The organism is Olsenella uli DSM 7084, assembly GCF_000143845.1.
GTDB classification, from domain to species: Bacteria; Actinomycetota; Coriobacteriia; order Coriobacteriales; family Atopobiaceae; genus Olsenella; species Olsenella uli.
In genome coordinates, this window is sequence record NC_014363.1 from 686,487 (window position 1) to 742,257 (window position 55,771).

Sequence of the window (55,771 nt, forward strand, 5' to 3'; positions counted from 1 at the left end):
GCGAGCGCTTGGGTCTGGGGTAGCCCGTGCCCTGCGCCGCGACGTTCGCCCCGTGACTTACGATGGGGGACAGGGGGCTGGAGGACAGGGGGGCTGGAGTCGGGGGACTTGCGCAGGGGATCTTACAGACGCGCAGGGGATCTTACAGACGCGCAGGGAATCTTACAGGCCTCGACAGTGGGAGTCGGCAGTTAGGAGTCGGCAGCGCCACGGTCGTCGGTCCGGGAAAGCGTTCGGGATCCCATGTCCGCCGGAAGTGAGTACCGTCAGCGCCGTGTCCGCCGGAAGTGAGTACCAGTGCTCACTTCTGATAATCTTGTCGAGCTGATTACCTGCGGAAATATCAAGAAGCACATGTTTTCCGGATACGTATTTCTGCCGAGGGGCCCAAAAAGTACTCACTTCTGAAAAAAAGTACTCACTTCTGGAGGCGCGAGGCCGCGGGAGGGCCGCGGGGCTGCGGGAGGGCCGCGAGGGCGTGGGGCCATGGTGCCGCGGGAGCCGGCCGAGGGGCTGGAGTCGGGGGAGGTGGATCTTGAGCCCATCCGAATGCCGGCGCTAGGCATCGCGTCCCGATGCCGTATCTGTCCTCTTTGCGAACGCAGGGACCCCGCCCTGCCGCGCCCTTGCCCCTCACGGTGCCATTGGTTACCATCTGTATGTTTCTGCCGAAGTCAGAAGGAGATGTGCATGTCCGGACACTCTAAGTGGGCTACCACCAAGCACAAGAAGGCCGCGATTGACGCCAAGCGCTCCGCGCTCTTCTCCAAGCACTCGCGTAACATCACCGTCGCGGCCCGCAGCGGTGGCGACCCCAACCCGGACAACAACGCCTCCCTCGCCGCCGCCGTCGCCCGCGCCCGCATGGTCTCTATGCCCAACGCCAAGATCCAGGCTGCCATCGACAAGGCCTTCGGCACCGGTGCCGATGCCGTCGTCTACAAGGAGGTCACCTACGAGGGCTATGGTCCCGCTGGCGTCGCCGTGTACGTCGAGTGCCTGACGGACAACCTCAACCGCACCGCCGCAGACGTCCGCTCCGCCTTCACGCACGCAGGCGGCAACCTCGGCACCTCCGGTTCCGTCTCCTTCCAGTTCACACGCAAGGGCTCCCTCGCCGTCGACAAGGTCATCAAGAGCGATGACAAGAAGGTCCCCGACAAGGACAATGCGGTCGACGAGGACGAGTTCATGATGGCCGTCGCCGAAGCCGAAGGCGAGGACTACGAGGACGCCGGCGAGCAGTGGATCGTCTACACCCCCTACGACAGGATGCAGGATGTCCAGAGGGGCCTCGAGGCCCAGGGTATCGAGGTCAAGGGCTCCGAGCTCACCATGGTCCCCAACACCCCCAACAACCTCGAGCTCAACGACGCGAAGAAGGTCCAGCGCCTCGTCGACCGCCTCGAGGACCTCGATGACGTCCAGAACGTCTATACCACCATGGAGGTCTCCGACGAGGTCGCCGAGCAGCTTGACGAGGACTAGCCTCGTCCGGGACCGTCTCACCTGGCTTTTGTGGCGGCGGCCTTCGGGCCGCCGTTTTACATATGCGAGGCATGCGAAGCAATCGCCGGCTGACCATAGCCACGATGGGGCATAGCAACGATTGACCATAGCCACGATGGGGCATAGCAACGATTGACCATATCCCCGACCGCAAGGAATCCCAGCTTGAAGCAGGACATGACCCAGCGGGAGGCCGAGAGGGCCCTCGAGCTTCCCGACCGCTACACCAAGGCTGACCTGCGTGCGCAGTTCACCAGCCTTGCCCGTGAATACCATCCCGACAACGCCTCGCGAAACGGCATGAGCGCGAAGTTCGCCCAGCGCAAGATGATCGAGATCAACAAGGCGTATGCCCTGCTGAAGACCTTCTTCGAAGATGACGCGGCGGCCATGGTGCAGCGCGACTACGTCGATGGTCCGGGCGTCCACTTCGATCCCAGCGGCACGCATGCGGCTCGCACGCAGGTGGACGACTCGCTCTTCTGGGATGCCGACGGCAATCCCAGGAGCGCCGTCGCCGAGGAGGCCGCCAACGCCGCAGTCGACGTCGCGGCTGGCACCCACAGGCTCCGTCGCCTCCTCTTGGGTCCCGTGTTCCTCCGCGTCGTGGTGTCCCTGGCGTTCGCCGCCGTCTGGTATGGGACGTTTCCGCTGCTGCCCCACAACTTCGGTCGCTTCGACGTCTCGGTCGCGGCAAGCCTGCGTCAGCTCCTGGACTTTTCCACGGCAGCCCTCTATCCCACGTACTTTCTCGTCTACGAGCTCCTCACGGGCAACGTCTCCGACGCCATCCGCGAGCTGCTGAACGGTGCCGCCACCCTTGCGACGAACGTCCACGTCGAGATCCGTCCCAGGGGGTCCTACACGTCCTGCCTCACGAACCTCATCCAGAAGCAGTGGTATGGCCCGCTCATCCTCCCCCTGGCGGCACACGTCGCCCTCATCGCGGCCGATCAGCCGGCGGGGCCCGAGAGGACCGCGCTCTTCGTGCTTGCGGCTGCCGTCGGCGTCGAGGCTCTCCTGGGCTTCTTTGGCATCGGCCTGGCAAGTGCTGCGGCACGCGGCCTGGGCAACCTCATCGAGAAGCGCTACGTCACCGCCCGCATGGCCCTACTCAAACGCTGTGGACAGTGGGTGACGGGCGGTGGCTCGCGCCCTGCGTAGCCAACTGCGCTATCCTCTAAGCATGGCGTCGGTGGCCTCACCAGGCGCCTGCGGTCTCGTGTGCCGCGCGGCAAGAGGCGTGCCTGCTGCGGTACGGGTTGGCGAAGGGTCTGAGGGGACGGGTCTATGAACTTCCTCAAGCGCGTCTGTCTGTTCGTGTTCGGGCTTGCGGGCCTCCTTGCGCTCGTGGCGCTCGTGCTGCCCTGGTTTGGTCCCTGGACCCGCGAGGCCACGGCCCTTCTCGGCGTGGACGAGTACTACCTCGTCGTGGAGTGCCTGACCTTGGTGGCTGCCATAGGTCTTGTGGTCTGCCTGCTGCGTTCGATCTTCGTACGCAATCGCAAGGTCATGGTCGTCTCCAAGGTGGGCTCCGACCTGATCACGGTGACGCGTGACGCCATCTCGTCGCAGGCGGTCCACATCATCGAGGACGGCGGCATGTTCAAGGCGAAGGGCGTCGGGGTCAGCCTCAGGCGTCGCGGGCGTGTGCGCGTGAGCGTGCGGGTGCAGCCTGCGAGGACCGCGGACGTCGTGTCATCGGGACAGGAGCTGCATGCCGCCCTGGTCGAGGGGCTCGAGACCGTCTGTGGCGACAACGTCGACTGCGTGAGCATAGAGTTCGTCAGGGCTGCGGAATACGTCGCGCCCGAAGCCGAGGGTGCCGGGACGGAAGGGTCCCCCGCGTACGGCGACATGCCGGCCGACGAGCATGGCGCCCTGCCGTCAGAGGCCGCGCGGGAGGTGCGGCCCGGGCGCGAGGCCGCTCCCGCGTCCGTGGACACATTCGCAGATGCCAGGACCACAGACACCGATGATGCGGGTATCACGGTGCCCATGGCGCACTACAGCGCCGATGCGGGCCAGCCCATGGAGGAGGAGTAGCCGTGGCAGACAACGACGCGACGACCGTCAACGAGACGGGTGCCGACGGGACGGGCGGCAGCCAGGCGCAGGGCCGCCAGCCAGCCGGCCGTGCGACGGACGGCGGGAGGTGGTGGCCGTCCGTCGAGGGCGCGCGGAAGTGGGTTCAGGACAACTTTCCCGGGCACACCAATGCCGTCGTCGGTGGGGCCTGCGGCCTCGTTGTCGCGATCCTGATCTTCGTCATCGGATTCTGGAAGGCGCTCTTCGTGACCGCCTGCATCGCGGTCGGCGTCGCCGTGGGCCAGTACCTCGATGGCGACCCCAAGGTGGCCGCATTCATCTCGCGCATCTTCAACGACAACAGGGGCTAGGTCATGCAACGGGGGCTGACCCGTGCGGTGGGAGCCAGGGCGCACGGGCCCGTCGCCCAGCACGAGCGTTTGTCCCAGGATGGGAGACACCAATGTCCAAGAACCGTACGCGCAACCACTTCTCGGCCATGACCGCCGGGGGCCAAGCCACAGGTGGGGAGCTTGTGCCGGATGCGGCTTCGGCCGACAAGGCCCCGACCGCAGGCACCCAGGACGGCATAGGCACCCAGGACGGCGCAGGCACCCAGACGGCGGAAGCCCAGGCCGGCGTCTCCGCCGAGATGGGGGCGGCCGGGCACTCCGAGTCGCCCCGCGACGCCAGCGACGGTGGCCACGCGTCCGTCGTGCTCGCGACCACCAAATCCGTGGGCGTCGAATCCGCGGGCGCCGACCCCGCGGGTACGGGGCTCTCCGCCTCCGCCGTCACCGACGACCTCGACGACGACGAGGACCTCGACTCCGAGGACTCCCTGACCTTCTCCAACGGCGTCATCGAGAAGATCGTCGCCCTTGCCATGCGCGACGTGCCCGGCGTCATCGGCATGAAGGGGAGCTGGTTCAACCGCGTCCAGGAGACCTTCGGCACCACCGACTCCCGCAAGGGCGTCACGGTCGAGGTGACGCCCGAGGCCTCCGTCCGCGTCAACATCTCGGTCCTCATCGAGTACGGCGCCTACGCGCCACAGGTCTTCGAGGACGTCAAGCGTGCCGTCGTCAAGCAGGTCAGCGGCATGACCGGCCTCTCCGTGGCGGGCGTCAACCTGCGCATCGAGGACGTCCTCACGGCCGAGGAGGCCGCAGCGCGCAACAGGGCCGCTGCCGCGGCGGATGCCGGCGGCATGGACCCGGCCCCCACCGAGGCCACCGACGCCCGAGCCGCATCCGCTACGGTGGCGCCCGCTTCCGCAGCCGCCTCCGCCGCCGAGAAGGGCTCCGCCCTCGCGGCAGAGGGCGAGTAGGGCGGTGTCCGTCCGTGCGACACTGGCGACGGGAGCCGGTCGCCTCACCCATTGGGCGCTGAGTTCGGTGCTGCACCGCAGCGCCTCCCAGCTTCCCGGCCGCGTCGCCCTCGCCCTCGACCCGCAGCTCATGGCCGCGCTTGCCACCAAGGTGCGTGGTGGGTCCGTCGTCGTGTGCGGGACCAACGGCAAGACCACCACCAACAACGTCCTGGCCTCGGCCTTGGAGGCGACGGGTGCACGCGTGCTCTGCAACCGCGCGGGCGCCAACATGGCGGCGGGCGTCACCTCTGCGCTGCTTCCGCACTCCTCGGCCGACTGGGCGGTCATGGAGGCCGACGAGCTCTCCACCATACGGATCCTGCCCAACCTCAAGCCAGACTACCTGGTCCTCCTCAACCTCTTCCGTGACCAGCTGGACCGCGCGGGCGAGATCGACCGCGTGCAGGACGTCATCGTCCATGCGCTCCAGGCCTCGCCTGGGACCACGCTCCTGGTCTGTGGGGATGACCCGCTCTGCGTCGGCGTCGCCCGCCGCGCCGCCGACAACGGGACGGAGGTCATGGCCTTCGGCATCGGCGAGGACCTCCACCTCCCGACCGACCGCGTACCCGAGGCCCGCTTCTGCCAGGTCTGCGGAGGGGAGCTAACCTATGACTATCGCAGCTATGCCCAGCTTGGCAGCTTCCATTGTCCCAATGGGGACTTCGCGCGCCCGCAGCTCGACTTCACGGCAACGGACGTGCACGTCGGGCGCGGGGGGGTGAGCTTTGCCGTAAGCTCTCCCCACCTTGCCGTCCCGATCACCCTGAAGGCGGACTTCGGGGGCGTCTACATGGTCTACAACCTGCTCGCCGCCTTTGCTGCGGCAACGCTTGCGGGCGTCGACGGGGCTGCGTTCCAGCGCGTGCTGGACGGCTATCGCCCCCAGAACGGCCGCCTGCAGCACTTCGTGGTCGGGGGTCGTGAGGTGGTGCTTAACCTGGCGAAGAACCCCACGGGCTTCAACCAGAACATCTCGCTCCTCTCGCAGGACGAGCGTTCCAAGGCGGCGTTTGTCGTGATCAACGACGACTTCAACGACGGCAAGGACATCTCCTGGATCTGGGACGTGGACTTCGAGCGGCTCGGCCTCGGGGACGGGCTGCGCGTCATTGCCGGCGGGCATCGCGCCAACGACCTCCAGGTGCGCCTCAAGTATGCGGGCATACACGCCCAGATCGCCGCGAACGTCGAAGAGGCCCTGCGCATCTGCGGCGACCTCGACGTCGCATGCCCGCTGTACGTGCTCACCAACTACTCGGCCCTCTGGCCCGCCAAGGCCGAGCTTGAGCGAATGGGGGAGCACCGTGGCTGACGTTGCCTCCGTCCCGCGCGTCCTGCGTGTGGCCCACCTCTATCCGGAGCTCCTGAACCTCTACGGCGACTCGGGCAACATCCTCGTCCTCAGGAGCCGCATGGCTTGGCGCGGGATCGGCTGCGAGGTGCGCGAGGTCCACGTGGGCGAGCGCCCGTCCTTCTCGGACGTGGACATAGCCTTCATAGGCGGAGGGTCCGACCGTGAGGAGCGTATCGTCTGCGACAAGCTCCTGGCGGAGCGCGCCGAGCTCTGCTCCTTCGTGGAGGACGGGGGCGTGTTGGCGGCCGTCTGCGGTGGCTACCAGCTCTTGGGCGACTCCTACCTCATGGGGGACGAGAGGGTCGGCGGCCTTGGGCTCGTGGACCTCTACACCGATCGCGGCACCCCGCGCCTTATCGGCAACATCGCCGTCGAGAGCCGCATCAGCCCCCAACCCATCGTGGGCTACGAGAACCACGGCGGTCGCACGCACCTGGGCCCGGGCGTCGAGCCGCTCGGGCGCGTCCTCTACGGGCACGGCAACGACGGGCAGACGGGCTGGGAGGGCTGCCTGTACAAGAACGTCATGGGCACCTACGTCCACGGCCCGCTCCTGCCCAAGAACCCGGGTGTCGCGGACCACCTCATCCGTCGGGCGCTGGAGCGCAAGTATGGCGCCTCCGAGCTCGATCCGCTCGACGACGAAGAGGAGCTGGCCGCCAACAAGGTGATGTTCGACCGCCTCATGGCAGGCGAGGTCAAGGAGCGCTAGCGATGTCCGGCGAGAAGAACGAGCACAAGGTCATCGTGTTCGGCAGCCTCAACATGGATCTCTCCGTGGAGTGCTCGGAGTATCCCCGAAGGGGCCAGACCGTCCTAGGGCGCGGCTTCGTGACCACCCCGGGTGGCAAGGGCGGCAACCAGGCCGTTGCCTGCGCACGGATGGGCGCGGACACCTTCATGGTGGGAAAGGTGGGCGCCGATACCTTTGGCCAGCAGCTTCTGGTGTCACTCACCAACCATGGCGTGTCCGTGGGCAACGTCAGCCTCACCAACTGGGCGGCGACGGGCACGGCGCTGGTCGTGCGCTCAGGCGATGACAACCGCATCGTCGTCGACCCGGGGGCCAACCAGAGGATCCGCTACGAGGAGGTCCGTTCGGCCATCCATGGCCTGGGGCAGGACCGCAACATCTTCCTGACGCAGCTGGAGTGCGACTTCGACGTCACGATGGACGCGCTCAGGTGCGCAAACCGCAACTACCTGTACACCATCCTGAACGCCGCGCCCGCACACAGGCTCCCGCACGACGTCTACCAGACCCTCGACCTGCTGTGCGTCAACGAGAGCGAGTGCGAGCTGCTCTCGGGCATCCGTCCGGTGGATGACGCCTCCTGCGCCATGGCACTTGGTCGCTTCGCGGACCTGGGCGTCAGGCACACGGTCATCACCCTGGGGTCACGTGGGTCGGTAACGACGGAGAGGGGCCAGCTCGTGCGTGTCTCGGCCCACGAGATCCAGGCGGTTGACACGACAGGTGCGGGGGATGCCTACCTCGGCGAGCTGGCGGCACACCTGGCCTTTGGCGGTTCGATCGTGGATGGCATGCGCTACGCCACGGCCGCCGCGGCGCTCTGCTGCACCAAGGTGGGGGCCCAGGACGCCATGCCCACCTGGGATCAGGTGGAGAAGTTCGCTGCGGCTCACAGGGTTCGCTCGTGACGGCACCTGCGTGCCAGGAGGGACCTGCATGCCAGGCGGTGGTCGCCCGTCCCCGTCACATCGCCTATTTCGACTGGCTCCGTGCACTTGGGGCGGTGGCCATCGTCCTGCTGCATGCTGTCGTGGCCTGCTCCGTCGACGAGGGCGCCTCCGCCGTCGCGCCCGGGCTGCTTGCGGCAGAGGGCGTGGCCCTCGTCCCGCTCTCCCGCTGGGCCGTCCCCGTGTTCTTCATGATGAGCGGCGCGCTCATGCTCGACCCGACGCGAGAGATGGGCCTGCGCAAGGTCGGTCGCCACATCTGGCGCGTAGCATTCGTGCTGCTTACCATAGGGTTTGCGTTCTGCCTCATGGAGAGCGCCTACGGGGCAGGTGCGATCGGCCTGTCCGTGGTGGGGGAGGCCGTCCTCGACCTCCTGACGGGCAACTCCTGGGGCCACCTCTGGTACCTCTACGCCACACTCGCCCTCTATGTCGTCACGCCCCCGTTGCGCTGGGTGGTTGGGATGGCCGAGAGGGGCACGGCGCCGATGGTCGAGGTGCTCGTCCTCGTCCTGTGGCTGCTCTGCTGCGGCGCCCCTACGCTTGCGGCTGCCATGGAGAGCGGGTTGGCGGTGGTCCCCTCGTGGCTCGGTACGTCTGTGGCAGGTGCCTCCGCGGTCGGTGGGGTGGCGACGTGCTGTGGCTGGGCGTTTCCCGTCGTGTACTACCTTGCGGGACATGTCCTGTTCCGTGCTGGCGGGCGCATCGCGCGCGGTGGTGCCGCCTGGTGGGTCGTGATGGCTGTGGGAGCCTGCGCCTGCGTCGCCATGGCCTGGCTCGAGGCCCTGGGCTACCCTGACTTCCAACTGCCGGAGCTGTGCCTGGCCCTGCCATTTGGCGCGGCGGTGTTCCTGCTGGCACGTGACTTCCTGGACGTCGCGGTGACCACCCCTGTGGGAGGTGGCGGGCATCCTGCCGAGGGCGATGGGTACCATCTCGCTGGGGGCGGTGGGCATCCCGCGATCGCGACGCTCTGTGGCTACAGCTTCGGCATCTACGTGATTCATCCCCTCTTTGGTCACATCCTGCTCAAGTTGGGTGTGGTGACGGATGCCGTCGCGTCGTGCGGTGCCGGGGGAGTCGTGGCCCTGCAACTGTGCATCGCTGCCTTGGGCCTGGTGGGGTCGATGGCGCTGACATGGACCTTGCGTAGGTGGATTCCGGGGTTCAGAGGTAAGGTGTAGGTGGTTTTCGTCCGTGTTGCCCTGTAACAAGAAGGCGGGATTGACGTGAAGCTGTCCAACCAGTCGCTCAGGCCACTGTACCTGCAGGCGATGGATGACATCAAGGCGGACATCGAGGGCGGGCGCTATGCGCCCAACCACAAGATCCCTTCAGAGGCGGAACTCTCGGGCAAATACGCCGTGAGCCGCATCACGATCAGGCGTGCTGTGGAGGAGCTCGTCTCGGAGGGCTACCTCACCAAGATGCAGGGCAAGGGCACCTTCGTCAACCCGCCCAAGCTTGCGCGCAAGATTCTGCAGAGCTCGGAGGTCCAGAGCTTCACGGAGACCTGTCGCGCGGCGGGCCGCGTCGCCGGCTCCAAGCTCGTCTCATGCGAGGTGGTGGACGCACGTCCTGCCGAGCGTGAGTTCTTGGACCTGGACGAGGGCGCCAAGCTCGTCTATGTCCAGCGCATCCGCACGGCGGACGGCGTCCCCATCATGCTGGAGAACAACTTCTTCCCGTTCGAGGGGTTCGAGTTCTTGGTCACGGCCAACCTGGACGACTGTTCGATCTTCTCGCTTGTGGGGGAGCGCACGGGTCGTATCCCCCAGGACACACGGCGTTGCACCCTGAGCATCGTTCGCGCCAACGCCGAGGTCGCCGCCCTTCTCGAGGTCGCCGTGGGCGAGCCGCTGTTCTGCGAGCAGGTGGAGTTCTTGGACGGCGAGGGGCGCCCCCTGTTGATGGGTCGCCAGTACATAGTCGGCGACATGTACCTCTTCGATATATAGCCTGATTCCCTATACATAGCCATCGCCTGATTCGAGGCGAGCTCACAGAAGTTCTTCTCACATCCATTTTTTGAAGGGTTGTGGATGGCACAGCAGGTATTGTGAGTCACCGTGGAGCGTGCGCTCACAATACCTCTCCTGTCATCCAAAAAACGGCTCCGATTGGGCAGAACCTGGATGGCAGGGCAACTTCTGTGAAAACGCTTTCACAATACCTCTCCTGCCGTCCACGCGACCTTCAAAAGTGGACGGCACAGCAACTAGTGTGAAAACGGCCCATTTGTGGCTCACAATACCTCTCCTGCCATCCGGGTCTTCCCCGCCATCGGGGCGTCCTCCCATCATCCGGGTAGCCCTCCTCTGCCATCATCCGGGTAGCCCCTCTCTGCCATCATCCGGGTGCCCCATACCCTCATGGGATCTCCGCACCGCCCGCCTGTCCGGCACCGCGCCCCCTGTGTGACATGTGGCACGTGACACGTGTCGTTCGGTGTGCCCCCACTACCGTTCGGCGGGCTTTTCGAGCCTTTGACCCCTCCGAGACTCTTTTGTGGAACGCCTACGTCAGGTTTAGTAACAAACGTCATATGATGTATACATATGATAGATACTATCAAGACAGCACAGGGCGTGGGTGACGTGCTGGAAGGCATGTCGACCTGCGCACGAGAGAAACGGGAGAAAGAGGCGAGGATGGCACACGAGGGTTCGGCCACGGATGGGAAGCGCGAGGGGTCCGCCCAGCGCAAGGGACTGCGGTGGCGCAAGGGGCTCCAGCTGCCGCACGTGTACACGATCATCTTCCTGCTCATGGTGGTCTTTGCGGTTCTGACCTGGATCATTCCATCGGGGTCGTATGAGCGCCAGACCATCGAGACCGCCGCTGGCGAGCGCGAGGTCGCGGTTGCGGGAACCTACCAACCCACCGAGAAGACGTACCTGGACGACGAGACCGGAAAGGAGGTGGACCTGCGCACCGACCTCCAGGAGCTTCTGATGGCGCCGACCCAGGGCATCCAGGCCGCCGCCGACGTCGTGGCGTTCGTCCTCCTCATCGGCGGATCCTTTGGCATCATCACCAAGACCAACGCCATCAACGCCGGCCTCTCCCACGTCATTGGAAAGCTCAAGGACAAGGACATCCTGATCATTCCGGTCTCGATGCTGCTGCTGTCGGTCTGCGGCACCACCTTCGGCATGTCCGAGGAGGCCCTGCCGTTCTATGCCATCTTTATCCCCATCATGATGGGGCTGGGATATGACTCGATGACGGCGTTCATGATCTGCTTCATGGGCCCCAACATCGGCTACATCGCCTCGACCGTGAACCCGTTCAACGTGCTCATCGCCCAAGGCGTCGTGGGGATCGAGGGCAACCCGCAGCTGTGGCTGCGCGCCGTCGTCTGGGTGGTCTTCACCGTGCTGGCCATCGTCTGGGTCATGCGCTATGCCCGTAGGGTCAAGCGTGACCCCGAGGGCTCCATCACCTATGCGGACGACATCGCCAAGCGCATCGAGTTCTCCGTCAGCGACGAGAGCGTCGTCCAGCCGTTCAGTGCGCGTCAGAAGGGCGTGCTCGTGGTCTTTGCGGCGGGCATGGGCCTCATCGTGTGGGGCCTTGTGACGCAGAGCTGGTACATGGACGAGATCTCTGCCGTGTTCTTTGGCATGGGCGTGCTCTCCGGCATCGTGGGCGGACTCTCCGAGCGCGAGATGGCCGAGGAGTTCGTCAAAGGCCTCGCGGACTTCGCCTATGCAGCGGTCATCATCGGCCTGGCCCGCTCCATCCTGGTCATCGCCGAGAACGGCATGATCATCGACACCATCCTGAACTCCATGGCGACCCTGCTCGCGGGAGTTCCGTCAGCCATCTACACCACGATTCTCTACGTGGTCCTGGGCCTGCTGTCACTCCTGGTTCCCAGCTCATCGGGGCTGGCCGCGCTGACGATGCCCATCGTCGGGCCCCTCACCCAGCTCGTGGGCGTCAACCCCGAGGCCGCCGTCACCGCCCTGGCCATGGCCAACCAGACCATCAATACCATCAGTCCGACGGCGGGCATGACCGTCGCCGGGCTGGCCGTGGCCAAGATCTCCTTCGGCCAGTGGTGGAAGACCTGCTGGAAGTTCATGGCCGTGATCGCCGCGCTGGGCATCGCGGTCACCGCCCTCTCGGGCATGCTGCCCGTCTAGCTCGTCCCTGCGACGTCCCGATGCACGTGCGGGGCGTCGGCCCTTGGGGAGCCCTTGGGGCGCGGGGAGGCCCGCCCGATAGAGGAACGTGCGGGAGAGGCGCGTGCAGGAGAAGCGCATGGCTCGTGTGGGAGAAGCACGTGCATGCCTGGCAGTGGGGGTAGTGATGCGAGACAGGTCGGACAGGTTGGTAGTCCTTTCCCAGAACGTCTTTCCCGCAACGGGAACCGGGTCTCTCGACGGCTTCGTCGCGACCGAGGGCAACCGCATCGTGGCGGTGGGCCCGCGCGGCGATGCCCGGCCATACGTCGACGCCGCCACGCGCGTGATCGATGCGGGCGAGCGCACGGTGCTGCCGGGCATGACCGACAACCACACCTTCTTTGCCGGATGGGCCCTCCTCTCGCTTGGCTGCGACCTCTCGCACGCGCACGACGTGCGGGTTGCGATCGAGGCGCTTCTCGCCTTCGCCCAGCCGCTGGGAGAGGGCGAGCCCGTGTTCGGGCACGGCTGGAACGCGGGGGACTTTGGCCCCGACGCCGCATCCATTCTGGATGAGGCATTCCCTGACCGCCCCGTCGTGGCGTTCACCGCAGATCGAGGCACGTGCTGGATGAACACCGCGGCACGCGAGCGCTATGGCTTCTCGCCCGATGAGTGCTATGCCGAGAAGACCTGGCGCATGATGGGCGACTATCTGCGCGATCCCAGGATGCGCGGCCTCTACCACCAGTACATGCGCATGCTCAACGCGCGCGGCATCACGCAGATAAAGGAGATGACGTTCGACGACTACTACGGCTTTGCCGACGTGATGGAGCGCATGGAGAGGGACGACGAGCTCACCGTACGCGTCTCGATGATGAGCCAGCCCGTCGGCCGGGGCATGGACCTGGAGCACGGGCGTCGCATGCGCGAGCGCTTTCGCGGGCCGTTCGTGAGCTTCAGCGGCTTCAACCGCATGACCGACCGCTCCATCGGATCGGGCATGGCGGAGCTCAAGGAGCCCTATCTGGACGACCCGGGCTCCCGCTGCGGCGCGTCCGTCGAGTGGGGGCTGATCGAGGACGAGCTCGAGGCCGCCGATGACGCGGGTTTTCGCTACTCCCTGCATTGCCAGGGAGATGCCGCGGTGGCGCATGTGGTCGAGCTCTACGGACGCTGCCGCAAGGGCGATAGCGGCCGGCTGTTGCAGCGCCATGCGATAACGGACCTGGAGCTTGCCGATCCCGAGGACATCGAGCGCCTTGGCGCGCTCGGAGGCGTCTGCGAGGTGTACCCACAGATCCAGTCGCTCGACAAGAAGGCCGACCTCCTGGCCATGGTCAGCCGGAAGATCGGCCCCAAGCGCTTTGGGCACTACTGGATGCGCCGCCAGATGTGGGACGCCGGCTGCAAGGTGGCGTGTGGCACCGACCTGCCGCTGATGCTCCCCTCCATCGGCGAGGCGATCTACTGTGGCTGCGGCGGGCACTTTGACGACGGTGGCACCGCACGCGAGGAGAACATGCTCACGGTGCCCGAGATGCTGCTCGCCTGGACGGCAAACGGTGCGTACGACTGCTATGCGGAGGACCGCCTGGGCACGCTCGAGCCAGGCAAGCTGGCGGACATCGTGGTGCTCGAGGCCGACGTGCTGCATGCGGACCCCGCAGACGTTCGCGAGGTCAATGCCGCACTCACCGTGAGCGACGGGCGTGTGGCATACGACGGCCTCACGTAGCCGTCCGTTGGCGGCATGGCTCTAACAGCGTAAATACTGGGTCCTAATGTTTCAGCTGATAAACGGTGCCGTTTGGCGCAAAACGATAAGGAGCGAAAATGGACGCAACTGGCTACGCAACGCAGATCCTGGCAGACGAGGGCACGGTGAAGCAGGTCTACTGGGTCGCCTGCGGCGGCTCCGTCATCGACCTCTACCCGGCACACTGCCTGATCAACGCGACGAGCGCCACCGTGGAGAGCGCCATCTTCACGGGTGCGGAGTTCAACGCCTTCCCGCCCGCAAAGCTCGGCCCTGACTCACTGGTCGTCACCTGCAGCCACTCAGGCGGCACGCCTGAGACCGTCGAGGCAAGCGAGATTGGCAGGTCCCGTGGCGCCTACGTGCTTGCCATGACCAACCAGGCCGGCTCCAGGATCGATAGCGGCGAGTGGCCCTGCTGGGTGTATGAGTGGGAGGACGACACACCTCAGGCGGAAAGGCCCGCGGGCTTCTCGCTTGCCCTTGCCGCAGCGCTGATGGCCACCCAGGACGGCTACGACGAGGTCGACGCCCTCGCTGCCGGCATCGCACAACTCGACGGCATCATCGCCTCTGCTAAGCCGCGTGTGGAGGCGGAACTTGGCCCCCGCTTCGCCGAGCTCTGCCGCGAGCATGACTTCCTCTACGCGCTGGGCTCCGGTCCCACCTTCTGCCAGACCTATGGATTTGCCATCTGCTCCCTGATGGAGATGCAGTGGCAGCACTGCTCGTACATCAACTCGGCCGAGTACTTCCACGGCCCCTTCGAGTGCACCGAGGACGGCGTCTTCTACTTCCTGCAGAAGGGGTCCGGCGCCAACCGCGCCATCGACGAGCGCGCCGAGCGCTTCCTCGCCACCCACACCGACACGCTCATGGTCCTCGACTCGGCCGACTACGGCATGCTCGACGTCGACGAGTCCGTCCGCAGCTACCTCGACCCGATCTTCTTCTACGAGATGAACGTGTCGCTGCGCGGCGTTCGCGGCAAGGCCTTTGGCCACGATCCCGACCTGCGTCGCTACATGGGCGTCGTCGAGTACTAGCCCAAGTGCCAGCGCGACCCGTGCCAGCGATCGACCGAGAGGGTGACAACGATGCAGGAGCAGAATCTGGACGTCAGCGTCTGTGGCTTTGGTGACAACGTCGTCGACGTGTACGAGCATGTCAGGACCATGTACCCCGGCGGCAACGCCGTCAACTTCGCGGTCTATGCCAAGAAGGCCGGCGTGAGGCGTGCCGCCTACATGGGCTACTTCGGCAGCGACGACCGTGCCGAGCACGTGATACGGAGCCTGCACGAGGAGGGTATCGAGCTCGTCAAGTGCAAGCAGCTCATCGGCGAGAACGGTTACTCCTGCGTGTCCATCGCCGAGGACGGCGACCGCATCTGGGGCGACTACAACCAGGGCGGCATCCGCGGCGAGTCCCGTTATGTGCTCGACCGCTTTGACGTGGAGTACCTGCGGCAGTTCGACATCGTTCACTCGGGCAACTACTGCTACACCGAGCGCCAGCTGCACAAGATCCATGAGGCCGGCATCCCGCTTTCATTCGACTTCTCCGACGACTCCACGTGGGAGTACTACCAGGAGGTCGCCCCCAACGTGACCTACGCGTTCTTCTCCGCCTCTGGCCTGAGCGTCGACGAGACGCACGACCGCCTGCGCAAGGTCCACGAGCTGGGCCCCAAGTGGGTCTCGGCCACGCGCGGCGTCGAGGGCTGCTATGCCTTTGACGGCGAGAGGTTCTACCGCCAGGAGTCCAAGCCTGTCGCGCGGATGCGCGACGCCATGGGCGCGGGCGACTCCTTCCTCACGGCGTTCCTCGTGAGGAGCGCCGACGCCCGCAAGAGGGGCGCCTCTGAGGAGGAGGCGTACAAGGCGGGACTCGCGTATGCCGCAGAGTTTGCCTCCGACGTGTGCTGCGCGCAGGACGGCAGCTGGGGTCACGGTCTCAGGTACTAGGGAGTGGCGAGGGACGCCGACCGGCATTCCCTCCCATGGCGACTCAAAGGTGTGGGTGGCTTGCAAATCCGCTCCGACTGGCATAAGTTCTCCCTATCTAACTAATGTGCTGGCGACATGGCGGCCCGTGTCGCCCGTGCGTGGTGCGGCCTGCGTCATCTGGTGAGCGCATCCGCAATCGGCTGGGAGGATGACATGTCACAGGAGAAGAAAGATGGGCATGGCCCCGGAGGCGGCCACGGCCGCAGGAGCCAACGTGGCTCGCTGTCCCGCATTCTGGACTTCGCGGGGACGAGGAGGCCGCTGGTCATCATCGGATGCCTGCTCGTTGCCGTGTCGATGGTGTTCACCATGGTGCCCTACGTCTACATCTGGCTCGTGGTGCGCGACCTCGTCGCGGTGGCCCCCGACTGGGAGCGTGCCACCAGCATCGCTGGCTACGGCTGGTCGGCGTTCTGGTTCTCGGTCGTGGGCATCATGGTGTACTTCGCGGGCCTCATGTGCACGCACCTGGCGGCGTTTCGCATGCAGTCCAACGTGCGCAAGATGTGCTCGGAGCGGCTTATGCACGCCCCTCTCGGCTACTTCGACACGCACGCCTCGGGCCTGCTGCGCCGTCGCATCGACAAGATGAGCGCCAACATCGAGCAGCTCTGCGCACACAACCTCGCCGACATCTCGGGCACCGTGGTGATGTTCGTCGCCACCGTGGTGCTCCTCTTTGCCTATGACTGGCGCATGGGCCTTGCCTGCCTGCTGGCCGTGATCATATCGTTCGCGTGCATCTTCTCCATGATGGGGCCGGACAAGATGCAGTTCATGAGCGTGTACCAGGACGCCCTTGATGACATGAGCCACGCGACCACCGAGTACGTGCGCGGCATCCCCGTGGTGAAGGTGTTCCAGCAGACGGCCCACTCCTTCAAGGCGCTCAAGGTCTCCATCGAGAGGTACGGCGACCTTGCCGACAGGTACCAGCGCGCGGTCTGCGAGGTTCCCCAGAGCATCAACCTCACCTTCATCGAGGGGGCCTTCGTGTTCTTGCTCCCCGTCGTGATCCTGCTTGCGCCCGGCGCGCTCGCGACGGGCAGCCTCGCGGGCCTTGTGACGGACTTCGCGTTCTACGCGATCTTCTCGGCTGTCATATCGACGGCGCTCTCCAAGATCATGTTCGCCGGGGGCGGCATGATGCAGGCCAATGACGCCCTCAGACGCATCGAGGAGGTCCTGGATGCGCCTCAGATGACGGTCGCCGACAATCCCAAGGCGCCTCGCGGTAATGACGTCGAGTTTTGCGACGTGCGCTTCACCTACGAGGGGGCGGAGCACCCCGCCCTCGATGGCGTCTCGTTCAGGGTCCCCGCCGGCTCCACGGTCGCGCTCGTGGGGCCTTCCGGCGGCGGAAAGACCACGGCCGCCAGCCTCGTCCCCCGCTTCTGGGATGCCGACTCCGGGTCGGTGCTCGTCGGTGGCGTCGACGTGCGTGAGATGGACCCGCATGTGCTGATGGACGACGTGGCCTTCGTCTTCCAGAACAACCGGCTCTTCAAGTCCTCGATCCTCGAGAACGTGCGTGTCGCGCGCCCCGACGCGACGCGCGAGCAGGTCGGCGAGGCGCTCTCGGCGGCCCAGTGCGACGACATCATCGCCAAGCTCCCCGACAGCGTCGACACGATCATCGGCACGAGGGGGACCTACCTCTCGGGTGGTGAGCAGCAGCGCATCATGCTTGCCCGAGCGATCCTCAAGGACGCCCCCATCGTCGTGCTCGACGAGGCCACGGCCTTTGCCGACCCGGAGAACGAGCGGCTCATCCAGGGGGCCTTCAAGCGCCTGGCACAGGGCCGCACGGTGATCATGGTTGCCCACCGGCTCACGACCGTCGTGGGTGCTGACAAGATCGTGGTCCTCGACCACGGGCATGTGGTCGAGCAGGGATCGCATGAGGGGCTCGTCGCCTCGGGCGGTCTCTATGCGCGCATGTGGGCCGACTACCAGACGGCCGTCTCGTGGAAGATCTCGAAGGGGGTGGCCTAGATGTTTGGCGAGGGGTTCAAGAGGCGCTTCGCGCTCACCGACCAGGGCGTGACCAATGCGAAGAAGGGCGCGCTGTGGACCATCGCGGTCAACCTCATAGACTTCGCGGGCATCGTGTTCCTCTACCAGCTCATGGCGCAGCTCGTGACGGCGCTCACCGAGGGTGGGGGGCTGCCGTCCATCCTGCCCTACGCAGCCCTGCTGGTCGCGTTCGTGGTGGTGTCGTTCCTCGCCCACAAGCAGCAGTACTTCAACACCTACGGTACGGTCTACCACGAGGTGGGGGTGCTGCGCATCGGCCTCGCCGAGCGCCTGCGCAGGTTGCCGCTGTCCTTCTTCATGGGTCGCGACCTTGCCGACCTCTCCGAGACCATCATGGGCGACGTGGACGCCCTCGAGCACGTGTGGTCGCACGTCCTGGGCTACCTCTACGGGGCCTACGTGTCGACGGCCATCGTGGCCGTGGGGCTGCTCGCGTTCGAGTGGCGCCTCGCCCTTGCGGTGCTCTGGAGCGTGCCCTTGGCGTTTGGGCTGCTCTTTGGCCTGCGTAGGATGACGCTCGAGAGCCAGAGGGCGGCGCGTGCCGACTCCCTCGAGGTCTCCGACGCGATCCAGGAGACGCTCGAGAACGTCCGCGAGATTCGCGCCACCAACCAGGAGGAGCGCTACCTCGACGGGCTGCGCAAGAAGATCGATCATGCGGAGGCCAGCCAGACCGCAAGCGAGCTCAAGACGGGGCTCTCGGTCAACGCCGCGTCGGTGATCATGCGCATGGGCGTTGCCACCACCGTCGTCGCGGGGGCCGCCCTCATGCTCTCCGGTCAGATCGGCTTCATGGTCTACTTTGCCTTCCTGCTCACGGTCACGCGCATCTACGCACCCTTCGACCAGGCGCTTGCCCTCATCGCCGAGATGCTTGCGTCCGAGGTCGCGGCCTCGCGGCTCCAGTCCATCTACGACGAGCCCGTGGCGCGGGGGCAGGAGGCGTTCGCGCCCGTCGGTCACGACATCGTCTTCGATGACGTGGACTTTGCCTACCAGGGCGAGCGCGTCCTCGACAGCGTGAGCTTCACGGCGAGGGAAGGTGAGGTGACGGCCCTCGTGGGTCCGTCGGGATCGGGCAAGTCGACCTGCGCACGCCTTGCGGCGCGCCTCTGGGATGCGAGCTCGGGCACGGTGCGCGTGGGCGGCGTCGACGTCTCGACGGTGGACCCCGAGGTCCTTCTCGCAGACTATGCCGTGGTCTTCCAGGACGTGACGCTCTTCGACGACACGGTCATGGCCAACATCCGCCTGGGTCGCAAGGATGCCACCGACGAGGAGGTCCTCGCTGCGGCACGCGCGGCCAACTGCGACGGCTTCGTCGGGCAGCTGCCCCAGGGCTACGACACCGTGATCGGCGAGAACGGCAGCCGTCTCTCTGGCGGAGAGCGCCAGCGCATCTCCATCGCGCGTGCCTTGCTGAAGGATGCGCCCATCGTCCTGATGGACGAGGCCACGGCCTCGCTTGACGTCGAGAACGAGACCCAGGTACAGGAGGCTCTCACGAGGCTGCTCGTGGGCAAGACGGTTCTCGTGATCGCGCATCGCATGCGCACCGTGGAGAATGCCGACAGGATCGTGGTGCTGGCTGGGGGCAGGGTCGTGGAGGAGGGCTCCCCCGCCGAGCTCAGGGCCAAGGACGGCGGCATCTTCCGCCACATGTCCGAGCTCCAGCAGCAGTCTGCCGGCTGGAGCATCTAACGTTGCGGCTGGAGCAGCCAACGTTGCGGCTGCCACGCGGCGTATGGTGCATGGCGGCCGGCAGATGGTATGCGCGGTGGCCTGTGTGCGGTGGCCGACGGGTGGTGCATGCGACGGCCTGCGTGTGGTGTGTCCCGCGCCGACATGTCTCGCGTTGACCTGTCTCACGCCGACGTATTTTCACACTAGTTTCCCTGCCATCCAGTTTTTGGGGCCCTGTGGATGGCAGGGAAGTTTTTGTGAAAAATTATGCAACCACTTTCACAATAGCTCACCACACGTCCGTAAGACAGACGCTCTGGGGATGGCTGGCGAGGTATTGTGAGTTGCCCGGACAACGATACTCACAGTAGTTCTCTACGCATCCCGCAGACCCGTAAAACTGGACGACAGGGGAATCTTTGTGAAACGCGCCCGACCGAGACTCACAAAGGTTTGCGTGAGGGGTCGCCCCAGGTCGAGGTTGCCCTAGGACGGGGCCGCTCGAGGCCGGGACCGGCCCAGCCTGGGTCGCCTGAGGCCGGGGCTGCACAGCCGCGAGGCTTGCGGATGACCGCCTCAGCCACGAGGCTTGCGGATGACCGCATGTAGGTGCCAGACCCCGCTGTTCTCGAAGGCCTCCATGACCAGTCCCGACCGCCGGCACATCTCCGTGAGCTCTTTGCGAGAGTAGATGCGCACGTCCCCCTTATTATGCATCAGTAGGTTTGCCAGTGGCAGCTCGACGTGGTTGACAAGCCACAGGAACACGGGGTTGTCGGTGCTGTCGTTGAGATAAGGCGCTTGCACGAGAGGTCGTGTACGTCCTGGGCGGGCGTTCTCCTGGCATCCATTGGGACCATGGCTGTGATGGTCACCTCCACCGCGTTGGCCGTTTCAGCTGCGTCGGCCGTGCCCATCATGCCAGTATCTCGCGGCCTCCCGATGGCCCTGCTTGCCGTTCTGGCATGTCTGCTGGCCGGAGCGCTTGTCCTGCTCGAGCGGCGCATCTGCGTGCCTGCCCTCGCCTGTGATGCGATGCCAGATGCGGGCGCAGGGTTGATCTCGGGCTTGCTGATGCATCTCACGAACCGCGGGCTGTACCACGAGCTAGAGAGAAGCTCCCGCCTTGCACGGAGGAAGTGGCTGTTATCCCTGCTGCTGTGCGGCCATGGCTGGCAGACGCTTGTGTCACGTGCGATCCTCGTGCACCTGCGACGCTTCGAGGGGCTGGGAGACATCCTGCTTTTTGCCGGCGTCTACGTGCCCCTGCTGTGCTCGCTCTGCCTTGGGGTGCTGGGTCTCCAGCTGCTGGTTCCCTGCGCGGCCGCAGTGGTGCTCAACTATCGCGCCGCAGCTGAGTTCGTACGCGTCTTCCGTGCGGACGAGGACAACCGCCTCGTCCTGGCGGGTGGTGTGGCCATCTCCCGAGGTCGCGACATGGGCGCGTGAGGTGTGCCCTCCGCAGGGCTTCCGTCAGGAGTCCATGCCGGACTTGTACCAGGCGACGGCCAACTGGACGCGGTCACGCAGGCCAAGCTTCGCGAGGATGCGCGTCACCGAGCGCTTGACGCTCGCCGGCTCTATGCAGATCCTCTCGGCGACCTCGGCGTTCGAGAGCCCGTCGGCCACCAGGCGGCATACCTCGCGCTCACGGGGCGTGAGCGCGCGGAAGCTTGCCGCAAAGCCCAGGGAGGCCTCGTCCTTCTCGGCAGGGCGCATCCCTCGCTCGATGACCGCACGGGTGATGCGCGGCGTGAGCACGGCATCGCCGTCTGCGACGGCGCGTACCGCCCGGGCAAGCTCTGCGGCATGCACGTCCTTGAGCAAAAAGCCCGACGCGCCGGCGGAGAGCCCGCCGAAGGCGTAGTCGTCCTCGTCGTAGGTGGTGAGGATGAGCACGCGGACGTCCGTCCAGCGCGCCGTGATGCGCGCGGTGGCGTCGATGCCGTCCATGCGGGGCATGCGTACGTCCATGAGGATGACATCCGGTAGGGCACGTCCCAGCTCCTCCGCCTGTGCGAGCCGGTCGATGGCCTGCTGGCCATCTTCGGCCTCGAGCACGACCGTGACACCATCCGCACGCCTGAGCATGAGCGAGAGGCCCATGCGCACGCCCTCCTGGTCATCGACGATCATGGTGCGTATCATGCGCCCGCACCCCCTTCCCGCCTGGTGGCAGCCTGTGCCCCGGGACAGCCTGTGACGGGATGGTCGCATGGACCGTCCAGCCAGCGTTGTCCTCGTATCCCGAGGAGAACGTGCCTCCGGACAGGCGCACGACCTCCTCCAGCCGCACAAGTCCCGTGCCTCGCCCACCCTCCTCCGCGCCGTTGCCACCTCCTGCGGCCGTGCATGGCGTACCGGCCGTGCGCTCTCCGTCGTCGCGGACGGTGAGCGCGAGGGTACCGTCCGGCCTATGGTCCCACGACGTGACGATGCGGCCCACGTGTCCGCCGCTCGCGCGACCGCCGTGTCGGACGGCGTTGGTCAGGGCCTCGCGCGTGATGGAGAACGCGAGGTCGGCCTGCCTGGCGTCATCGGGTCTGGTCCCCGTCTCGGTCAGGGCGCAGGTGATCCCCAGCTCTCGTACGTGCTCGAGCACGGGTTCCACCTCGTCCCAACGGTGGGGCGCCTCGGCGGCATCACTCGCGGGTCCCGTCATCGCCGCCCCCGCAGATTTGGCATCCCTCGCGCCCGCGAGCGCGCGGACGGCCCTGCGCGTGTCCTCGAGGCCCGCTCGCGCGAGGCCGTTGATCGAGGCGAGGGCCCGGTCGAGCTCGTCGTCGCCCGTGGTCCCGGCAAGGCCCTCTGACAGCGCGACGATTGCCGTGAGGTCGTGGCCCACGGAGTCGTGAAGCTCTGCGGCGATGCGCCCGCGTCTGAGGGCCGCATCGCGTGCCTCGGCCACGCGGGCGAGCTCCTCGGCTCGTGCTCGCTCGGCTGCAGCCTCTGCCTGGCGGGCGCGCCGCCTGTCGTAACGCAGCCGCGAGATTGCGCCCAGCGCGATGGTGAGGATGGTAGGGGAGAGGAAGACCACGTACGTGAGCATGAAACCCCATGTTGAGGCGGTCCCGCCGACAGCCGCCCCGCCCGTCGGCGCCATGACGTCCTGCGTGCAGGCGAAGGCCTGGGCTGCGACGATCGTCGTGGTTCCCGCCAGGGCGTCCCGCTGGCTTCCGCGTGCCACGCAGGCATAGGCTGCGACAAGGGCGAGCGCGCCCGTCTCGGACGTGACGCCCATGAGGGAGAGCAGGGCGATCGACATGGCCTCCGCCAGGGCGACGGCGAGCGGCCAGCGGTGCCGCACAAAGAGGGCGGCGCATCCCAAGGCCAGGAGCAGCAGCACCGGCAAGAGCAGGCTGGGGCTGGGAGATCCGGGCAGGCCGATGAAGAAGAGGCGCGTGAAGAGCATGGCCTCCCACGCCACGCAGAGGACGGGTGCCACGAGCTGCAGGAGGGGGCTTGCATCCCAGCGCTCTGACAGCCTGTCGAACATGACCCTCTCCCTCCTTCCGTTTGCCTCATTCTATCCCGCATAGGCCCTAGCTTGCGTGGATGTCATGGCGGCGCAGGCGCAGGGTTGCGAACGCGACGGCCGCTGCGGTCCACGCCACGGACATCACCACGATGGTCGCCACATTGGACGCCGAGAGGCTGACCATCGCGTTCGAGTTCATGCCCATCTGCATGAGGGAGTAGGGGAACACGTAGCCCGCCCCGGCTATGGTGGCCATGAGACCGGCGACACCTCCTGCGAGCGCCACGCCCACCGGAGCCGCAAAGCTGCGGACGAGCATCGAGACGACGAGCTGCAGCGCCGCGATGGCAAGGCTGCCAAGCCAACCGAGTGCCACGTAGAGCAGGGTGCTCCCGACGGGGAAGCTCCCGGGTACGCCCAGGGCGACGCCACAGGCCACATACGCCGCGACGATGCTCGCGAACGCCACGAGCATGCAGACGCCGACGACGACCAGCTTGGTGCAGAAGACATGGCGGGCGGGCACGGGCGCGACCATGAGCTCGTTCCAGTTGGAACCCTGGTGCTCGAGGCGCCACAGGTGGCTTGCTGCCACGCCGACGAGCGCGGGCAGGAAGAAGTAGCAGACGAAGAGCGTCTGCTGCGTCCACAGGTTCTCCCAGCCGGGCGTGAGCACTCCCAGGTTGAGACTGTAGTTTGCCGAGCCCAGGAGTGCGGAGAGGCCCGGCAGCAGCACGAAGGCCAGCCAGATGGGCGCCCTGCGCATCTTGATGAGCTCCGCATGAACGCAGGTGGCGAAGGAGACGTGGCTTACGCGAGGGCTTCCGTCCATGCTAGAGCTCCTTTCGGGAGAAGCCGCGACCTGCGTACCCGTAGATCGCGACGGTCAGGATGATAATGACGGCAAGGTCCGCCACGGGCCAGGCCCGCGAGGCGAATGCCACCCGACCTGCATCGGAGCTCATCTCGACGGTGGAGAGCAGCGCGTAATACGAGCTGGGGACCAATCGGGCAAACGCCGTGGGCAGGTACATGGAGAACAGGCCGAGAAACGACAGCGCCACGCCCACCACGAGGGGAAGGAACTGGTTCTGCAGGATGAGGCAGAGCGCCTGGACCAGCGTCGCCACGAGCAGGCTCACCGCGAGCGTGGAGACTGCGTACTGGGCGACGGCAATCGCGTCCGGCAGCGAGGGAAAGCCGAGGGACGAGGTCAGAGCGAGGCTGGCCGCGGTCTGCGCGACCACGAGAAGCCCCAGCACAAGGGTTATGGCCTGCCACTTCGCACGGAAGAGCTCTCGGGGTGACTGCAGGGTGAGGAGCTCCTTGAGCATACCTCCGGGGCTCTCTATGTCGCAGACGGTGCTCGAGGCGATGCTCGCGAGCAGGGGGAGGAAGATGGCGTTGAGCATGGGGAGCTGCCAGTAGATGGCGCGCCAATCGCCCTTGGACACGGCGTCGCCCGACCAGCCGTATCCCAGCCAGACGAGCTCGAGGGCCATGAGGGCCAGCGCAACGAGTGGCAGGTGCTTGCGGCGAAGCTTCCTGAGCTCCAGGCGAACCGCCGGGATGCGGCGCGGCCGCGACGTCGCGGACGGGGTCCTTTCGGCCATCAGATCGTCGCCTCCATGCCGGTCAGCTGGAGGAAGATGTCCTCCAGGCTCTGGGAGCGCTCCTCCATGCGGACGATGCCGACGCCTTGCCGCGCAAGGCACAGGCTCACCTGACCAGCGGTGGCGTCGTCGACGGCCTTGATGCGCAGCCATCCGTTGGTGTCCGCTGTGGCGCCGGTGAGTGCTCGCAGGGCGGTCGCGTTGTCGGTGGTGCGCAGGGCGATCCAGCGCCGGGCGCGGGCGTGCAGCTCCGCTATGGGACCCTGCCAGACCATCTGGCCGGAGTTGATTATGCCCACGTGGTCGGCCATCTGGTCTATCTCGGAGAGCAGATGGCTCGACACCATGACGGTGCAGCCGAAGCGGTTGGGCATGTCGCGGATGAGCTGGCGGATCTCGTGGATGCCACTGGGGTCGAGGCCGTTGGTGGGCTCGTCGAGCAGCAACAGCCGTGGACGGCCGACGAGGGCGCTTGCGATGCCCAGGCGCTGGCGCATGCCGAGCGAGAACTGGCCGACGACCTTGCGGCGCGTCTTGGGGTCGTTCAGGCGCACGACCTCGAGGGCCTCGTCGATGCAGCTGGTGGGCAGTCCGCGCAGCCGGCGCACGATGTCGAGGTTCTCGTATGCGGTGAGGTGCGGGTAGCAGCTGGGGCCCTCGATGATCGAGCCCACCTGCCGCAGCACCTCGAGGCGGTTGCTGGGGCCCATCTCGCGTCCCAGTACCTGGATGCTGCCACCCGTGGGGTGGGCGAGGCCCAGGATCATCTTCATGGTGGTGGACTTTCCCGCGCCGTTGGGCCCGAGGAAGCCGTAGACGGCGCCCTCGCTCACCTCGAGGTTGAGATTGCTCACCACGGTGGCGTCACCGTAGCGCTTGGTGAGGCCATCGGTTGCGATTGCGAGTCCTTCTGACCGACGTGCGCCTCGACGATGCGTTTTACGCTGGCCTGCGTCCATCGTGCCTCCAATCCGTCGCTTGTCTGGCTGACGGTTTGGATTGTGCGACATGGGGCGCGCGGCGGTGATCCCGCTGGGACGCTTGACACCCTGGGGTGACAGGGGGTTCGCGCCCATGGTTACATGAAAGTGCCTACTTCCTTTTGCGGGCGTCTCGGGGGAGAATGCTCACCCAAGGGACAACCCGAGAGGAGCAGCCCATGGACGCACAAGAATGCCTGGACATGCTGCACGCGATGTGGGACCTCCTGCTGGGACGCTGGGAGTTCTTTGGGGAGCTTCTGGTCGAGCACCTGGCCATCTCGGCTGCCGCCATCGTCATCGCCATCGTGGCGGGAGGGGTCTTCGGCCTGCTCATCGCCGAGCGCCCCCGCGCCGCCAAGCCCACGCTCGGCGTGGTCAACTTCCTCTACACCATCCCATCCATCTCGATGCTGGGGTTCCTCATCCCCTTCTCGGGCGTGGGCAACGCGACGGCGGTCATAGCGCTCACCATCTACGCCTTGCTGCCCATGGTGAGAAACACCCACACGGGCATCACCAACGTGGACCCCGCCCTCGTGGAGGCCGCTTGCGGCATGGGTTCGACCGACGGGCAGATCCTGCGTAGGATCAAGATCCCCCTGGCCCTGCCCTACATCATGAGCGGCATCCGGTCGATGGCGACCATGACGGTGGCACTTGCGGGCATCGCGTCGTTCATCGGCGCCGGTGGCCTGGGCGTGGCCATCTATCGCGGCATCACCACCAACAATGTGGCCATGACCATGGACGGGAGCCTCCTCACGGCGCTTCTCGCCCTCGCCGTCGACGTCGTGCTCGGTTTTGTGGAGCGTCGCAGCCAGATGCGAAGCGCTTCCGCCCGGCGCGCCAATCGGCGCATGGCGCTTGCCGCTGCCGGGATGGCCGCCGTGGCCGCATTGGTTGCCGGTGTGCAGGCGTTTGTCCCGGCAGAGGTCATCCACGTGGCCACCAAGCCCATGACCGAGCAGTACATCATGGGCTACATGCTCAAAGACCTCATCGAGCAGGACACGGACCTCACCGTCGAGCTCACCGTGGGGGTGGGTGGCGGCACCTCCAACATCGAGCCTGCCATGGAGTCCGGCGAGTTCGACCTCTATCCCGAGTACACCGGGACTGCCTGGAGTGCCGTGCTCAACAAGGGGGACACCTACTCGGAGGACCTCTTCGGACAGCTGCGGCAGGCCTACGAGGACCAGCTGGGCCTCGAGTGGGTAGGCATGTACGGCTTCAACAACACCTTTGGCCTGGTCGTGCGCAGGGAGGTGGCCGAACGCTACGACCTCCGCACCTACTCCGACCTGCAACGCGTCGCCAGCCAGCTCAGCTTTGGCGCCGAGTACGACTTCTTCGAGCGCGAGGATGGCTACCAGGCGCTCTGTGACGCCTATGGCCTCGACTTCGGCAGCACCATGGACCTCGACATCGGCCTCAAGTACCAGGCACTGGCCGAGGGCCAGATCGACGTGATGGTGATCTTCACCACCGACGGGCAGCTCTCTGCCACGGATGCCGTGGTCCTCGAGGACGACAAGGGCCTCTTCCCCTCCTACCTCTGTGGCAACGTGGTGCGCAGGGAGACGCTGGAGAGCCATCCCGAGCTGCGTGCGGTGCTCGAGCGCCTGGAGGGGACCGTCACCGACGATGACATGGCGAAGATGAACTACTCGGTCGAGACCGAAGGGCGTGCACCCGAGGACGTGGCGCGCGAGTACCTCGAGCAGAAGGGGCTCCTGCGATGAGTGACGAAATGAAGACCGCTGCCGCCCTGACGGCAGACGACCCAGCCACAGCCGCCTCCGTCGAGGGCACCCCCGCCGCAGACGTGCCGGCCATAGAGTTTCGCGACGTGAGCAAGGACTATGACGGCAAGCCCGTCCTTCGCGACGTATCGCTTTCCATCATGCGCGGCGAGTTCGTGTGCGTGATAGGGTCCTCGGGCGGTGGCAAGACCACGCTGCTCAAGATGGCCAACGGCCTCATCGAGCCAAGCGAGGGGGATGTGCTGGTCGAGGGCGTGAGCGTACGGAAGCAGGACCTCATCCAGCTCAGGCGCAACATCGGCTATGCCATCCAGGGCAGCGTGCTCTTCCCGCACATGACGGTGGAGCAGAACATCTCCTACGTGCCCAGCCTCTGGAACGGCGGCAATCGTGCACGCACTCGCAAGGCGGTCCGCAAGTGGATGGGCATCGTGGGGCTCGAAGAGGAGCTGCTCGAGCGCTACCCGGCCGAGCTTTCGGGAGGCCAGCAGCAGCGGGTGGGCATTGCCCGTGCGCTGGCGGCCTCACCAGGCATCCTGCTCATGGACGAGCCGTTCGGAGCCGTGGACGAGATCACCCGCAGGCAGCTGCAGGCGGAGCTCAGGCGCATCTATGGCGAGACGGGCATCACCGTGATGTTCGTGACGCACGACATCGAGGAGGCGCTACGGCTTGCAAGCAAGGTGGCCGTGGTGGACGGAGGGCGCGTGCAGCAGTATGCCTCGCCTGACGAGCTGGTCGAGAAGCCTGCGACGGACTTCGTGCGCCGTCTGGTTGCGGGCAGATAGGCGGGCATCGGGGCGGATGGACAGTGCGGACGCGATACGGAACTTCGGTGCCCTCGAAGCGTTCGAGGACTATGAAACGGGGTTCGGGAATATCATCTGCCAAACGGAGGCACCGTACATGCATCCCGACCGCGCGCACGCCATACCGGTCATGGCTCTATAGCGCGTCATCACCTATATGCAAAGACCCCGACCTGTAGGGACGGTGAGAACCATAGCTTCCATGGATGAGGGAGTTGCGGAGGCGCGGCGCACCCCTGGTGCGCGGCTCGTCGACGTGCGTGAGGAGGGCGAGTTCCTCGCCGGGCACGTCCCCGATGCCGCCAACGTGCCGCTCTCCCAGCTGGGGCGCATCGCTGACGTCGCTCAGGACCGTGCGACTCCGCTCTTTCTCTACTGTGCCAGCGGCGCTCGGAGTGCTCGCGCCGCACGTGAGCTCGTGCGTGCGGGATATGCGGACGTCCGCGACATTGGGGGCATTAACGACTACACTGGCCCACGCACGTGAGGCTGTCATAACGTACTTAGGAGTAAGATACTCGTGAGTACGCTAGAGACGGGTTTGTGCGCGACAAGCGAGCGTTCTACGAGCGCTCTACTTCACCTCGAAGGCGCAAAGTTCCGTCCCTAACCTGCGCGAGCTCTCGGCGATGGCGTACAGGTCCTTCTCCTTCCCCTATGCCGCCCAGACCGAGCCCTCGCTGCCATCGGTGCTTCAGGTTGCCATTGACCATGGCTTCAGGCAGGGAGACGTCCTCATGATTCTCTGTGGGAGCGGCGAGGGCTTTATGGAAAGTTAAGTCTTGGGACGGGAAAGCCCGCTCTACGGACGTCGCGCGGCACATGTAGTCGCACTGCCGCCTCACGCCCCTTGCCCATAGCAGTCATTCCTCCCGCTGCTTCGCTGACAGCAGAGGGGGACGTCAGCTCTCGGGGAAGAGGCTCTCGAGCACCTGGAGGACGCCCTCGTCGTCGTTGGAGGGGCAGATAGCGTCTGCCACGGCCTTCACGTCGTCGGTGGCGTTCTCCATGGCATATCCCATGCCGGCGTAGCTCAGCATCTCGATGTCGTTGCCTCCGTCGCCGAAGGCGATGACCTCCTGGGGGGAGACGTTCCAGCGCTGGGCGAGGCGTTCGATGCCCGACGCCTTGTGGCAGCCGGGAACGATGAGGTCGATGGCCCCGTGGCCGGAGGTCGTGGGCGTCATGAGGCCGTCCAGCTCCGAGCTGATCTGCTGGCAGTAGGCGTCGGTCTCCTTCGCTGGCACCTCGATGAAGAACTTGATGATTTCGTCATCCACGTCGTCGAAGCTCTCGACCCAGTCGATCCGGTGGTACCAGGTCCGCATGACGTCGATCCACTGCTGCGTTGCGGACCCACGCTCCACGTAGGCGCCTTCGACGCCGCACATGACGCTTTTGGCCTCGCTGTGCGAGCGGATCCAGTCGATGGTCGTCCTGACTGCCTTGGGCGCGATCTCGCCTGCGAAGACCATCTCGCTGCCGTCCTTCACGAAGGCGCCGTTCTCTGCGACGAATGCCAGCTCCTCGTCGTAGCCGGGGAAGAAGTCGCGCAACTGCCAGTACTGGTTGCCGCTGGCCACAACGAAGTGGCAGCACGCAGCCTGCATACGGGCGAGGAGGGGCCTGAAGCGGGCCTCGTTGATGGTCGTGTCGCTGTGGCAGAAGGTGCCGTCCATGTCGACGGCCACCAGCCGGGGGCGTGTCGCGGAGGGTGTGTCTGCGGGCATGGCGTCTCCTGTCTGCGGGGATGCAAGGTGACTTTCGTAATCCAGGCACCTCTCGTAACGATACTCATCGTAACGATACTCATCGTGATGAGTATGTTCGTGAGTAGGATCATGCATTCGAGGATGTCGCTTCAGCAGCCGGTTCGTTGGTGATGCCGCCTCTTGTCCCGGGCGAGGAGGGCGGCGAGGCAGAGGGGATAGAGCCACGTCCCCGCGGCCTGCGCGAGCTCCCTAGAAAGCCGAGAGGTAGATGGCGCGCGCGTCATCCATGGTCAGGGGCATGAGCTCGCCAAAGCGCTCGCCCTTGTTCTGACGCAGGGTCCCCAGCCAGGCGTCGACGTCGGTAGGCGAGAGGCCCAGGTCGGCGAGCGCCCGGGGCATGCCGAGGCCCACGAAGAAGCGTTGGAGCTCGTCGATGGCGTAGGTGACCGCGTCCTGCGTGCCCTCGTCCGTCTTGTCCATGGGCTCGACGTCGAAGACTCCCTTCGCGAAGGCGAGGAAGCGCGTGGGGTCGGCGTGCCAGACGTAGCGCATCCACGCAGGCAGGATGACGGCCAGGCCCGCGCCGTGCGCCACCTCGGGGTGGTGGGCGGAGATCTCGTGCTCGAGGCCATGGCTCTCCCAGCCGCCCGCACGCTTGCCGGCCGCCGCGGCACGCCCGCAGCCACAGAGGTCGTTGTGGGCGAGCGTGCCCGACCACATGATGGTGGCGCGCGCGTCGTAGTCGTCGGGTTTCTCGGTGACGGCCGTCGCGGCGTCCATGACGGCGCGGATGATGCCGCAGGCAATGTTGTCCGTCACGGGAACGGCTCCCGCAGAGCTGAAGAAGCGCTCGCAGATATGACAGATGATGTCCGTGACGCCGGCAGCGGTCTGGTACTGAGGCAGCGTGAAGGTGAGCCTTGGGTCCATGATCGCCAGGCGCGGCCGGAACGCGTCGGAGCTGGTGCCCCGCTTCAGGCTGAGGGCGTCGTTGCTGATGACACAGGAGGCCGACGCCTCGGACCCTGCGGCGGGGATGGTGAGCACGCATGCGATGGGCAGGCACTCGCGGACGCTTGCCTTGCACGAGAAGAAGTCCCATACGTCCCCCTGGTAGGGGACGCCAAACGCGATGGCCTTGGAGCAGTCGATGACCGACCCGCCGCCTACCGCGAGGACCAGATCGACCTTCTCGACGCGTGCGAGGTCGATACCCTTGCGGACGAGACCGAGCTCCGGGTTGGGGCGCACGCCAGCGAGCTCCGCGTATGTGACATCCGCGCTGTCGAGCGACGCCTCCACGCGGTCGAGCAGCCCCGTGCGCACCACGGAGCCCCCGCCGTACACCAGCAGCGCGTGTTGCGCACCGAGCGCGGCAACCTCTTCGCCGACCCTGTCGGCGAAGTCGCGTCCAAACACGAAGCGGGTGGGGGACTGGAACACGAAGTCGTTCATGACGCCTGCCTTCCGACGATGGGCTGCAGCCTTGCTTGACCCCTCTAGCTAGGTTTTGGTCGGGCCAGAGGGTCTAGATCTCGCTGTGTCCATTCTACGGCTGGTGCCCTGCGTCGACCCGGGCCGTCGTCGGTCAGACAAGCCTCAGGGTAAGCCTCTCTATAAGTCTCTAGCAGGGTTGAAATTAAAAGTCTGATTCACAAAAGTTTCCCACCCGTCCATTTTTCACAGGGTGTTGGATCGCTAGAGAGTTATTGTGAGCGGACGTGAAGCGGGAACTCACAATAACTCTCCACGCATCCGGGCCCTTCCTTTCGACGGATGGCTGGCGAAGAATTGTGAATCTTAGGCTGCGGACCACTCACAATAACTCTCCAGCTGTCCGCGCGGGTGCGTAGGGCGGACGGCTGGAGAAGTAGTGTGAAAACAGACCTGCCAGTCAAACCAATCAGCTTGGGCTTCCTACCTGAATGCAGACGCGTCACTTCGTGTCGGACCTCATGCGTCGCATGGCCTAAGCGGCGTCACAAGGCCTATCCGTGCCGGGCTTGGCGATATTCGCCCAGCTTGCGGCCGTACTCCCCTTCGCGCCGGTGGAACACGCGCGTCAGCACGACGGTCAGCACCAGAAGGATCACGAGGAAGATGGCGGTGAACGTTGCCCATGCACCCGGCGTGCTGGGGAGCCAGCGTCCCAGGAACGCACACGCTGCCAAACAGATGTAGTAGCTGAGCGAGAACCCCAGGAGTCGCAGGGGGTAGCGCAAGCGTAGCACGGTCGCCCTCAGGTTGAACCATAGTTGCTGCAGCACCCCGCCCGCAATGCCTGCGGCGATGAAGCTGAGACAGTAGGCCATGCCCTCGTCCATGCCTTGGAGGGCAGACCCTATGATGATGGCGATCACGAGCATGATGCAGGTGATGAGGCTTCCCGTGAGCACGCCCGCGCCTATGGCCGCCCCCGTAGTCTTGAACGGCTCGTCCGAGAAGAGGACCTCCCCCTTGCCCCTGCCCATGCTTTCTCCGTTTGTCGTTGCGGTCATGGTGCCACTCCCTTCGCTCCGTGCCCAATGCCCTAACTTGATGCCCCTACCTGGACGTGATGCCGATTCGCGCCTTGATTTCCCGGGCGTAGCTCCTGCTGGCGAGCACCGATGACCCATCATCGAGCACGAGCACCAGCCTTCTGCCAACTTCTGGTCGGATCGACCTCACGTGGCCCAGGTTCACGAGCTCCTGGCGCGAGGCTCGTACGAACTCGGTGCCAGCAAGAAGATCCTCGAGCTCGAAGAGGCGCAGGGGGCTTTCCAGGTTCGGGCCATCGGCCAGGTGCAGGTATGCGCGACCTTCGGACGTCTCTATGGAGAGGACCTCGTCGGCGGCGACGAGGCGCCGTTCGATGCCCCCACCTGGCTCGTAGCCTACCAGCCCGCCGCCCAGGGACCGCAGCCTCCGCACCACGCGAGTGACGCGCGGGTCCGCAGGCGCGCAGAGGATGGTCACCTCCATCGCGGTTCGCCCTGCTTCCTCGACCACTCGTATGTCCATGGTGTCCAGCTCCAAGTCCGTGCTTGCCGTTGCGTCTCTCTCCCCACGACAATGAGGATAGCGGGGGTCGGAAGGTGGCATGCGCGTCCTTGCACCGAGTTGCGCAAAGGGGAGCCCGAGTTGCCGTCCCCATCATCGGTTTGGTGCTGAAGGAGGGCTCATGGCGCTGCTGAGGGAGTTCTGCGCGGAGAACATGGAGTGGGTGCCCAAGGCAATTGCTGCGGGGGCGGGACGTATAGAGTTGTGCGACAACCTTGCGGTGGGCGGTACGACCCCCAGCTACGGCGTGATTCGCGCCGCCGTCGCATGTGCGGCGGAGGCCGACGTTGCCGTACATGCCATGGTGCGTCCGCGAGGGGGTGGCTTCGCCTACTCTTCCGAGGAGGAGCGCATGATGCTCGATGACGTGACGATGGCACGCATGCTGGGCGTGGCGGGGGTCGTGCTTGGCTGCCTTTCCGAGGATGCCGAGACAGGCGAGCCGATCCTCGACCATGGGATGACCGGGCGTCTCGTCCGTGCCGCCCGCGAGCCTCTGAAGTTGGGTGACGGTAGGGAGGTCGCTCCCGTCAGCGTGACCTTCCATATGGCCTTCGACGAGCTTTCCGACATCCGCCAGCTCGAGGCAATCGATAGCCTGGTGGATATGGGTGTCGGCCGCATTCTCACCCATGGTGGGGCAGCAGCCACGCCCATCGCCAGCAACCTCGGTCACCTTCGTCGTCTCGTTGGCCATGCGGCTGGGCGAGTCGGCATCCTGCCGGGTGGTGGTGTCACGTTCGAGAATGCGGAGGAGGTGGCGTGTGCCCTCGGGGTAGACGAGGCGCATGGCACCAGGATCGTTCGGCTGACATAGGGTGTCGCACAGTCCAAGAGGTCATTTCGGATGGCGGCGTGCAGGGAGACCTCTGCGCGCCTACGCTAAGGTGGCGTAGGCCGCCCGCCCGTTCTTCTGCAAAAGATCCGAGCTCGCATCCCCGGCAGCTCAGCCCTTGCCCACGGAGCCTCCCTTGGGGGCATCCCCCATGTCGATCCCGGCGGCGGACATCATCGCGCGTACGTTGGCCTTGGCGCGCTCCACCACCATGTAGAGCATGACAGAAGCGAACACTGACGCGACGAAGGTGACGATTCCCACGACAAGGGCCCAAAACGGCCCTTCCTGGTAGATGTTCCAATAGGCCATCAGCGCACCGACGGCGAGCAGCGAGTATGCGATGCGCTTCCATGCGCTCAGGCGCATGATCGCCCTGGTCTGCAGGTCCGCCTCTGCGATGAGGGCGTCGCGCTCCCGGGCCGTCTGCGCCTTCCTATCCGTGGTCGTGCCAACCATCTCGCAGGTACCTCCTTGGACCAGTCGCCGCGATCCCCTGCCCGCCAATGAAGAGACGAGGCGAGGGGCCGGCAAAACGGAAGAGATCAGCCAAACGGCAATAGGCAGTCACAACCGCCGTGTCACCGTGCTTGTGTCGGAGAATGCCGTGTGCGGCTGACGGACCGCCCGTCCTACGGGGCACGGAAAGCGGGGCTGGAAGTGCCAGCCCCGCCAAAACCCCGTCGCTTGCATCCTGTGTCGGTGCCGCCATGGGGCCACACGACATGTGCGGCCCCTCCGAATGCGGCTTAGTAGGACAGGCCGGGATCGAAGACGCCGACGAGGACGCCCACGAACGCAATCGCGACGAGAACCAGCATGGTGGGGATGACGCCGACCTTCTTCTTGGTCATGAGCCACCAGCAGAAGTACACGAACACGAAGTTCAGCAGCTTGGGGAAGATGCCAGAGCCAAAGACGTCAAGCGAGACGCCCGCAGGGCCGGCTAGCTGCAGGGCATCCAGCGTGACCGTGGAGTTGCTGGACCACAGGACGCCCTCGAGCGGGCCGACGCCCGGGAGTACGAGGGAGGTGCTGATGGAGACCCAGGTGGCGGCGACGGCACCGATGACCATGGTGCCGACCATGATGATGGCGCTGCGCAGGGCCTGGGACTCGGGGCCGACCAGGGCCTGGACGGCCGAGCCGCCGAGTTCGTAGCCACGGTTGTAGGCGAGCTTCATGCCGAAGTACATGAGCACGTTCCACGCCACGATGTAGAACAGCGGGCCAATGACGGAGCCTCCCGTCGAGAGGCCGAGTGCGATGCCCAGCAGGATGGGGATGAACGTGCCTACGATGATGGAGTCGCCAAGGCCTGCCAGCGGGCCCATGAGGCCGGCGCGAATGCCATTGATGGTCTCGGCGTCGATGGCCTCGCCGTTGGCGCGCGCCTCCTCGAGGCCGGTGGTCAGGCCGATGACCATGGTGCCGATCTGGGGTTCGGTGTTGAAGAAGGTGGTGTAGGTCTCCAGGGCATTGACCTTGTCCTCCTCCTTGTCATAGAGGTCGTCCACGATGGGGAGCATGGCGGCAAGGTAGCCAAAGGTCTGCATGTGTGCCTGCGAGAAGCAGGTGAGGTTGCCGTATGCCCAGTTGCGGAAGCACTTCTTGCGTGCATCTGCGGAGATCTTCCTCGTCTCGGCCATGATCAGATATCCTCCTCTTCCTCTTCATCGGCAGCACCCGCCGCCCCGGCGATGGCGGGACGAGCGGCCTTGGCCTCCTCGATCTGATACTTGATGAGGGCGAAGAACGCCGCGACGATCGCACACGCGATGAGGTTCATGTGCAGGCAGGCCGCGAGCGTGAAGCCGAACGCAAAGGTGAGCCAATCAAGTGGCTTGTTGACGACCTGCTTGCAGAGGATTGCGATACCGACTGCAGGGAGCAGGGAGCCGACGGTGAACAGCGTCTTCATGGCGATGCCGTCCATCGGCATGTAGTCCTTCATGAGCTGGACCATGCTGGAACCGGCCATGCAGATGATGAACGTGGGAACGAAGGAGAACAGGATGTGGGAGACCCACGGGTAGACGAAGTCGACCAGTGGGATGGTCCTTCTGATCCTCTTCCAGTCGTGGGTCTCCATTGCCTTCCAGCCAATGGACTGCCACACGAGGTTGAGGGTTGCGGTGCCGTAGAACAGGACGGTTCCGATGGTTCCGACGGCGGCGCCGAGGGCTGCGGCCAACGAGGCGGCCTCGGTCGAGGACGGGTCGAGCCCCTGGGCGTGGATGGCCAGGATGGAGAGGGGGATGCCGATGTAGGTGACGGCACGGACGTCGGCGGACACGGTGCCGCCGGGAGTGACGAGCGCGATGTAGACGACCTGAATCGCGGCGCCGACGATGATGCCCGTCGGGACGTCGCCGAGTATGAGGCCGACGACGAGACCGCCGACCAGGGGACGGCCGAGGGTGTAGTTACCGACGGTGGTGCCGCCCATGCCAGGCAAGGACGCCAGGCAGGCGAACAGGCCAAGCAACGCAGCCTGCAGAACGTTGATAGTCATAAGCGTCAAACCACCTTCCTATGCGTGGTCCGTGAGGCCCGCAGGGCCCCTGTCACTTGAGGTCAAAGCGGTCGCGGAACTTTGACCAGCTGCCGATGGCGTTGTCCTTGAGCAGGGCGAACTCCACGTCATAGCCCGCTTGGGTGATGGCCTCGAGGGCCTGCGCCTCCTCGGGGGTGATCGACTGGTTGTTGCCCAGCTTGACCGCACCCGGACGGTCATTGCAGGGGCCGACGACGACGGTCTTGACATCGGAGGGCTTGAACCCGTAGTCGACGAGTATCGTCCTCATGTCGAGGGGGCTCTTGGTGATGAGGAAGTAGCGGGTCTTGCTCTCGAGGACCTTGCCCATGCTCTCCCTGAAGTGGTCGAGGGTCCAGATGAAGACCTTCTTGTCGGGCGCGGCGCCCTTGTAGGCGGCCTTGAGCACGGGATTGGTCGCCGCCGCGTCGTTCACGGCGATGATGCCGTCGCAGGGATACTCGAGAGACCACCTCGTGACGGTCTGACCATGGATCATGCGGTCATCGATACGGACGAACGAAATCATGGAGTCTCCTTTCCACGTGGGACCTTCTCGCCGGCGTATGGCTCACGACGGCTTGTGCACGGGGGTGTAGTTCGGTGCTTTGTGGCATCGGGCGCTGGGGGCGTGCGCCGCCAGGCCACGCCGACCGCCAGTGGGAAGGGCTAGAGGCTCTCGTCCTCCTCGTCGTCAAGCTGCAGGACGAACTCACGGATGGCTGCCTGCCCTTCGCTGATGATGTCGCGCTTGAGCGTCTCGTCGTCTTCGTCGGACTGAAGGGTGGCCGTGATGACCATGGGGACATTGGCCCCGCCGAAGACCGTCGCGTTTTGCATGAGACCCCTCTGGGTCAGGACGTTGATCGCGTTGGTCAGGGGCGACCCGCCGATGAGGTCACCGAAGACGAAGACGGAGTCCTCTGGCTTGATGACGGAAACCGTCTGCTCGAGGGCGCGCACGTAGGCGTCCGCCCCCATGCCATCTTCCATGCCACAGCTCAGGACGTCAGTCCTCTCTCCCACGAGCATCTTGATGACGCTGCCAAGACCGGGGGCGAAGGTGCCGTGGCTCACCAGAAGCAGGTAACGCATGCGGTCTCCTCTCGTAAGGTGTCATCCGTCGTGCGTGCTGGCGCGTATGCGCACAGGCCCCTTTCGGGGCTTGGTTACTGATTCTAGCCTGATGTGAAATAATTGTGAACTACAATATTCACATATTCTTGGCGATGCTGCGGTGGTTCCCCTGGTGGCGGCCAAACGAGATGATCGCCTCGCCCACCTCGACTGAGCCCTTGGCAAGGATTCGGATGCCACCAAGCTCGCGTGCGTTGGTCACCACGAGCATCACTGGCTCGCTGTTGGCCTTGGGGACCGACGTCGGGTCCCAAGAGATGAGAGGGGTGCCACGTCGTATGGAGTCGTTCTGCCAGGCATGCTGCCTGAACCCGCCCCCGGCGTACCTCTCTGCTCGGGGGCCCACCACCAGGAGAAGCTCCATGCCGTCCTGGGAGAGCAGCCCAAGCGCGTTGTTCGAGGGAAGCTGAGCCGTGACGCGGCAGGTGGCGGGAGCGTACACGGTGGAGCCGTCCGCAATGATGGCAACCCCCTCTCCGCAGGAGCCGTCGGAAAAGGCGGGATCGCCCACCTCGGAGAGCGGCATGATCTTGCCCGAGACCGGTGCGAACAGGATTCCCCTCTCCGTTTCGGGGACCTCAAGCATCACATAGTCGTGGTCATGGAACGAACGATCGCGCTGGTTGGTGTCGATGCGCTCGGTGAGGTCGTTCGCCCTTCCGGTGATGTAGTAGAGGTCGGCCGTGACCTTGTTGGGGTTCTCGAAGGCGTTGACAAAGAAGCGTCGGCTCGACCTGGGCTCCGGAGGGTTGGCGGGCTTTGCCGCGGCGAGTTCCGAGCTCGAGGACACGATCTCGTCGTCGGGCATGTGGTATCGCCTGGGCCAGCGGCTCAGGAGGAGCGAGCGAACCTGCCTGACCTCGGAACCACGGACCCCACAGTCCAAGAGATAGGCCTCGATGGTGCCGAACGTCTCGCCCAGACGGTCATAGACCGTCGAGATGGCATCGATGCGCAACGAGAGGTCACCACGAACGCGCCTGCCTCCCGTGCCCTCGCGCTCCTCGAAGATAGCGGCATTGACCTCGGGAACATAGCCAAACGAATAGGCATAGTCCGCAATGAGCTGACGCCGCTCGACGCCCACGAGCCCCAAGAGCAGCAACGACAGCAAGCCGGTTCGATCGCTCCCCGCCCCACAGTGGAAGAGGGTGCAACCGCGTCGGGGGACGTTGGCGAGGAACGTGAAGATCTCCCGCATGGCAGGACGGTTCTCAAGCATCTGGAACATGCTGTCAGCGAGGTAGTTGCCATCGTCGTCCCCCCTGCCAAGAACCGAGCCCGTGATGTCGTAGTCAAAGAGCGGGACGTTTCGGTATCCGACGTCTATGAGCGAGACAAGCCTCTCGGGGCTTCTACGGACCTCGTCCGTACCGCGCAGGTCGAGCACCTGCCGGACCCCATAGCCGTAGAGAGCGTCCGCATCCTCCTTGTTTACGCTGGCCGTGGTTCCCGAACGAATGAAGCGGTGGTAGCGTGTCATGCCCCGGGGCGTCGGAAACCCCCCGAGCTCGCGGATGTTCACGCCCGTGTCTATGGCGACCCTACCAAGCTCGTAGCCGCGTCGGACGCCGTGATTGCCCGTGAGGTCGATCAGACTACGCATGCCCATAGCCCCCTCGCCCGCGCCTTCCCCCTTCGGCCCGCTCGATGCAGGCGGCTTAGGGATGCGCCCCGTCGTCTTACCACCGTGACACCGCTCGTTGGCTACACTCTAACCCACCTGGTTGGTGCCGATGCCACCCCTCCCCGGGCAAAGGCCCCCATTTGCCGACCCCTGGGCCACACCTGCCTAAATCAGGGAACATCCAAGGGCAAAGACGGGCGTGTCTCTCGCCCAGGCATCCGATGGGAGGAGTCAGCATGGGGCGCAGGCCGATCCGGGTGGTCCAGTACGGTTGCGGGAAGATGGCAAAGTACACGCTTCGCTACCTGCATGAGCATGGGGCGCAGGTCGTCGGCGCCATTGACATCAACCCCGAGGTCGTCGGCATGGATGTGGGCGACTTTGCGGGGCTGCCCATCAGGCTGGGCGTCAAGATCTCGGACGACGCGGACCGCGTGTTGGACGAGAGCGTGCCCGACATCGCGGTCGTCGAGCTGTTCAGCCTGCTTGCGGACATCGAGCCCATGGTGGAGAGGTGCGTGAGCCGTGGCATCAGCGTCATCACCACCTGCGAGGAGTGTACCTTCCCCTGGACCACCTCCTCGGTGGCGACCAACCGCATCGACGCCCTGGCGTGCGAGACGGGCTGCACCGTGGTGGGCGCGGGCATGGAGGACGTGTTCTGGGTCCACATCGTGGGGCTGCTCGTCGGTGCGGTGAACCGCATCGAGCGCATCGAGGGCGCGGTGAGCTACAACGTGGAGGACTACGGGCTCGCCCTGGCCAAGGCGCATGGTGTGGGCCTCACTCCCGAGGAGTTCGAGAGGACGCTGGCCCACCCGGACGAGGTGGTCCCCTCGTACGTGTGGAACTCCAACGAGGCGCTCGCCCAGCACCTGGGCCTCACGGTGTCGCAGGTCGTCCAGGAGAACGTGCCGTTCGTCGCCGAGAGGGACAGCCGCTCCGAGACCTTGGGCGCCACCGTGCCCGCAGGCAGGGTCATCGGCATGAACACGCGCGTCACCACGAAGACGTACCAGGGCATCGACATCGTGACCTCGCAGATTGGCAAGGTCTACGGTCCCGACGACGGCGACCTCTGCGACTGGAAGATCGTGGGCGAGCCTGATACCGTCTTCCATGTGGAGAAGCCCGCGACCGTCGAGCACACCTGCGCCACCATCGTCAACCGCATTCCCACGGTGCTTGCCGCTCCCGCAGGCTACCACACCTTCGACGAGCTGGAGCCCCTGCGCTACCTCACCCAGCCGCTGATGGTCGATGACGTGGAGGGCTGCTGCTAGGGGACGCTAGGAGGCAGCCGCCGCCGACCGTGCGGGGAGCGAGGCGACGTACTTCAGCCGTCGCTCCGCCCAGTCGCGCCCTCGCAGGGAGGGACTGGTGCGTCTTCGGCTTTGGGAGAGGGGAGGCGACATGGCGATCGTTGCGGCGTTTGCGGTTCCGCATCCGCCCCTGATCATCCCTGCTGTGGGGAACGGCCGCGAGCGAGACGTCCAGGACACCATCGACGCCTATGGCGAGGCGGGGCGTCGCATCGCAGGGCTTGCGCCCGAGACCCTCGTCATCTCGACGCCGCACTCGGTCATGTATCGTGACTACATCCATATATCCCCCGGTAGCCGTGCACACGGGAGCTTTGCCCAGTTCGGCGCTCCAGAGGCTGCCTATGGCTGCGACTACGACGTGGGCTTCGTGGATGCCCTGTGCGCCGCCGTCGACGCTGCCGGCATCCCTGCGGGAACCGAGGGAGAGCGCGACCCCCTGCTCGACCATGCGACGATGGTTCCGCTCCATTTCATCTGGAAGGCCTGGCCCGATGACAGGCCACGGCCCAAGGTCGTGCGTATGGGGCTCTCTGGCCTTTCGCCTGCTGTCCACTACCGGCTCGGGCAGTGCGTGCAGGCGGTCGCGGGCGAGCTCGGCAGAAGGACCGTCTATGTCGCCTCGGGTGACCTCAGCCACAGGCTGACCGCCGACGGCCCCTATGGCTTCGCCCCCGACGGCCCCAAGTTCGACGAGGCGATCGACGGCATCTTCCGCACGGGCGACTTCCTCGCTCTGCTCTCCATGGATCCGGGCCTTGCCGAGCGGGCGGCCGAATGCGGGCTCCGCAGCTTCCAGATCATGGCGGGCGCGCTCGACCGCACGTCTGTCTCCGCGGAGCTGCTGAGCCACGAAGGGCCGTTTGGGGTGGGTTACGGCGTGGCGGCGTTCACCCCGACATCTGCGGCGGGTGCAGACGCCAGCCGCAGCTTCCTCGAACAGTATGAGGACGCCCATGTGCGTGAGATGGCCGGGCGCAAAGCCGCTGAGGACCTGTTTGTGCGCCTCGCACGGCTCTCGCTCGAGACCTATGTGCGCGACGGCAGGCGCATCGACCCCGGCAATCCCCATGACATGGCCTCACTGGGCGAGGCCCTGCCCGCAGAGCTTCTCGACGGGCGCGCGGGATGCTTCGTCTCACTCAAAGTGGGCGGGGAGCTGCGCGGCTGCATGGGGACGATACTGCCGACCCGTTCGAGCCTGGCGGAGGAGATCTGCGCCAATGCGGTAAGCGCCGGCACGCGGGATCCGCGCTTTCCCGCCGTACGGAGCTCGGAGCTTTACGAACTGGTCTATGACGTGGACGTCCTCACGGTCCCCGAACCCATTTCCTCGCCAGACGAGCTCGATGTGCGCCGCTACGGCGTGATCGTCTCGACGGCCGACGGCCGTCGCGGGCTGCTTTTGCCCGACCTTGACGGGGTCGACTCCGTCGAGCAACAGGTGGGCATAGCGGCACGCAAGGGTGGCATCGACCTTGGCAGGGATGGCTGGACGCTCGAGCGCTTCGAGGTCGTGAGACATGCATGAACGATACGCACGGAGCTACGGATGGCATGGGTGCCACGAGTGGCGCGCACGCCATGGACGGTACGCGCAGGGCGACCTGCCTCACCTGTCCGCGCGCGTGTCGTGTCCCGGAGGGCGGCGTCGGCTTCTGCCGTGCGCGCAGGAACGTGGGCGGCACGGTCGTTGCGGAGAACTACGGCTGCGTGACCTCACTCGCCGTTGACCCCGTCGAGAAGAAGCCGCTTGCGCGCTTCCATCCCGGGTCCCTGCTCCTCTCGGTGGGAAGCTATGGCTGCAACCTGCGCTGCCCCTTCTGCCAGAACCACCGCATCGCACAGGCGGGGAGAGATGGCGTGCCCTGGCGCCGGGTCTTTCCGGAACGGCTCGTCGACCTTGCCTGCGAGGAGCGTCGGCGTGACCCGCGCATGATCGGCATCGCCTATACCTACAACGAACCGCTTGTCGGCTGGGAGTACGTGCGCGACTGCTCACGTGAGGCCCACAGGCACGGCCTTGTCAACGTGCTGGTGTCAAGCGGCTACGCGAACGCCGAGGTGATCGACTGCCTGGCCGGGCTTATCGATGCGGCGAACATCGACCTCAAAGGCACTGCCCCCACCTTCTGCGACGAATGTGGCTTCGACGTCAGCACCGTGAAGGGGACGATCTCCCGCCTCGTCGCCTCGGGAGCGCATGTCGAGGTAACGACCCTTGTCGTCCCGGGCAAGAACGACACGCCCGACCAGGTCGCGACCATCGCGCGGTGGCTGTGTGAGACCAGCGGGGACATCGTCTACCACCTGACGCGCTTCTTCCCCTGCTGGCGCATGTCGGACGCCGCCCCCACACCGGTCGAGAGGGTCTATGCGCTCGCCGATGTGGCAAGGGAATACCTGGACCACGTGTACGTGGGCAACTGCTAGGAATGGCGGGACCGACGAGCCTCGGCCATGAGGCTGAGCCGATTGGATTCGAAAGGGGCCATGCCGCCCCAACGGACGTCGGGGGCGCTGCGGCAGCATCGTGGCATCGCATTTGATTTTCGCCCGTACGTCCTCTATCATCTTTCATAGAATATCGTTCTATGAATTAGAGAGACGGCGATGGCGAGAACGAGACGGAATCCAGAGAGTCGGCGCAGCGAGCTGATCGACGCCGCGACCAAACTGTTCTTCTCGCGGGGCTACACGGCGACCTCGATCAGAGACATCCTCGACGCCGTGGACGACAGAACCGCATCTCCCAGCGTGTTCTATTACTACTTCGAGTCAAAAGAGGCAATCTACCAGGCGGTCCTGCAGAGGTACACCGATCGCTACCTACAGGGCATCTCGGCGGCCGCCGCAGAGCACGCAGATGATCCCGATGGGTTGATGGCCTGCATAGCATGCTTGTTCATGGGCACGCTCGCCGCCGACGGACACGGGGACGAGGCGGTGGCCTCCCCTGGGAACCTGCTGTTCTCGCTGAGGTTGAAGGCCGACCTGACGCGGCGCTTCATCGAGGTGTGGGAGCTGTTCATACGGGCGAAGGGCTGGTGCGGGACGGATGACGAGGACGTCCATCAGGCGGCCGTCTTCATCGCCGGCGGCATCGGCGAGATGGTCTTCGACTTCGGCTACGTCCGGGGAAAGGAAGGCGGGGACCCTGCCGCCCTTATGGACCGCATGGTGGACTTCTGCGGTGGCGTTCTCGGCGTCGGCGATGCCGACAGGGAAAGGTACAGGAGGATCGCCCATGGTCAGCTTGACTGAAAACGTCGATCTGGACGTCCCGTTCGAGAGGCTGTGCGAATGGGCGGACAACTTCGAAGAGGAGTTCGTCAGGTGGAGCCCATACCACCTGGAGTGCGAGCTCTACGACGGGGACGTTGACGTAGGAAGCAGGGTCAGGTTCCGCGAGATCGTGATGGGCCTCGACTACGACGTCACGGGGTCCATCGTGGAGAGCCTGCGCAGCCCCGACCGCTTCAGGTTCGTGTTCCAGAGCGACAAGGGGACGGCCTCCATCACCTTCGAGGGGACACGGACGCAGGGTGGCTGTCGCTTCTCCCATACCGAATCCTTCGGCATGACGGTGCCGGTCATCGGGGCGATCGTGAACTTCCTCGTCTTCAAGGTCTTCTTTCGGAAGAAAGCGGATTGGCGGCTGATCAGGGACGACATGGTCCTGGACAACAGATACCTCAAGGAGATCCTCGAAGAGGGAAGGTATCCGGAGCGCATGCCCGTGGAGGAGCTAAAGAGAGGTGCGAGATGAGTGACTTGCACGGCAACCACCGACCCGAGTGCGGCAATCGTCTGTCCGACCAGACTGCTGGGCAGCATGCCGGCCTACAGGGGGTGGCCGACACGACGTACATCCCGATGGTGGCCAGGATGTACGCCTCAGAGCGCTTCCCAGAGTTCTTCTATGACGGGACGGCCGTAGGGCTTCGGGATAAGATTCCGTCTGGAATCCTCGAACGGATCGGGGAGAGCTCCTCGGAATATACGATGATCGCCTCGGTCGCACGCTATCACGTGCTTGACGGCGTGGTGCGCACGTTCGTGTCGGAACATCCCGAGGGCTGCTGCGTCGTCAACCTCGGTGCCGGCCTGGAGACGATGCCCCATAGGCTCGACATGCCCGAAGTCACGTTCTACGAGGTGGACCTGCCGGAGACGATCGAACTCCGCAGGGCTCTCATCGACCCGCTTCCGAACGAGGTGCTTGTCGGAGGCGACATGTTCGAGTTCGGCTGGGCGGACCAGGTCGACAGGACCGTCCCGTCGCTCATGGTCGCCTCGGGAGTCTTCCAGTACTTCGACGAGGCGGACATCGTGCGGTTCCTGAAGGAGCTTGGCCGGCGCTTCCCCGGCAGCGAGCTGATATTCGACGCAACCAATGCGGTCGGCGTCAGGTACGCCGACCGATACGTGAGGAAGACGGGCAACACCTCGGCGCGGATCCGCTTCTGCGTGGACGATGCGCAGGCGTTCGCAGGGAGGCTCGGCATGCCGCTTGTCGGAGAGCGGGTGTTTTACACGGAGGCTCGAGAGGTCCTCGGGAGGCGGCTGAAGCTGTACACGAGGATCGCCATGAGGGTATGTGATGACAAGAGGCGTGCCATCCTCGTCCACCTGAAGCTGGGGTAGGACTAGAGGAAGCGGTGCCGGAAATCGCGTTGTGTCGCAGCCCCTACACTCAGAAGCTCCTACACCTATAGCTTGCCCACGAGGTCAGCGCCGGGCGTCAGGGTCTTGCTGCCGGGGCGCCACTTGGCGGGGCAGACCTGGTCGCCGTGCTCAGCCACGAACTTGGCGGCTTGCACCAGGCGCAGCAGCTCCTGGGCATTGCGGCCGATGCCGCTGGCCGTCACCTCGTAGACCTGGATGCGACCCTCGGGGTCAACGACGAAGGCACCGCGCTCCGCCTGTCCGGCATCCTCGACGAGGACCTCGAAGTCGCGTGCGAGGACGTGGGCGGGGTCTGCGAGCATGGGGTAGCTGACCTGGCCGATGCGCGCGGAGCTTCCATGCCAGGCCATATGGGTGAACTCGGTGTCGCAGGAGACGGAGTACACCTCGCAGCCCTCTGCCTTGAAGGCCTCGTAGTTCTCGGCCAGCTCTTCGAGCTCGGTGGGGCAGACGAAGGTGAAGTCCGCAGGATAGAAGAAGAACAGCGACCACGTGCCCAGGACGTCCGCCTTGGTGACGGTCCTGAAGCCGTTGTCCTGGTATGCCTGGACGGAGAAGTCGCCGATTTCCTTGCCGATGAGAGACATGCGTCCTCCTTGTGTCGTGGGCCCGTCCGGACATCATGTGATGCGGCGGGCCCCTTGGTTGATGCGTCAGGCCCCTTGTCCGGCGTGACTGGTCTCTTGCCTAAAGATAGCCGTGACTGACTCAATATGTACCACACTTAATGACATTTATGCGCGGGAAGCGGAAGTGACGTCTCGGCGTCCAAATGGGCTGGGAAAAGCAGCCCCTGGCCTCACGCTCCGACCTCTCCTCTCCGCTTGAGAACCTGGGGTCTTTCGTGTTGGGAGCCTTAAGTACATGGAAACCTTAAAGGTCGTATAGAATGGGCAGCCATGAAACGTCGTTTTGGATACCAGCTGCGGCCTTCCGCGCGCCCTCGCGCGCTTTGTCGCACGTGGGATTGGGGAGGTTCGCGTGGTCTGTGGCAGCGTGAGGTCGGATGGGGAAGGGGCTGAGATGTTGGCGCATCGCCTGAACCGCAGGGACGGGCTCGCCGTGGGCGTCATGCTCTTCTCCATGTTCTTTGGTGCGGGCAACCTCATCCTCGCCCCGCTTCTGGGCGTCCAAGCCGCCGGGAGCACGCCGTTGGCCCTGGCCGGCTTCATCGTCTCGGCCGTCGGCCTGCCTGTCCTCACGATCGCGGCCATCGCGCTCTCTGGCTCGGTGCGCCAGCTGGCCGACCGCATAAGCCCGCTCTTCTCGGAAGTGTTCGCCGCCCTGGTGTACCTGGCCATCGGACCCTTCCTGGCCATCCCGCGTACGGCGACGACCTCCTACGAGATGCTCAGGCCCCTGTTGCCGACGGACCTTTCTCCCACGGCGGCGCTCCTGGTGTTCTCGCTGGCGTTCTTTGCGGTGGCCTACGTGCTGGCCATGCATCCCAGTCGGCTGACGGAGCTCATGGGCAAAGCGTCGGGTCCCGCGCTCTTGCTCCTCATCGTGCTGGTGGTAGGCGCCGTGCTCGTCTCCCCGCCGGGAGGGCCCGCTTCGGCGGCTGCGGGCGACTACGCCGCCCGGCCCCTCGTCGCGGGCTTCGTGTGCGGCTATCAGACCATGGACGTCCTTGCCGCCCTCGCGTTTGGCATCGTCATCGCAATGAACGTGCGTGAGAAGGGGCTGGAAGACACGCGCGACGTCGCTCGGCAGGTCATGCGTTCGGGAGCGATTGCGGGCGTGCTCATGATGCTCATCTACTGTGGCTTTGGCTACCTGGGCTACACCATGGGTAGCGTCGTGCCGGGTGTGGGCAACGGTGCCGAGGTGATCGCCGCCGCCGCACGTATTGAGTTTGGTTCGCTGGGGGCCGTGCTCGTCGCTGCCATCTTCGGCCTGGCCTGCCTCAACGTGTGCATCGGACTCACCTGCTCGATCTCGGAGTACTTCTCGGAGCGCTATGCGAGGCTGGGCTACCGTCAGTGGGCGCTTGCCGTGGTGGTGGTCTCCTTCCTGCTCTCCAACGTGGGCCTCACTGCCATCCTGGGATACTCGGTCCCGTTGCTCCTGGCGCTGTATCCCGTGGCGATTTGCCTCGTGGCCATGGGACTGCTGCAGGGCCGTGTCGGGCGGAGTGGGGTAGGGCGCAGCGACGCAGGCAATGCTGGCGCGCGCGTCGGGGACGCTCGCGACGCCCCCGCGTGGCGTCTCGCGGTCGCACTCTGCGCCCTCGATAGCGTCACCGTAGCCCTGAGGGATGGCTATGCGCCCACGCTGTGGCTGCCCTTCGACATGCTTCCCCTGGCGGACCTGCACATGGGTTGGATCACCCTGGCGGTCCTGGGCCTCGTCGTGGGCCGGCTATGGCGGTGCGCTCGGAGCGGGGAGGGTGGCGTGCAGTAGGGACGGGGCGTCAGCGTCTCGGCGCGCAACGCGTCTGGAGCAGGGTGTCCGGGCCCGACGTGATCGGGGCCGGTTCACAATGACCTCCCTGCCGTCCGCTTTTCGGGATCGCATGGATGGCAGACGAGGCAGTGTGAATGAAACTATTTTCACGCTGCTTCGCCACGCGTCCACTTTGGGAGTCCTTTCGGGTGGCAGGCGAAGTAATGTGGGCCATCCGGGGTTATCCGCTCACCCTGACTCTCCTGCATGCCTTCGCCATCGAGCAGGGATATGTGGTCGTCACCTCCGACGAGCGACGGCATCACGAGATCTATCCGGGAGATCCTCGCAAGACATCTGCCGACAAGCCCAAGACCGTGGTGCGTCGACCGGTCAGGAGGCTGTAGGAGATCATGAGGGCGAAAGCCCTGAGGGACCGTTGCCCCATAAGGTGATCTGAGGCGATGGCATGTCGAGTCCTGGGGGCGGTCGTGTCCCCTTGACGGATGATGATGTTGACTTCTCGGCGGCCAAGTCTCAATATGAACCTTGTTCATATTGAGAGGGATTGTCTTGCGCCAGGGACGCCACCCTGTCGACGGGCCCGGAAGGGGAAAGATGAGCCATGCGAGTTCGGCCGTGAGGCAGGGGGCCATGCCCAAGGGCCTGCGTATAGGGGAGAGTATCTTTGACATCGGGTACCTCCTGTTCGACCTGGTCGCCGCCACTATCTTCTTCGTACAGGCAAACGGTCGGGCGGTCTTTGTTCTGTACGGGATGCTTGCCCTGTGCCTGGGTGGAGGCGATGCCTTCCATCTGATCCCTAGGGTGCAGATGCATCTGTTTGGCGTCGGGGAGGACACGCAAAGGAGGCTGGGCCTGGGCATCGCAGTGACCTCCGTCACCATGACCGTGTTCTACGCCCTTCTCTACCTCATCTGGGTACAGCTCTTTCCGAATATCCACATCTCTCCTGTCATACCAGCGCTCGTCTTCCCCATGGCCTTGCTACGGATCGTTCTCTGCCTCTTCCCACAGAACGGCTGGTTCTCCGACAAGGAGAACCTGCGCTGGTCCCTATATCGGAACGCCCCCTTTGTCATCATCGGGGCTCTGGTCATTGCGCTCTTTGCCATCTCTGGCGATGCGGGTGGGTACGGCCTCTGGAGGATGTGCATTGCCGTCGCGCTCAGCTTCGGTTTCTATCTCCCCGTCACCTTCTTCTCAAAGAGGAGGCCTGCCATCGGTGCACTGATGCTCCCCAAGACCGTGATGTACATGTGGGTTGTCGGCATGGGCCTGTCGCTCCTCGGTGTTCTTTAGGGTCGAGCCGTGAAGCCGCCGTCCACGTCGAGGGAAGCCATCCTCGGGGCCTGCCGCGAGATCGTGCGCGAAAGGGGACTCTCCGGCATCAGCGTCCGCTCCGTCGCCTCGGCCTGTGGGGTTGCCGTCGGTACGATCTACCATTACTTCCCGGACAAGGAAGCCCTGCTCCTTGCCGTTACGGCTGACATATGGTCCGACGTCTTCGATCCGGGGAATCGGCTGGTCCATGCGGATGGCTTCGCCGACTATGTGGAGGGGACCTTCGATGAGGCGAGCCGTCGGCTGTCCCAGTACCCTGGTTTCCTTTCGGAACATGGCTTAGGCCTGGCGTCCATCTCAGGGTGGAGTGAGGAGCGCATGCGACGCGGGAGGCAGCGCATGCGCTCGTTTCCCTCCGGGATTCGGAGGGGCCTTCTCGACGTGCTGGATGTGGATGGTCGGATTCGCCCTGACGTCTGGGACGCCGACCTTTCCAGAGAGGACTTTGTGGAATTCGTCACGCAACAGCTGCTGACCCTCCTGGTTCTTGGCAGGCGAGACTGCCGAGCGCTCCTGGGCGTGATCAAAAGGACACTGTACTGACGCCTAGCAGGTACTGACGCCTAGCAGGACGCTGCTCCCCGGAAGGGCGAGCGAGCCGATCGGAATGCTGGCAAGCATGTGGGGCCACTTCGGTAGTGCCGACGGGTGGTGCCGGCGATGACTTAGCGAAGCGCCCTCCCGGAAGCCGCCTGCGGCTTACGGGAGAACGGCACGACCTCAAGCTTTCCATCCACGAGCTCTCCGAGGAAGACCTGTTTCACCGATGAATACCCCTGGTCCCTCAATTGCCGAGCGACCCAGGTGCCGTCCCTGTCCGCCAGCCTCAGACCGTCCTCTACCAGGCGTCCGTCGGCGATGAGAGGGAGGAGAGACCCCCTGCTTTTGGCCCCGTGCGTCCTGACGGTCAGCTTGCCGTTGGTCTCCATTATGGCTGCCTCCACATCGCGGATGCTAGCGATGTCCTCCTCGCGCAGGCGTCGGCTGAGCTGCTCGGCCGTAAGGCCTACCTTCGCGCAGCGCGAGACGTCGAGCTGCCCTGTGGAGATGATGAGCTCTGGCTGGCTGGCGATGACCTTCCTGAAGACCCTGCTGCTTTCCGCAAGAACCTTTACTGCTATGACCACCAACGACCAGATGAGCACAATGATCAAGAACTGAAGGACGGTGATGGACTCGTTGTAGATGACCCCGCCGATGATGCCACCGAGTACGTAATTCTGAATCTGGTTGAGTGGGGTGTTGAGGGAGAACTCGTACTTCCCGAGGATGTTGATCTGAAGGATCATCACGAGCATGCCAAGCGCAAACTTGATGGCTGTCAGCACGTAGAAGCTCATCTCAGCGCTCTCCGTTCACATAGACGTTGTGGTCGATGATGTGCGTCCGTTCCAGAGCGTATGAGTTGTTGTCCGCGTTCAGGTGGACGAGGTAGTCCTCCTCGTTGAAGCGCACGATGACGCCGTCTTTCAGGGAGGTCGAATTGACCAGCACTTCGTCCGGTGTAACCCCCTGGCCGATAGCAATGCCCCTGATGAAGCTCACGAGGCGCTGGGACTGAGACATCTGGTTGCTTACCCGCAGGTACTGTTCTGTCTGAACACCCACCAGGACCAACGAGAGAACGAGGGCCCCTATGCCCACGTCCCGCCAGCGGGTCCTCATCCTGTTGCGCATATAGAGGATGCTGAAGACAAGGCCACACGACAACAGCGCAAGGATCAGCGTCACGCGAATGATGGAATCCATCGACTGGTGGGAGGTGATGTAGTCAATGGTGTAGAAGTTCACCTTTGCTCCTGACCTTTGGCAGACATACGGCGCCTATCATATCGCTTGAGTGCACCGACGCGTACGGGATTCGTCTCGAGAGGCTCTGGTCCATGGTCACGAGAGAGGGGATTGCCCGTACGTTCCCAGTCATTTGCGGGCTGCCTCTTGCTGCCCTGCGCCTCGTCTCGCTTCGCGCCTGCAGGCCACTCAACTGCTAGGATGTACCTATCATCCTCTGACGATTGGGGCCGCCATGGTAAAGCTCGTCCTGACCGATATGGACAACACCCTCGTGTCGTTTCGGCATCCCGTGAGCGAGCGGGCGCTGGGTGCCATACATAGGCTCACCGACCAGGGCGTCTTCTTCGGTCCGGCCAGCGGCCGCGACTGGGCCTCCGTGCTTGAGTCGTTTTGCTCCGACGAGGCGTGCATGCAGACGGCTCTGCTCTCCAACGGTAAGAAGATCTATGCCTACGGCACGCTCATGAACCAGACGTCCATGGACCGCGAGAGCATCGTGACCATGGCCGAGATGGTCTACGACCTGCCGGGCGTCTATGTGAGCGGCCGCGGCGACCAGGGAGGCTTCATCTCCGGCACCACGCGCGAGAGCCTGATGGGCACCTTCTGGGGCTCCAAGCGCGCCGCAGAGCTCTGCGAGCCGCAGGACATACCGCACTGGCCCATCATCACGGCGGGGCTGCACTTCGAGGAGGGATCCGAGGGGATTGACAACGTCGCATGGGGTGACAGGGTCCGCGCGGCCTGTCCCAAGCTCGATCTCATCTCCCCCGGCTCGCGCATGTTCGATTGCGTCCCCAAGGGCTGGTCCAAGGCATCCGGCCTGAGGGTCCTCCAGATACTCCTGGGCATCGGCAACGACGAGGTGGTCTGCTTCGGCGACTCAGACAACGACTACCAGATCCTAGCCGCGATAGACCACTCCGTGGCCGTGGCCAACGCCAGTGACCGCGTCAGGGACGTCGCCCGCCATCACATCGGAGCATGCGAGGATGATGCGGTGGGTCGTGCCCTCCAGGACCTCGCCGAGCTAGGCGACGACGCCTTCGAGAAGTGGGACGCCGCGCGGCAGGACTCGTAGGCGTCAGGTGCGTCAGGCCTGGTCGTCGGCCTTGTTCCAGCCGGGCAGCCGGAGGTCGGGGGCTATGGCCGTGGCGTACATCTCGGTCATGGCGTCGCTCAGGGGGTAGACGAAGGAGCGCTCGGCCTCCAGCGAGGTCTCTATCGTGAGGCTGGGCCTCTGGGCGGGGAACCACCTGCTCGAGAAGACCTCGGTGCCCCCGTTGGCGTAGATCTCTACGACGGAGCCATCCACGAGCACGCGCAGGCTCGAGAGCCGCTGCAGGCGTATGAAGCGGTCCGCGCGGCCGGCCGCCGTCTCCTTGTTGAGGTAGTTGATGGCGAGGCGGCCCTGCACATAGCTGATCTGGAACGTGTCATCGAGCGTGAGCGTGCCCACCACGGAGCTGATGTGCTCGAGCGAGATGTCCGCAAGGCGCCCCTCGACCTCCAGGGGCTCGTGCTCGCGCAGCACCTGCTGCGTCTGGCGCAGCTGCCGCAGCTCCGGCACGGGGTTCTGCCTGAGCAGACCCGTCTCCTCGTCGCGCGTGACCACGCGGGGTACGGTGAGGCAGTGCCACCAGCCGAGCTCGTCGGGCTCGGCCGAGTAGTTCCTGTCAAAGGTGCCGAGCCAGCCCACCAGTATCCAACGGCCTTGCTCGTCCTGGAAGGTCTGTGGCGCGTAGAAGTCGTGCCCGTGGTCCCACTCCATGAAGTCGCGTTCGTCCACCTCGCTCGTCTCGAGGATGCTCTCTGCCAGCGGGATGTAGCCCGACTGCCACATGTTCTGCCAGCGGTCGTAGAGGCTGGGCAGGCCCTGCGGGTTGATGGAGAGGTAGTCGTGGCCGTCTATCTGCACGATGTTGGGGCACTCCCACACGTAGCCGAAGAAGTAGCGGGGACTGATGGAGCGGCGGAAGGTCCAGTCGTAGCCATCTTGGGAGTCGTAGAGCAGGACCATGCCGTGGCTGTCTATGTGGCGCGCCCCCAGCAGCATGTGGAGGCTGCCCCCCTGCTCCCACACCTTGGGGTCGCGGACGTGCGTGCTGCAGATCTCGGGATAGTCCTCGGCACGGATGACCACGCGCTTCTCGGTGAACCGCCTTCCGTCCTCGCTCTCCACCGTTATCTCGTTGGCCTGGCGGCCGTCGTAGACGAAGTCGAAGTCCTTCTCGTTGTGGTCGGGGTCGGGGCTTATGACGTTGCCGGTGTAGAACACGCGCATCTTGTCGCCGCCGTCGGAGGCGGTGCCCTTCTCGACATAGGTGGTGCCAGAGAAGACGCCGTGGCGGTCCTCGGGGATGCTGGGCTCCAGGGGCACGCCGTCGTAGCTCCAGTGGACGAGGTCGTTGCTCGAGAAGGCACCCCAGCCCTTCTGGTCCACCTCGGGCCAACCGTGGTCGTACTGGTAGAAGATGTGGTAGACGCCCCGGAACTGGCAGCACCCATTGGGGTCGTTGAGCCAGGCGCGGGGGGAGCGCAGGTGGAACCCGACGCTCCATGTGCTCTTGGGCATGACGGTGCTCCTCTTCCTCGTCCTGTCCCGCGGAGTGCGATGACACACCGACTATACGTTACTGCGGGAGGAGGTGGCGTCTCATATGAGAACGATTCCATAGATGCGTCAAACGCGGCTGTCAAGATCGGCTGCCGCCACTTCGACGCCGCGCAGGCCTACGGCAACGAGCGCGAGGTGGGCGAGGGGGGGAGGGGGCGTTCGTGCCTCGGGCGTCGACCGCGAGAAGCCCTTCGTGACCTCCAACGCCGACGTGGACTTCGAGATATCCGCAGAGGACCTTGTCCCTGCTCCCGCAAGCGCGTTTTGCAGTGCGGTTCCCTGCCATGGCGGCAGTGCCCATGGTGGCGGAAGGCCCCGTGCACCCATTTTGAAAATGGATGCACGAGGTCTCTGGTGACCTGCACCTTTACGAGAGCCATGCATCCGTTTTCCATTTGTGTGCACGGCTGACGGCCGTCAGCCCATGGACGACGGTCGACGGCCCGTGGCCGGACGATGGCTGCCCCTTAGCGCCACTCGTCCGCTTTCGTCACTGATTCGGACCGCTCGCCCGCACTGGCACATCCGCTGGCGGAACGGGGGATCCTTCTCGTCCCCGGACAGATCGTCACATGCCTAGGATTGCTCTCACCGTCTCGCCTCCCTCGTATGTTTGCCGACAAGGGCCTCGACCGTCCGGATTGCGGCAACGCAAGCGAAGGGAGTTCGTATGTTCGACGTCATCCTCGTTTCTCACGGGTCCTTTGCCCGGGCGGTCCTCGAGTCTGCCGAGCTCATCTGTGGCGATCAGGAACGCGTGAAGACCTACGGCCTCCATCTGGGCGAGTCTGTCGACGTGTTCCGCGATATGGTTCGCGGGGGCATTGCCGAGAGCCTGACCAGGGGAGAGGTGCTGGTTCTCTCTGACATCCAGTCCGGCAGCCCCTTTAACGTTACCTGCGCGGCGATGGGGGACATGGCCTTTCACCACGTTACGGGCATGAACCTCCCGATGGTCATCGAGGCTCTCGTGGACCGCGTCGACCTCCCCATCGGCGAGGTCGTCTCCAACGCCCTCGCACTGGGGGCCTCCAGCATGGCAGATGTGAACGCACTCGTGAACCTCGACAGCGAAGTCGAGGATGATGACGAGTAACCGTTCATCGGCATCTCTCCGCGCCTCCTGCAGCATCCAATGAGACCGGCTTGGCCTCCCACACCGCAGCTTGTCCTTTATACGGCACGTAAGAACCCAAGGTACAGCCATTTAGATTGTATGCACATACGTGCAGAACATACGTGAACAATAGATGCTAGCTTATTTGACAAGGCAATCCGAACGGTCGAGTGGCAGCGGTTTGGTCGGTCGCGTGGAGGCAGATTGGAGAGGAACCGTGAAGGACTTGGTGCTTGTTCGAATTGACGATCGCCTGATTCACGGGCAGATCGCTACGCAGTGGCTCAAAACCACGCACGCCAACAAGGTGCTCGTGATGGACGACGCCCTTCCTGACAATGCTTTTCAGGTGCGCATCCTCAAGGCTGCCGCGCCGTCCGGCATCAAGGTTGTCGTCAAGGACGTCGAGGGGGGAGTTGCCTGGTGTCTCCGAGAGCCCAAGGAGGACGAGAGGGTCATGGTTCTCGTCAAGGTGCCCGAGACGATCGAGGCGCTCATCGACGGGGGGATTTCGCTGCACGACGTGATTCTGGGAGGCATGGGATTCAAAGAGGGGAGGTCGCGCATCAACAGAAACGTCTCCGCAAGCCCGGAGGAGGTCGAATGCATGCAGAGAATCGTTGCCAGGGGGACGAGGATTCTCTATCAACTCGTCCCCTCGGACGCTCCAAAGGACCTGAACAACGTCCTAGCAGAGAGGGAGTAGGTCATGAGCTTTCTTCAAGCGCTTTTGTGTGGCATCTTCTACTACCTAAATGCCGGTCCCTGGATTGTCGGCGGTGGCTACTACACCTTCGGAAAGCCGCTCGTCCTAGGTTTCTTCGTTGGGCTCGTCCTCGGCGATCCCGTCCAGGGCACCATCGTTGGCGCGACCATCCAGCTTATCTACTTAGGCGTCATGTCAACGGGTGGCTCCTATCCTGCCGATCCCGCCCTCGCCGGAATCGTAGGTACCGCCGCAGCGATCTCTGGAGGCCTCTCGGCGCCCGAGGCGGTCGCCATTGCCATTCCCGTTGGCCTCGCCGGTACCGTCCTGTTCAACCTCCGCATGCTCTCCGCCGTCCCCTTCACGCACATGGCCGACAAGGCAGCTGAGAAGGGCGACACCAAGGGCGTGTTTCTCGCCAACGTGGTCGGTGCCCAGGTTGCGCTTGCGGCCATCTATGTCATTCCCTGCACCATCATCTGCATGTTCGGCGTCGACGCCATCTCTGGCCTGATCAACGCCCTTGCTGGCACCACGTTTATCAGAGTCCTCGGCGTTGTGGGCGGCGTGCTCTCCGTGGTCGGCATCGCGATGAACATGAAAGCCATCTTCAAAGGAGATGCCATCCCGTTCTTCTTCATCGGGTTCCT

General features: G+C 64.9%; 57 protein-coding genes (2 of these 57 only partly in view). 37 read left to right on the forward strand and 20 right to left on the reverse strand.

Features of this window, described 5'->3' with window-relative positions:
* From OLSU_RS03020 to OLSU_RS03100, 17 genes are all read left to right on the forward strand, one after another.
* A protein-coding gene (locus OLSU_RS03020) for an SGNH/GDSL hydrolase family protein (protein WP_236697196.1) crosses the window boundary here: on the forward strand, positions 1 to 23 show its 3' portion. Its footprint begins 961 nt before the window's first position; 23 of the gene's 984 nt are visible here — the last part of the coding sequence; its start codon lies beyond the left edge, outside the window; its stop codon occupies positions 21 to 23.
* Positions 24 to 690: 667 nt separating this feature from the next.
* A complete protein-coding gene (locus OLSU_RS03025) occupies positions 691 to 1,488 on the forward strand; it encodes a YebC/PmpR family DNA-binding transcriptional regulator (RefSeq protein ID WP_013251480.1) in 798 nt (265 codons plus the stop codon).
* Positions 1,489 to 1,674: 186 nt separating this feature from the next.
* Positions 1,675 to 2,673, forward strand: coding sequence for a J domain-containing protein (locus OLSU_RS03030; RefSeq protein WP_013251481.1), 999 nt, complete (start codon positions 1,675 to 1,677; stop codon positions 2,671 to 2,673).
* 126 nt (positions 2,674 to 2,799) lie between these two features.
* A complete protein-coding gene (gene amaP, locus OLSU_RS09075; RefSeq protein WP_013251482.1) occupies positions 2,800 to 3,555 on the forward strand; it encodes an alkaline shock response membrane anchor protein AmaP in 756 nt (251 codons plus the stop codon).
* Between the two features lie 2 nt (positions 3,556 to 3,557).
* Entirely contained in the window at positions 3,558 to 3,908 is a 351-nt protein-coding gene (locus tag OLSU_RS09325) for a DUF2273 domain-containing protein (protein WP_013251483.1), read from the forward strand.
* Positions 3,909 to 4,000: 92 nt separating this feature from the next.
* Positions 4,001 to 4,867: an Asp23/Gls24 family envelope stress response protein gene (locus OLSU_RS09850; RefSeq protein ID WP_013251484.1), complete on the forward strand. Its 867-nt coding sequence runs from the start codon at positions 4,001 to 4,003 to the stop codon at positions 4,865 to 4,867.
* A 4-nt stretch (positions 4,868 to 4,871) separates the two neighbouring features.
* Positions 4,872 to 6,224: a Mur ligase family protein gene (locus OLSU_RS03050; protein ID WP_013251485.1), complete on the forward strand. Its 1,353-nt coding sequence runs from the start codon at positions 4,872 to 4,874 to the stop codon at positions 6,222 to 6,224.
* On the forward strand, positions 6,217 to 6,978 hold the full coding sequence (locus OLSU_RS03055) for a type 1 glutamine amidotransferase (protein WP_013251486.1): 762 nt from the start codon (positions 6,217 to 6,219) through the stop codon (positions 6,976 to 6,978). Before OLSU_RS03050 ends, OLSU_RS03055 begins: the two co-directional genes overlap by 8 nt.
* Before the next feature lie 2 nt (positions 6,979 to 6,980).
* Positions 6,981 to 7,928 (forward strand): ribokinase, encoded by a 948-nt coding sequence (locus tag OLSU_RS03060; protein WP_013251487.1) that lies wholly within the window; start codon positions 6,981 to 6,983, stop codon positions 7,926 to 7,928.
* Positions 7,925 to 9,151 (forward strand): acyltransferase, encoded by a 1,227-nt coding sequence (locus tag OLSU_RS03065; RefSeq protein ID WP_013251488.1) that lies wholly within the window; start codon positions 7,925 to 7,927, stop codon positions 9,149 to 9,151. Before OLSU_RS03060 ends, OLSU_RS03065 begins: the two co-directional genes overlap by 4 nt.
* Positions 9,152 to 9,196: 45 nt before the next feature.
* On the forward strand, positions 9,197 to 9,925 hold the full coding sequence (locus OLSU_RS03070; protein WP_013251489.1) for a GntR family transcriptional regulator: 729 nt from the start codon (positions 9,197 to 9,199) through the stop codon (positions 9,923 to 9,925).
* Positions 9,926 to 10,618: 693 nt separating this feature from the next.
* On the forward strand, positions 10,619 to 12,118 hold the full coding sequence (locus OLSU_RS03075) for a YfcC family protein (protein ID WP_013251490.1): 1,500 nt from the start codon (positions 10,619 to 10,621) through the stop codon (positions 12,116 to 12,118).
* 166 nt (positions 12,119 to 12,284) lie between these two features.
* Positions 12,285 to 13,841, forward strand: a complete 1,557-nt coding sequence (locus OLSU_RS03080; RefSeq protein ID WP_148219047.1) for an amidohydrolase — start codon at positions 12,285 to 12,287, stop codon at positions 13,839 to 13,841.
* Between the two features lie 98 nt (positions 13,842 to 13,939).
* Positions 13,940 to 14,908 (forward strand): sugar isomerase, encoded by a 969-nt coding sequence (locus tag OLSU_RS03085; protein ID WP_013251492.1) that lies wholly within the window; start codon positions 13,940 to 13,942, stop codon positions 14,906 to 14,908.
* 51 nt (positions 14,909 to 14,959) lie between these two features.
* Positions 14,960 to 15,829: a PfkB family carbohydrate kinase gene (locus OLSU_RS03090; RefSeq protein ID WP_013251493.1), complete on the forward strand. Its 870-nt coding sequence runs from the start codon at positions 14,960 to 14,962 to the stop codon at positions 15,827 to 15,829.
* Positions 15,830 to 16,024: 195 nt separating this feature from the next.
* Complete coding sequence (locus OLSU_RS03095) at positions 16,025 to 17,866, forward strand: ABC transporter ATP-binding protein (RefSeq protein ID WP_013251494.1); 1,842 nt, start codon at positions 16,025 to 16,027, stop codon at positions 17,864 to 17,866.
* Positions 17,867 to 19,609, forward strand: coding sequence for an ABC transporter ATP-binding protein (locus OLSU_RS03100; protein WP_013251495.1), 1,743 nt, complete (start codon positions 17,867 to 17,869; stop codon positions 19,607 to 19,609).
* Between the two features lie 558 nt (positions 19,610 to 20,167).
* Here the strand turns inward: OLSU_RS03100 and OLSU_RS03105 are convergent.
* A complete protein-coding gene (locus OLSU_RS03105) occupies positions 20,168 to 20,398 on the reverse strand; it encodes a hypothetical protein (RefSeq protein ID WP_013251496.1) in 231 nt (76 codons plus the stop codon).
* A 111-nt stretch (positions 20,399 to 20,509) separates the two neighbouring features.
* Here OLSU_RS03105 and OLSU_RS03110 point away from each other — a divergent pair, with 111 nt between their 5' ends.
* Entirely contained in the window at positions 20,510 to 21,040 is a 531-nt protein-coding gene (locus OLSU_RS03110; RefSeq protein WP_148219048.1) for a hypothetical protein, read from the forward strand.
* Positions 21,041 to 21,064: 24 nt separating this feature from the next.
* Here OLSU_RS03110 and OLSU_RS03115 read toward each other — a convergent pair whose 3' ends face one another.
* Genes OLSU_RS03115 through OLSU_RS03135 form a run of 5 tightly spaced genes read right to left on the reverse strand, consistent with a single transcriptional unit; the run spans position 21,065 to position 25,641 of the window.
* Entirely contained in the window at positions 21,065 to 21,739 is a 675-nt protein-coding gene (locus tag OLSU_RS03115) for a response regulator transcription factor (RefSeq protein WP_013251498.1), read from the reverse strand.
* Positions 21,714 to 23,087: a sensor histidine kinase gene (locus tag OLSU_RS03120; RefSeq protein WP_013251499.1), complete on the reverse strand. Its 1,374-nt coding sequence runs from the start codon at positions 23,085 to 23,087 to the stop codon at positions 21,714 to 21,716. The genes OLSU_RS03115 and OLSU_RS03120 overlap by 26 nt, the downstream gene beginning before the upstream one ends.
* A gap of 46 nt (positions 23,088 to 23,133) precedes the next feature.
* Complete coding sequence (locus OLSU_RS03125; RefSeq protein WP_013251500.1) at positions 23,134 to 23,901, reverse strand: ABC transporter permease; 768 nt, start codon at positions 23,899 to 23,901, stop codon at positions 23,134 to 23,136.
* 1 nt (position 23,902) lies between these two features.
* Entirely contained in the window at positions 23,903 to 24,682 is a 780-nt protein-coding gene (locus OLSU_RS03130; RefSeq protein ID WP_013251501.1) for an ABC transporter permease, read from the reverse strand.
* On the reverse strand, positions 24,682 to 25,641 hold the full coding sequence (locus OLSU_RS03135) for an ABC transporter ATP-binding protein (protein ID WP_013251502.1): 960 nt from the start codon (positions 25,639 to 25,641) through the stop codon (positions 24,682 to 24,684). Before OLSU_RS03135 ends, OLSU_RS03130 begins: the two co-directional genes overlap by 1 nt.
* A gap of 200 nt (positions 25,642 to 25,841) precedes the next feature.
* Here OLSU_RS03135 and OLSU_RS03140 point away from each other — a divergent pair, with 200 nt between their 5' ends.
* The 4 genes from OLSU_RS03140 to OLSU_RS09620 all read left to right on the forward strand — a co-directional run bounded on the left by OLSU_RS03140 (position 25,842) and on the right by OLSU_RS09620 (position 29,016).
* Entirely contained in the window at positions 25,842 to 27,407 is a 1,566-nt protein-coding gene (locus tag OLSU_RS03140) for an ABC transporter permease/substrate-binding protein (RefSeq protein WP_013251503.1), read from the forward strand.
* Entirely contained in the window at positions 27,404 to 28,216 is an 813-nt protein-coding gene (locus OLSU_RS03145) for an ATP-binding cassette domain-containing protein (protein ID WP_013251504.1), read from the forward strand. The genes OLSU_RS03140 and OLSU_RS03145 overlap by 4 nt, the downstream gene beginning before the upstream one ends.
* 223 nt (positions 28,217 to 28,439) lie before the next feature.
* Complete coding sequence (locus tag OLSU_RS03150; protein ID WP_041548859.1) at positions 28,440 to 28,724, forward strand: rhodanese-like domain-containing protein; 285 nt, start codon at positions 28,440 to 28,442, stop codon at positions 28,722 to 28,724.
* A gap of 142 nt (positions 28,725 to 28,866) precedes the next feature.
* Positions 28,867 to 29,016: a hypothetical protein gene (locus OLSU_RS09620; RefSeq protein ID WP_155982611.1), complete on the forward strand. Its 150-nt coding sequence runs from the start codon at positions 28,867 to 28,869 to the stop codon at positions 29,014 to 29,016.
* Positions 29,017 to 29,139: 123 nt separating this feature from the next.
* Here the strand turns inward: OLSU_RS09620 and OLSU_RS03155 are convergent, their stop codons facing one another.
* The 4 genes from OLSU_RS03155 to OLSU_RS03170 all read right to left on the reverse strand — a co-directional run bounded on the left by OLSU_RS03155 (position 29,140) and on the right by OLSU_RS03170 (position 32,952).
* Entirely contained in the window at positions 29,140 to 29,967 is an 828-nt protein-coding gene (locus OLSU_RS03155) for a Cof-type HAD-IIB family hydrolase (RefSeq protein WP_013251507.1), read from the reverse strand.
* A gap of 231 nt (positions 29,968 to 30,198) precedes the next feature.
* Entirely contained in the window at positions 30,199 to 31,404 is a 1,206-nt protein-coding gene (locus tag OLSU_RS03160; protein WP_013251508.1) for an iron-containing alcohol dehydrogenase, read from the reverse strand.
* A gap of 533 nt (positions 31,405 to 31,937) precedes the next feature.
* Positions 31,938 to 32,447, reverse strand: a complete 510-nt coding sequence (locus OLSU_RS03165) for a hypothetical protein (RefSeq protein WP_049765151.1) — start codon at positions 32,445 to 32,447, stop codon at positions 31,938 to 31,940.
* A gap of 46 nt (positions 32,448 to 32,493) precedes the next feature.
* Positions 32,494 to 32,952 carry a LytTR family DNA-binding domain-containing protein gene (locus OLSU_RS03170; RefSeq protein ID WP_041549221.1) on the reverse strand — a complete coding sequence of 153 codons (459 nt, stop codon included), beginning with the start codon at positions 32,950 to 32,952 and terminating at the stop codon, positions 32,494 to 32,496.
* A gap of 160 nt (positions 32,953 to 33,112) precedes the next feature.
* Here OLSU_RS03170 and OLSU_RS03175 point away from each other — a divergent pair, with 160 nt between their 5' ends.
* The gene (locus OLSU_RS03175; protein WP_013251511.1) at positions 33,113 to 33,808 is read left to right on the forward strand and encodes a copper homeostasis protein CutC; all 696 of its coding nucleotides are present in this window, start codon (positions 33,113 to 33,115) and stop codon (positions 33,806 to 33,808) included.
* A gap of 129 nt (positions 33,809 to 33,937) precedes the next feature.
* On the opposite strand, the gene OLSU_RS03180 is transcribed toward OLSU_RS03175, so the two are convergent.
* The 6 genes from OLSU_RS03180 to OLSU_RS03205 all read right to left on the reverse strand — a co-directional run bounded on the left by OLSU_RS03180 (position 33,938) and on the right by OLSU_RS03205 (position 39,105).
* Positions 33,938 to 34,285 (reverse strand): hypothetical protein, encoded by a 348-nt coding sequence (locus OLSU_RS03180; RefSeq protein WP_013251512.1) that lies wholly within the window; start codon positions 34,283 to 34,285, stop codon positions 33,938 to 33,940.
* 290 nt (positions 34,286 to 34,575) lie between these two features.
* Entirely contained in the window at positions 34,576 to 35,475 is a 900-nt protein-coding gene (locus OLSU_RS03185) for a PTS system mannose/fructose/sorbose family transporter subunit IID (RefSeq protein WP_013251513.1), read from the reverse strand.
* A 2-nt stretch (positions 35,476 to 35,477) separates the two neighbouring features.
* Positions 35,478 to 36,341 carry a PTS mannose/fructose/sorbose/N-acetylgalactosamine transporter subunit IIC gene (locus OLSU_RS03190; protein WP_013251514.1) on the reverse strand — a complete coding sequence of 288 codons (864 nt, stop codon included), beginning with the start codon at positions 36,339 to 36,341 and terminating at the stop codon, positions 35,478 to 35,480.
* A 52-nt stretch (positions 36,342 to 36,393) separates the two neighbouring features.
* Positions 36,394 to 36,891 (reverse strand): PTS system mannose/fructose/N-acetylgalactosamine-transporter subunit IIB, encoded by a 498-nt coding sequence (locus tag OLSU_RS03195; protein WP_013251515.1) that lies wholly within the window; start codon positions 36,889 to 36,891, stop codon positions 36,394 to 36,396.
* 140 nt (positions 36,892 to 37,031) lie between these two features.
* Positions 37,032 to 37,457, reverse strand: a complete 426-nt coding sequence (locus OLSU_RS03200; protein WP_013251516.1) for a PTS sugar transporter subunit IIA — start codon at positions 37,455 to 37,457, stop codon at positions 37,032 to 37,034.
* Positions 37,458 to 37,575: 118 nt separating this feature from the next.
* A complete protein-coding gene (locus OLSU_RS03205; RefSeq protein ID WP_013251517.1) occupies positions 37,576 to 39,105 on the reverse strand; it encodes a tyrosine-protein phosphatase in 1,530 nt (509 codons plus the stop codon).
* A gap of 257 nt (positions 39,106 to 39,362) precedes the next feature.
* On the opposite strand from OLSU_RS03205, the gene OLSU_RS03210 reads away from it, so the two are divergent.
* The 6 genes from OLSU_RS03210 (at position 39,363) to OLSU_RS03235 (ending at position 45,095) form a co-directional block, all read left to right on the forward strand.
* Positions 39,363 to 40,409 (forward strand): NAD(P)H-dependent amine dehydrogenase family protein, encoded by a 1,047-nt coding sequence (locus OLSU_RS03210; protein ID WP_013251518.1) that lies wholly within the window; start codon positions 39,363 to 39,365, stop codon positions 40,407 to 40,409.
* A gap of 130 nt (positions 40,410 to 40,539) precedes the next feature.
* Complete coding sequence (amrA, locus tag OLSU_RS03215; protein WP_013251519.1) at positions 40,540 to 41,979, forward strand: AmmeMemoRadiSam system protein A; 1,440 nt, start codon at positions 40,540 to 40,542, stop codon at positions 41,977 to 41,979.
* Complete coding sequence (locus OLSU_RS03220; RefSeq protein ID WP_013251520.1) at positions 41,976 to 42,881, forward strand: radical SAM protein; 906 nt, start codon at positions 41,976 to 41,978, stop codon at positions 42,879 to 42,881. Before amrA ends, OLSU_RS03220 begins: the two co-directional genes overlap by 4 nt.
* A gap of 180 nt (positions 42,882 to 43,061) precedes the next feature.
* Complete coding sequence (locus tag OLSU_RS03225) at positions 43,062 to 43,712, forward strand: TetR/AcrR family transcriptional regulator (protein WP_013251521.1); 651 nt, start codon at positions 43,062 to 43,064, stop codon at positions 43,710 to 43,712.
* Positions 43,696 to 44,217, forward strand: coding sequence for an SRPBCC family protein (locus tag OLSU_RS03230; RefSeq protein WP_013251522.1), 522 nt, complete (start codon positions 43,696 to 43,698; stop codon positions 44,215 to 44,217). Before OLSU_RS03225 ends, OLSU_RS03230 begins: the two co-directional genes overlap by 17 nt.
* The gene (locus OLSU_RS03235; protein WP_013251523.1) at positions 44,214 to 45,095 is read left to right on the forward strand and encodes a class I SAM-dependent methyltransferase; all 882 of its coding nucleotides are present in this window, start codon (positions 44,214 to 44,216) and stop codon (positions 45,093 to 45,095) included. Before OLSU_RS03230 ends, OLSU_RS03235 begins: the two co-directional genes overlap by 4 nt.
* A 65-nt stretch (positions 45,096 to 45,160) precedes the next feature.
* Here the strand turns inward: OLSU_RS03235 and ahpC are convergent, their stop codons facing one another.
* Positions 45,161 to 45,724 (reverse strand): alkyl hydroperoxide reductase subunit C, encoded by a 564-nt coding sequence (ahpC, locus tag OLSU_RS03240; RefSeq protein ID WP_013251524.1) that lies wholly within the window; start codon positions 45,722 to 45,724, stop codon positions 45,161 to 45,163.
* A gap of 436 nt (positions 45,725 to 46,160) precedes the next feature.
* Between ahpC and brnQ the strand changes: the two genes are divergently transcribed.
* From brnQ to OLSU_RS03260, 4 genes are all read left to right on the forward strand, one after another.
* The gene (gene brnQ, locus OLSU_RS03245; RefSeq protein ID WP_013251525.1) at positions 46,161 to 47,540 is read left to right on the forward strand and encodes a branched-chain amino acid transport system II carrier protein; all 1,380 of its coding nucleotides are present in this window, start codon (positions 46,161 to 46,163) and stop codon (positions 47,538 to 47,540) included.
* A gap of 191 nt (positions 47,541 to 47,731) precedes the next feature.
* The gene (locus OLSU_RS03250; RefSeq protein WP_148219049.1) at positions 47,732 to 47,929 is read left to right on the forward strand and encodes a hypothetical protein; all 198 of its coding nucleotides are present in this window, start codon (positions 47,732 to 47,734) and stop codon (positions 47,927 to 47,929) included.
* A gap of 211 nt (positions 47,930 to 48,140) precedes the next feature.
* Positions 48,141 to 48,845: a hypothetical protein gene (locus tag OLSU_RS03255; protein ID WP_201781576.1), complete on the forward strand. Its 705-nt coding sequence runs from the start codon at positions 48,141 to 48,143 to the stop codon at positions 48,843 to 48,845.
* A 9-nt stretch (positions 48,846 to 48,854) separates the two neighbouring features.
* Positions 48,855 to 49,430, forward strand: a complete 576-nt coding sequence (locus OLSU_RS03260) for a TetR/AcrR family transcriptional regulator (RefSeq protein WP_013251528.1) — start codon at positions 48,855 to 48,857, stop codon at positions 49,428 to 49,430.
* Between the two features lie 122 nt (positions 49,431 to 49,552).
* Here the strand turns inward: OLSU_RS03260 and OLSU_RS03265 are convergent, their stop codons facing one another.
* Positions 49,553 to 50,227 (reverse strand): DUF421 domain-containing protein, encoded by a 675-nt coding sequence (locus tag OLSU_RS03265; RefSeq protein ID WP_013251529.1) that lies wholly within the window; start codon positions 50,225 to 50,227, stop codon positions 49,553 to 49,555.
* Position 50,228: 1 nt separating this feature from the next.
* The gene (locus tag OLSU_RS03270; protein ID WP_013251530.1) at positions 50,229 to 50,678 is read right to left on the reverse strand and encodes a DUF3290 domain-containing protein; all 450 of its coding nucleotides are present in this window, start codon (positions 50,676 to 50,678) and stop codon (positions 50,229 to 50,231) included.
* A 235-nt stretch (positions 50,679 to 50,913) separates the two neighbouring features.
* Between OLSU_RS03270 and OLSU_RS03280 the strand changes: the two genes are divergently transcribed.
* Entirely contained in the window at positions 50,914 to 51,762 is an 849-nt protein-coding gene (locus OLSU_RS03280) for an HAD family hydrolase (protein WP_013251531.1), read from the forward strand.
* Between the two features lie 12 nt (positions 51,763 to 51,774).
* Here the strand turns inward: OLSU_RS03280 and OLSU_RS03285 are convergent, their stop codons facing one another.
* Complete coding sequence (locus OLSU_RS03285; protein ID WP_049765152.1) at positions 51,775 to 53,256, reverse strand: glycoside hydrolase family 32 protein; 1,482 nt, start codon at positions 53,254 to 53,256, stop codon at positions 51,775 to 51,777.
* 712 nt (positions 53,257 to 53,968) lie between these two features.
* Between OLSU_RS03285 and OLSU_RS03290 the strand changes: the two genes are divergently transcribed.
* The 3 genes from OLSU_RS03290 to OLSU_RS03300 all read left to right on the forward strand — a co-directional run.
* On the forward strand, positions 53,969 to 54,394 hold the full coding sequence (locus OLSU_RS03290; protein WP_013251533.1) for a PTS sugar transporter subunit IIA: 426 nt from the start codon (positions 53,969 to 53,971) through the stop codon (positions 54,392 to 54,394).
* A gap of 238 nt (positions 54,395 to 54,632) precedes the next feature.
* Complete coding sequence (locus OLSU_RS03295; protein ID WP_013251534.1) at positions 54,633 to 55,121, forward strand: PTS sugar transporter subunit IIB; 489 nt, start codon at positions 54,633 to 54,635, stop codon at positions 55,119 to 55,121.
* A 3-nt stretch (positions 55,122 to 55,124) separates the two neighbouring features.
* Positions 55,125 to 55,771, forward strand: partial view of a PTS mannose/fructose/sorbose/N-acetylgalactosamine transporter subunit IIC gene (locus OLSU_RS03300; protein WP_013251535.1) — the 5' portion only. 136 nt of this gene lie beyond the right edge of the window; only the first 647 of its 783 coding nucleotides appear in the window; the start codon lies at positions 55,125 to 55,127; its stop codon lies beyond the right edge, outside the window.

Excerpts from the sequence above, each read along its gene's own strand:
- OLSU_RS03025 (WP_013251480.1), top strand. The coding sequence starts at position 691 with ATGTCCGGACACTCTAAGTGGGCTACCACCAAGCACAAGAAGGCCGCG.
- amaP (WP_013251482.1), top strand. The coding sequence starts at position 2,800 with ATGAACTTCCTCAAGCGCGTCTGTCTGTTCGTGTTCGGGCTTGCGGGC.
- OLSU_RS09850 (WP_013251484.1), top strand. The coding sequence starts at position 4,001 with ATGTCCAAGAACCGTACGCGCAACCACTTCTCGGCCATGACCGCCGGG.
- OLSU_RS03060 (WP_013251487.1), top strand. The coding sequence starts at position 6,981 with ATGTCCGGCGAGAAGAACGAGCACAAGGTCATCGTGTTCGGCAGCCTC.
- OLSU_RS03075 (WP_013251490.1), top strand. The coding sequence starts at position 10,619 with ATGGCACACGAGGGTTCGGCCACGGATGGGAAGCGCGAGGGGTCCGCC.
- OLSU_RS03080 (WP_148219047.1), top strand. The coding sequence starts at position 12,285 with ATGCGAGACAGGTCGGACAGGTTGGTAGTCCTTTCCCAGAACGTCTTT.
- OLSU_RS03085 (WP_013251492.1), top strand. The coding sequence starts at position 13,940 with ATGGACGCAACTGGCTACGCAACGCAGATCCTGGCAGACGAGGGCACG.
- OLSU_RS03090 (WP_013251493.1), top strand. The coding sequence starts at position 14,960 with ATGCAGGAGCAGAATCTGGACGTCAGCGTCTGTGGCTTTGGTGACAAC.
- OLSU_RS03095 (WP_013251494.1), top strand. The coding sequence starts at position 16,025 with ATGTCACAGGAGAAGAAAGATGGGCATGGCCCCGGAGGCGGCCACGGC.
- OLSU_RS03100 (WP_013251495.1), top strand. The coding sequence starts at position 17,867 with ATGTTTGGCGAGGGGTTCAAGAGGCGCTTCGCGCTCACCGACCAGGGC.
- OLSU_RS03110 (WP_148219048.1), top strand. The coding sequence starts at position 20,510 with ATGCCAGTATCTCGCGGCCTCCCGATGGCCCTGCTTGCCGTTCTGGCA.
- OLSU_RS03115 (WP_013251498.1), bottom strand. The coding sequence starts at position 21,739 with ATGATACGCACCATGATCGTCGATGACCAGGAGGGCGTGCGCATGGGC.
- OLSU_RS03120 (WP_013251499.1), bottom strand. The coding sequence starts at position 23,087 with ATGTTCGACAGGCTGTCAGAGCGCTGGGATGCAAGCCCCCTCCTGCAG.
- OLSU_RS03125 (WP_013251500.1), bottom strand. The coding sequence starts at position 23,901 with ATGGACGGAAGCCCTCGCGTAAGCCACGTCTCCTTCGCCACCTGCGTT.
- OLSU_RS03130 (WP_013251501.1), bottom strand. The coding sequence starts at position 24,682 with ATGGCCGAAAGGACCCCGTCCGCGACGTCGCGGCCGCGCCGCATCCCG.
- OLSU_RS03135 (WP_013251502.1), bottom strand. The coding sequence starts at position 25,641 with ATGGACGCAGGCCAGCGTAAAACGCATCGTCGAGGCGCACGTCGGTCA.
- OLSU_RS03140 (WP_013251503.1), top strand. The coding sequence starts at position 25,842 with ATGGACGCACAAGAATGCCTGGACATGCTGCACGCGATGTGGGACCTC.
- OLSU_RS03145 (WP_013251504.1), top strand. The coding sequence starts at position 27,404 with ATGAGTGACGAAATGAAGACCGCTGCCGCCCTGACGGCAGACGACCCA.
- OLSU_RS03150 (WP_041548859.1), top strand. The coding sequence starts at position 28,440 with ATGGATGAGGGAGTTGCGGAGGCGCGGCGCACCCCTGGTGCGCGGCTC.
- OLSU_RS09620 (WP_155982611.1), top strand. The coding sequence starts at position 28,867 with ATGGCGTACAGGTCCTTCTCCTTCCCCTATGCCGCCCAGACCGAGCCC.
- OLSU_RS03155 (WP_013251507.1), bottom strand. The coding sequence starts at position 29,967 with ATGCCCGCAGACACACCCTCCGCGACACGCCCCCGGCTGGTGGCCGTC.
- OLSU_RS03160 (WP_013251508.1), bottom strand. The coding sequence starts at position 31,404 with ATGAACGACTTCGTGTTCCAGTCCCCCACCCGCTTCGTGTTTGGACGC.
- OLSU_RS03165 (WP_049765151.1), bottom strand. The coding sequence starts at position 32,447 with ATGACCGCAACGACAAACGGAGAAAGCATGGGCAGGGGCAAGGGGGAG.
- OLSU_RS03170 (WP_041549221.1), bottom strand. The coding sequence starts at position 32,952 with ATGGACATACGAGTGGTCGAGGAAGCAGGGCGAACCGCGATGGAGGTG.
- OLSU_RS03175 (WP_013251511.1), top strand. The coding sequence starts at position 33,113 with ATGGCGCTGCTGAGGGAGTTCTGCGCGGAGAACATGGAGTGGGTGCCC.
- OLSU_RS03180 (WP_013251512.1), bottom strand. The coding sequence starts at position 34,285 with ATGGTTGGCACGACCACGGATAGGAAGGCGCAGACGGCCCGGGAGCGC.
- OLSU_RS03185 (WP_013251513.1), bottom strand. The coding sequence starts at position 35,475 with ATGGCCGAGACGAGGAAGATCTCCGCAGATGCACGCAAGAAGTGCTTC.
- OLSU_RS03190 (WP_013251514.1), bottom strand. The coding sequence starts at position 36,341 with ATGACTATCAACGTTCTGCAGGCTGCGTTGCTTGGCCTGTTCGCCTGC.
- OLSU_RS03195 (WP_013251515.1), bottom strand. The coding sequence starts at position 36,891 with ATGATTTCGTTCGTCCGTATCGATGACCGCATGATCCATGGTCAGACC.
- OLSU_RS03200 (WP_013251516.1), bottom strand. The coding sequence starts at position 37,457 with ATGCGTTACCTGCTTCTGGTGAGCCACGGCACCTTCGCCCCCGGTCTT.
- OLSU_RS03205 (WP_013251517.1), bottom strand. The coding sequence starts at position 39,105 with ATGCGTAGTCTGATCGACCTCACGGGCAATCACGGCGTCCGACGCGGC.
- OLSU_RS03210 (WP_013251518.1), top strand. The coding sequence starts at position 39,363 with ATGGGGCGCAGGCCGATCCGGGTGGTCCAGTACGGTTGCGGGAAGATG.
- amrA (WP_013251519.1), top strand. The coding sequence starts at position 40,540 with ATGGCGATCGTTGCGGCGTTTGCGGTTCCGCATCCGCCCCTGATCATC.
- OLSU_RS03220 (WP_013251520.1), top strand. The coding sequence starts at position 41,976 with ATGAACGATACGCACGGAGCTACGGATGGCATGGGTGCCACGAGTGGC.
- OLSU_RS03225 (WP_013251521.1), top strand. The coding sequence starts at position 43,062 with ATGGCGAGAACGAGACGGAATCCAGAGAGTCGGCGCAGCGAGCTGATC.
- OLSU_RS03230 (WP_013251522.1), top strand. The coding sequence starts at position 43,696 with ATGGTCAGCTTGACTGAAAACGTCGATCTGGACGTCCCGTTCGAGAGG.
- OLSU_RS03235 (WP_013251523.1), top strand. The coding sequence starts at position 44,214 with ATGAGTGACTTGCACGGCAACCACCGACCCGAGTGCGGCAATCGTCTG.
- ahpC (WP_013251524.1), bottom strand. The coding sequence starts at position 45,724 with ATGTCTCTCATCGGCAAGGAAATCGGCGACTTCTCCGTCCAGGCATAC.
- brnQ (WP_013251525.1), top strand. The coding sequence starts at position 46,161 with ATGTTGGCGCATCGCCTGAACCGCAGGGACGGGCTCGCCGTGGGCGTC.
- OLSU_RS03255 (WP_201781576.1), top strand. The coding sequence starts at position 48,141 with ATGAGCCATGCGAGTTCGGCCGTGAGGCAGGGGGCCATGCCCAAGGGC.
- OLSU_RS03265 (WP_013251529.1), bottom strand. The coding sequence starts at position 50,227 with ATGAGCTTCTACGTGCTGACAGCCATCAAGTTTGCGCTTGGCATGCTC.
- OLSU_RS03280 (WP_013251531.1), top strand. The coding sequence starts at position 50,914 with ATGGTAAAGCTCGTCCTGACCGATATGGACAACACCCTCGTGTCGTTT.
- OLSU_RS03285 (WP_049765152.1), bottom strand. The coding sequence starts at position 53,256 with ATGCCCAAGAGCACATGGAGCGTCGGGTTCCACCTGCGCTCCCCCCGC.
- OLSU_RS03290 (WP_013251533.1), top strand. The coding sequence starts at position 53,969 with ATGTTCGACGTCATCCTCGTTTCTCACGGGTCCTTTGCCCGGGCGGTC.